General features: G+C 73.4%; 49 protein-coding genes and 1 tRNA gene (1 of these 50 only partly in view). 20 read left to right on the top strand and 30 right to left on the bottom strand.

What is annotated here, in order from left to right; all coding sequences use genetic code 11:
• From ACVV2G_RS20785 to rsmI, 8 genes are all read right to left on the bottom strand, one after another.
• Positions 1-571 carry the 5' end (the start) of an outer membrane protein assembly factor BamB family protein gene (locus tag ACVV2G_RS20785; protein WP_453844243.1) on the bottom strand. It extends 1,274 nt beyond the left edge of the window, so the window shows 571 of its 1,845 coding nt (coding positions 1-571); its start codon is at positions 569-571; its stop codon lies off the left edge, out of view.
• 249 nt (positions 572-820) lie between these two features.
• Positions 821-2,632, bottom strand: a complete 1,812-nt coding sequence (locus ACVV2G_RS20790; protein WP_453844244.1) for an ABC-F family ATP-binding cassette domain-containing protein — start codon at positions 2,630-2,632, stop codon at positions 821-823.
• A 56-nt stretch (positions 2,633-2,688) separates the two neighbouring features.
• Positions 2,689-3,585 (bottom strand): 4-(cytidine 5'-diphospho)-2-C-methyl-D-erythritol kinase, encoded by an 897-nt coding sequence (locus tag ACVV2G_RS20795; RefSeq protein WP_453844245.1) that lies wholly within the window; start codon positions 3,583-3,585, stop codon positions 2,689-2,691.
• 7 nt (positions 3,586-3,592) lie between these two features.
• Complete coding sequence (rsmA, locus tag ACVV2G_RS20800) at positions 3,593-4,453, bottom strand: 16S rRNA (adenine(1518)-N(6)/adenine(1519)-N(6))-dimethyltransferase RsmA (RefSeq protein ID WP_453844246.1); 861 nt, start codon at positions 4,451-4,453, stop codon at positions 3,593-3,595.
• 148 nt (positions 4,454-4,601) lie between these two features.
• Positions 4,602-5,903 carry a resuscitation-promoting factor gene (locus ACVV2G_RS20805; RefSeq protein ID WP_453844247.1) on the bottom strand — a complete coding sequence of 434 codons (1,302 nt, stop codon included), beginning with the start codon at positions 5,901-5,903 and terminating at the stop codon, positions 4,602-4,604.
• 109 nt (positions 5,904-6,012) lie between these two features.
• A complete protein-coding gene (locus tag ACVV2G_RS20810) occupies positions 6,013-6,900 on the bottom strand; it encodes a TatD family hydrolase (protein ID WP_453844248.1) in 888 nt (295 codons plus the stop codon).
• Between the two features lie 30 nt (positions 6,901-6,930).
• Positions 6,931-7,377 (bottom strand): hypothetical protein, encoded by a 447-nt coding sequence (locus ACVV2G_RS20815; protein WP_453844249.1) that lies wholly within the window; start codon positions 7,375-7,377, stop codon positions 6,931-6,933.
• A gap of 163 nt (positions 7,378-7,540) precedes the next feature.
• Positions 7,541-8,398 (bottom strand): 16S rRNA (cytidine(1402)-2'-O)-methyltransferase, encoded by an 858-nt coding sequence (gene rsmI, locus ACVV2G_RS20820; RefSeq protein ID WP_453844250.1) that lies wholly within the window; start codon positions 8,396-8,398, stop codon positions 7,541-7,543.
• Between the two features lie 114 nt (positions 8,399-8,512).
• On the opposite strand from rsmI, the gene ACVV2G_RS20825 reads away from it, so the two are divergent.
• From ACVV2G_RS20825 to ACVV2G_RS20835, 3 genes are all read left to right on the top strand, one after another.
• Positions 8,513-10,258: a dolichyl-phosphate-mannose--protein mannosyltransferase gene (locus ACVV2G_RS20825; protein ID WP_453844251.1), complete on the top strand. Its 1,746-nt coding sequence runs from the start codon at positions 8,513-8,515 to the stop codon at positions 10,256-10,258.
• A gap of 147 nt (positions 10,259-10,405) precedes the next feature.
• A complete protein-coding gene (locus ACVV2G_RS20830) occupies positions 10,406-12,040 on the top strand; it encodes a penicillin-binding transpeptidase domain-containing protein (protein WP_453844252.1) in 1,635 nt (544 codons plus the stop codon).
• 114 nt (positions 12,041-12,154) lie between these two features.
• Positions 12,155-13,825, top strand: a complete 1,671-nt coding sequence (locus ACVV2G_RS20835) for a penicillin-binding transpeptidase domain-containing protein (protein ID WP_453844253.1) — start codon at positions 12,155-12,157, stop codon at positions 13,823-13,825.
• Between the two features lie 223 nt (positions 13,826-14,048).
• Here the strand turns inward: ACVV2G_RS20835 and ACVV2G_RS20840 are convergent, their stop codons facing one another.
• Positions 14,049-14,426, bottom strand: a complete 378-nt coding sequence (locus ACVV2G_RS20840; RefSeq protein ID WP_453844254.1) for an SsgA family sporulation/cell division regulator — start codon at positions 14,424-14,426, stop codon at positions 14,049-14,051.
• A 183-nt stretch (positions 14,427-14,609) separates the two neighbouring features.
• On the opposite strand from ACVV2G_RS20840, the gene ACVV2G_RS20845 reads away from it, so the two are divergent.
• From ACVV2G_RS20845 to ACVV2G_RS20860, 4 genes are all read left to right on the top strand, one after another.
• The gene (locus ACVV2G_RS20845; RefSeq protein ID WP_453844255.1) at positions 14,610-15,740 is read left to right on the top strand and encodes an energy-coupling factor ABC transporter permease; all 1,131 of its coding nucleotides are present in this window, start codon (positions 14,610-14,612) and stop codon (positions 15,738-15,740) included.
• Position 15,741: 1 nt separating this feature from the next.
• Positions 15,742-16,533: a cobalt ECF transporter T component CbiQ gene (gene cbiQ, locus ACVV2G_RS20850; RefSeq protein WP_453844256.1), complete on the top strand. Its 792-nt coding sequence runs from the start codon at positions 15,742-15,744 to the stop codon at positions 16,531-16,533.
• Positions 16,521-17,303, top strand: coding sequence for an energy-coupling factor ABC transporter ATP-binding protein (locus tag ACVV2G_RS20855; protein WP_453844257.1), 783 nt, complete (start codon positions 16,521-16,523; stop codon positions 17,301-17,303). The genes cbiQ and ACVV2G_RS20855 overlap by 13 nt, the downstream gene beginning before the upstream one ends.
• Before the next feature lie 71 nt (positions 17,304-17,374).
• Complete coding sequence (locus ACVV2G_RS20860) at positions 17,375-18,652, top strand: serine hydrolase domain-containing protein (protein ID WP_453844291.1); 1,278 nt, start codon at positions 17,375-17,377, stop codon at positions 18,650-18,652.
• 85 nt (positions 18,653-18,737) lie between these two features.
• On the opposite strand, the gene ACVV2G_RS20865 is transcribed toward ACVV2G_RS20860, so the two are convergent.
• From ACVV2G_RS20865 to ACVV2G_RS20880, 4 genes are all read right to left on the bottom strand, one after another.
• Positions 18,738-19,013 (bottom strand): DUF1876 domain-containing protein, encoded by a 276-nt coding sequence (locus ACVV2G_RS20865; protein WP_453844258.1) that lies wholly within the window; start codon positions 19,011-19,013, stop codon positions 18,738-18,740.
• Between the two features lie 200 nt (positions 19,014-19,213).
• Entirely contained in the window at positions 19,214-19,726 is a 513-nt protein-coding gene (locus tag ACVV2G_RS20870) for a YbaK/EbsC family protein (protein ID WP_453844259.1), read from the bottom strand.
• A gap of 132 nt (positions 19,727-19,858) precedes the next feature.
• Complete coding sequence (locus ACVV2G_RS20875; protein WP_453844260.1) at positions 19,859-22,093, bottom strand: MMPL family transporter; 2,235 nt, start codon at positions 22,091-22,093, stop codon at positions 19,859-19,861.
• A gap of 143 nt (positions 22,094-22,236) precedes the next feature.
• Positions 22,237-22,839: a TetR/AcrR family transcriptional regulator gene (locus tag ACVV2G_RS20880; protein ID WP_453844261.1), complete on the bottom strand. Its 603-nt coding sequence runs from the start codon at positions 22,837-22,839 to the stop codon at positions 22,237-22,239.
• Between the two features lie 271 nt (positions 22,840-23,110).
• On the opposite strand from ACVV2G_RS20880, the gene ACVV2G_RS20885 reads away from it, so the two are divergent.
• Positions 23,111-26,722 (top strand): S41 family peptidase, encoded by a 3,612-nt coding sequence (locus ACVV2G_RS20885; protein ID WP_453844262.1) that lies wholly within the window; start codon positions 23,111-23,113, stop codon positions 26,720-26,722.
• A gap of 48 nt (positions 26,723-26,770) precedes the next feature.
• Here ACVV2G_RS20885 and ACVV2G_RS20890 read toward each other — a convergent pair whose 3' ends face one another.
• The 4 genes from ACVV2G_RS20890 to ACVV2G_RS20905 all read right to left on the bottom strand — a co-directional run bounded on the left by ACVV2G_RS20890 (position 26,771) and on the right by ACVV2G_RS20905 (position 30,637).
• Positions 26,771-26,956, bottom strand: a complete 186-nt coding sequence (locus ACVV2G_RS20890; protein WP_453844263.1) for a hypothetical protein — start codon at positions 26,954-26,956, stop codon at positions 26,771-26,773.
• An 86-nt stretch (positions 26,957-27,042) separates the two neighbouring features.
• Entirely contained in the window at positions 27,043-27,936 is an 894-nt protein-coding gene (locus ACVV2G_RS20895; protein WP_453844264.1) for an SDR family oxidoreductase, read from the bottom strand.
• A complete protein-coding gene (locus ACVV2G_RS20900) occupies positions 27,933-29,039 on the bottom strand; it encodes an alpha/beta fold hydrolase (RefSeq protein WP_453844265.1) in 1,107 nt (368 codons plus the stop codon). The genes ACVV2G_RS20895 and ACVV2G_RS20900 overlap by 4 nt, the downstream gene beginning before the upstream one ends.
• On the bottom strand, positions 29,036-30,637 hold the full coding sequence (locus ACVV2G_RS20905) for a flavin-containing monooxygenase (protein ID WP_453844266.1): 1,602 nt from the start codon (positions 30,635-30,637) through the stop codon (positions 29,036-29,038). Before ACVV2G_RS20905 ends, ACVV2G_RS20900 begins: the two co-directional genes overlap by 4 nt.
• A 133-nt stretch (positions 30,638-30,770) precedes the next feature.
• Between ACVV2G_RS20905 and ACVV2G_RS20910 the strand changes: the two genes are divergently transcribed.
• Positions 30,771-31,424 (top strand): MerR family transcriptional regulator, encoded by a 654-nt coding sequence (locus ACVV2G_RS20910; RefSeq protein WP_453844267.1) that lies wholly within the window; start codon positions 30,771-30,773, stop codon positions 31,422-31,424.
• Between the two features lie 164 nt (positions 31,425-31,588).
• Here the strand turns inward: ACVV2G_RS20910 and ACVV2G_RS20915 are convergent, their stop codons facing one another.
• Positions 31,589-32,392 carry an exodeoxyribonuclease III gene (locus ACVV2G_RS20915; RefSeq protein ID WP_453844268.1) on the bottom strand — a complete coding sequence of 268 codons (804 nt, stop codon included), beginning with the start codon at positions 32,390-32,392 and terminating at the stop codon, positions 31,589-31,591.
• Positions 32,393-32,459: 67 nt separating this feature from the next.
• Between ACVV2G_RS20915 and ACVV2G_RS20920 the strand changes: the two genes are divergently transcribed.
• A complete protein-coding gene (locus ACVV2G_RS20920; protein WP_453844269.1) occupies positions 32,460-32,945 on the top strand; it encodes a GNAT family N-acetyltransferase in 486 nt (161 codons plus the stop codon).
• A gap of 121 nt (positions 32,946-33,066) precedes the next feature.
• Here the strand turns inward: ACVV2G_RS20920 and ACVV2G_RS20925 are convergent.
• From ACVV2G_RS20925 to galU, 7 genes are all read right to left on the bottom strand, one after another.
• Positions 33,067-33,140: transfer RNA gene (locus ACVV2G_RS20925), tRNA-Ala, on the bottom strand.
• Between the two features lie 83 nt (positions 33,141-33,223).
• Complete coding sequence (gene sepX / locus ACVV2G_RS20930; protein WP_453844270.1) at positions 33,224-34,576, bottom strand: divisome protein SepX/GlpR; 1,353 nt, start codon at positions 34,574-34,576, stop codon at positions 33,224-33,226.
• A 173-nt stretch (positions 34,577-34,749) separates the two neighbouring features.
• Entirely contained in the window at positions 34,750-35,358 is a 609-nt protein-coding gene (locus ACVV2G_RS20935) for a GNAT family N-acetyltransferase (protein WP_453844292.1), read from the bottom strand.
• A 23-nt stretch (positions 35,359-35,381) separates the two neighbouring features.
• A complete protein-coding gene (locus tag ACVV2G_RS20940; RefSeq protein ID WP_453844271.1) occupies positions 35,382-35,921 on the bottom strand; it encodes a MogA/MoaB family molybdenum cofactor biosynthesis protein in 540 nt (179 codons plus the stop codon).
• Positions 35,918-36,439 carry a cyclic pyranopterin monophosphate synthase MoaC gene (gene moaC, locus ACVV2G_RS20945; protein ID WP_453844272.1) on the bottom strand — a complete coding sequence of 174 codons (522 nt, stop codon included), beginning with the start codon at positions 36,437-36,439 and terminating at the stop codon, positions 35,918-35,920. Before moaC ends, ACVV2G_RS20940 begins: the two co-directional genes overlap by 4 nt.
• Before the next feature lie 86 nt (positions 36,440-36,525).
• Positions 36,526-37,875 (bottom strand): molybdotransferase-like divisome protein Glp, encoded by a 1,350-nt coding sequence (gene glp / locus ACVV2G_RS20950; RefSeq protein WP_453844273.1) that lies wholly within the window; start codon positions 37,873-37,875, stop codon positions 36,526-36,528.
• Between the two features lie 5 nt (positions 37,876-37,880).
• Positions 37,881-38,783 (bottom strand): UTP--glucose-1-phosphate uridylyltransferase GalU, encoded by a 903-nt coding sequence (galU, locus tag ACVV2G_RS20955; RefSeq protein WP_453844274.1) that lies wholly within the window; start codon positions 38,781-38,783, stop codon positions 37,881-37,883.
• A 93-nt stretch (positions 38,784-38,876) separates the two neighbouring features.
• On the opposite strand from galU, the gene ACVV2G_RS20960 reads away from it, so the two are divergent.
• Positions 38,877-39,491, top strand: a complete 615-nt coding sequence (locus tag ACVV2G_RS20960; RefSeq protein WP_453844275.1) for a 5-formyltetrahydrofolate cyclo-ligase — start codon at positions 38,877-38,879, stop codon at positions 39,489-39,491.
• Between the two features lie 130 nt (positions 39,492-39,621).
• Here ACVV2G_RS20960 and ACVV2G_RS20965 read toward each other — a convergent pair whose 3' ends face one another.
• Positions 39,622-42,429, bottom strand: a complete 2,808-nt coding sequence (locus ACVV2G_RS20965) for a penicillin acylase family protein (RefSeq protein WP_453844276.1) — start codon at positions 42,427-42,429, stop codon at positions 39,622-39,624.
• Between the two features lie 218 nt (positions 42,430-42,647).
• Between ACVV2G_RS20965 and ACVV2G_RS20970 the strand changes: the two genes are divergently transcribed.
• The 6 genes from ACVV2G_RS20970 to mscL all read left to right on the top strand — a co-directional run bounded on the left by ACVV2G_RS20970 (position 42,648) and on the right by mscL (position 48,574).
• A complete protein-coding gene (locus tag ACVV2G_RS20970; RefSeq protein ID WP_453844277.1) occupies positions 42,648-44,246 on the top strand; it encodes a potassium/proton antiporter in 1,599 nt (532 codons plus the stop codon).
• A gap of 246 nt (positions 44,247-44,492) precedes the next feature.
• The gene (locus ACVV2G_RS20975; RefSeq protein ID WP_453844278.1) at positions 44,493-45,809 is read left to right on the top strand and encodes an MFS transporter; all 1,317 of its coding nucleotides are present in this window, start codon (positions 44,493-44,495) and stop codon (positions 45,807-45,809) included.
• Positions 45,810-45,877: 68 nt separating this feature from the next.
• On the top strand, positions 45,878-46,234 hold the full coding sequence (locus ACVV2G_RS20980; protein WP_453844279.1) for an FmdB family zinc ribbon protein: 357 nt from the start codon (positions 45,878-45,880) through the stop codon (positions 46,232-46,234).
• An 83-nt stretch (positions 46,235-46,317) separates the two neighbouring features.
• Positions 46,318-47,166 carry an S-methyl-5'-thioadenosine phosphorylase gene (locus ACVV2G_RS20985; RefSeq protein WP_453844280.1) on the top strand — a complete coding sequence of 283 codons (849 nt, stop codon included), beginning with the start codon at positions 46,318-46,320 and terminating at the stop codon, positions 47,164-47,166.
• Between the two features lie 199 nt (positions 47,167-47,365).
• Entirely contained in the window at positions 47,366-47,914 is a 549-nt protein-coding gene (locus ACVV2G_RS20990; RefSeq protein ID WP_453844281.1) for a hypothetical protein, read from the top strand.
• Positions 47,915-48,103: 189 nt separating this feature from the next.
• Positions 48,104-48,574 carry a large conductance mechanosensitive channel protein MscL gene (mscL, locus tag ACVV2G_RS20995; protein ID WP_453844282.1) on the top strand — a complete coding sequence of 157 codons (471 nt, stop codon included), beginning with the start codon at positions 48,104-48,106 and terminating at the stop codon, positions 48,572-48,574.
• A 46-nt stretch (positions 48,575-48,620) separates the two neighbouring features.
• On the opposite strand, the gene ACVV2G_RS21000 is transcribed toward mscL, so the two are convergent.
• Positions 48,621-48,803 (bottom strand): hypothetical protein, encoded by a 183-nt coding sequence (locus tag ACVV2G_RS21000; protein ID WP_453844283.1) that lies wholly within the window; start codon positions 48,801-48,803, stop codon positions 48,621-48,623.
• A 422-nt stretch (positions 48,804-49,225) separates the two neighbouring features.
• On the opposite strand from ACVV2G_RS21000, the gene ACVV2G_RS21005 reads away from it, so the two are divergent.
• The 3 genes from ACVV2G_RS21005 to ACVV2G_RS21015 all read left to right on the top strand — a co-directional run bounded on the left by ACVV2G_RS21005 (position 49,226) and on the right by ACVV2G_RS21015 (position 52,552).
• Entirely contained in the window at positions 49,226-50,287 is a 1,062-nt protein-coding gene (locus ACVV2G_RS21005; RefSeq protein ID WP_453844284.1) for a P1 family peptidase, read from the top strand.
• A gap of 117 nt (positions 50,288-50,404) precedes the next feature.
• Positions 50,405-51,628: a L,D-transpeptidase gene (locus ACVV2G_RS21010; protein WP_453844285.1), complete on the top strand. Its 1,224-nt coding sequence runs from the start codon at positions 50,405-50,407 to the stop codon at positions 51,626-51,628.
• A 177-nt stretch (positions 51,629-51,805) separates the two neighbouring features.
• On the top strand, positions 51,806-52,552 hold the full coding sequence (locus ACVV2G_RS21015; protein WP_453844286.1) for a DUF6227 family protein: 747 nt from the start codon (positions 51,806-51,808) through the stop codon (positions 52,550-52,552).
• A gap of 204 nt (positions 52,553-52,756) precedes the next feature.
• Here the strand turns inward: ACVV2G_RS21015 and ACVV2G_RS21020 are convergent, their stop codons facing one another.
• The 3 genes from ACVV2G_RS21020 to ACVV2G_RS21030 all read right to left on the bottom strand — a co-directional run bounded on the left by ACVV2G_RS21020 (position 52,757) and on the right by ACVV2G_RS21030 (position 56,839).
• Positions 52,757-54,883 carry a PTS fructose transporter subunit IIABC gene (locus ACVV2G_RS21020; protein ID WP_453844287.1) on the bottom strand — a complete coding sequence of 709 codons (2,127 nt, stop codon included), beginning with the start codon at positions 54,881-54,883 and terminating at the stop codon, positions 52,757-52,759.
• A gap of 250 nt (positions 54,884-55,133) precedes the next feature.
• Entirely contained in the window at positions 55,134-56,081 is a 948-nt protein-coding gene (gene pfkB, locus ACVV2G_RS21025) for a 1-phosphofructokinase (protein ID WP_453844288.1), read from the bottom strand.
• Positions 56,078-56,839, bottom strand: coding sequence for a DeoR/GlpR family DNA-binding transcription regulator (locus ACVV2G_RS21030; protein ID WP_453844289.1), 762 nt, complete (start codon positions 56,837-56,839; stop codon positions 56,078-56,080). The genes pfkB and ACVV2G_RS21030 overlap by 4 nt, the downstream gene beginning before the upstream one ends.
• Positions 56,840-57,087: the final 248 nt, after the last annotated feature.

Genomic DNA, 57,087 nt, shown 5'->3' on the forward strand with positions numbered 1-57,087 from the left:
CGCCGGTGGCGGAGGGCTTGGGGTCGTCGCTCCGGCCGGCGACGGGCTTCTCGTCCTTGTCGCCGTCACCGCTCGCGGTGACCGCCCACACGCTGCCGCCGATCACGAGCAGGGCCGCGACCGCGGCGCCGGCCACCAGGGCCGGCTTGCCCTTGAAGGGATTGCGGGACCCGGGGCCGCCGGGCGGCGGGGTGCCGGGCGCGCCCGGGAACTGCGGCTGCGGATAGCCGTAGCCGGGCTGCTGGCCGTAGGGGCCCGGCTGCTGGGGCTGGGCGTAGGAACCGGAGGTGTACGGTCCCGGCTGCGCGTAGGGGCCCGGTTGCGCGTAGGGACCGGGCTGCCCGGGCTGCTGCGGATAGCCGTACCCCGGCTGCTGCGGATAGCCGTACCCCGGCTGCGAGGGCGGGCCGAGCGGCGGACCCTGCGGCGGGCTGGACGGCGGGTCCTGCGGGGGACCGGACGGCGGGCCCTGCGGGGGCGGCGGTGTCTGCGGCGCCCCGAAGCCCGGCGGTGGATCCTGCGGTGCTCCGAAGCCACCCGGCTGCGGCGGCTGGTTGGGCGGCTGGCTCATCAGCGCGTTCCCCCTTATTGCACTCACTGATTTCAGGCCACGTCCCGAGGTACGCGCTGGCCTCGGAGTCGCCTGACGGCAGTCCCTCGGACAGTACTCGGACGGCATTTCTATCACCCGGGCCGCAGGACACACCGGGCCGCGTCCTCCCCTGTTCCCAAGGGAGGACCGGCCCGTGATGCCCCTGTTACGCGCCTTCACGCCCCCTTCACGCCACGCGCGCCCCCTGCGCGCAGGACCGTGCCGGGCTCAGGCGTCCTCGGCCAGTTCCAGCCAGCGCGTCTCCAGCTCCTCGCGCTGACCCGCCAGCGCGCGCAGCTCGGCGTCCAGCTCGGCCACCTTCGCGAAGTCCGTGGCGCTCTCGGCGATCCGCCCGTGCAACGTGGCCTCCTTCTCGGAGACCTTGTCCAACTGCCGCTCGATCTTCTGGAGTTCCTTCTTGGCGGCCCGCGCGTCGGCGGCGCTCCTCTCCGGCACCGCCGCGGCCGGCTTCGCCGCCGCCGGGGCGGACGCCGCTGCCGCCTCCTCCATGCGCCGGCGCCGCTCCAGGTACTCGTCGATGCCGCGCGGCAGCATCCGGAGCGCGCCGTCGCCGAGCAGGGCGAAGACCCGGTCGGTGGTGCGCTCGACGAAGAACCGGTCGTGCGAGATGACGATCATCGAGCCGGGCCAGCCGTCGAGCACGTCCTCCAGCTGGGTCAGGGTCTCGATGTCGAGGTCGTTGGTGGGCTCGTCGAGGAAGAGGACGTTGGGCTCGTCCATGAGGAGCCGCAGCAGCTGGAGCCGCCGCCGCTCACCGCCGGACAGGTCGCCGACCGGCGTCCACTGCTTCTCCTTGCCGAAGCCGAAGGTCTCGCACAGCTGCCCGGCGGTCATCTCCCGGCCCTTGCCGAGGTCGACGCGCTCACGGACGCGCTGCACGGCCTCCAGCACCCGCCAGGCGGGGTCGAGTTCGGCGACCTCCTGGGAGAGGTAGGCGAGCTTGACGGTCCTGCCGACCTTGACGCTCCCGCCCGCGGGCTGCTGCTCCCCGTCGCTGTACGCGGCGTTCGCGAGGTCCCGCAGCAGGGAGGTCTTGCCGGCGCCGTTGACGCCGACCAGGCCGACGCGGTCGCCGGGGCCGAGCTGCCAGGTGATGTGCTTGAGCAGCACCTTGGGGCCGGCCTGGACGGTGACGTCCTCCAGGTCGAACACGGTCCTGCCGAGCCGGGAGGAGGCGAACTTCATCAGCTCGCTGCTGTCCCGGGGCGGCGGTACGTCCGCGATCAGCTCGTTGGCGGCCTCGACGCGGAAGCGGGGCTTGGAGGTGCGGGCGGGGGCGCCGCGCCGGAGCCAGGCCAGCTCCTTGCGGACCAGGTTCTGCCGCTTGGTCTCCTCGGTGGCGGCGATGCGCTCGCGCTCGGCGCGGGCGAAGACGTAGTCGGAGTAACCGCCCTCGTACTCGTACACGTCGCCGCGCTGCACGTCCCACATGCGGGTGCAGACCTGGTCGAGGAACCAGCGGTCGTGGGTGACGCAGACGAGGGCCGAGCGGCGCTCGCGCAGGTGCTGGGCGAGCCAGGCGATGCCCTCGACGTCGAGGTGGTTGGTCGGCTCGTCGAGGACGACCAGGTCCTGTTCGTCGATGAGCAGCTTGGCGAGCGCGATCCGGCGCCGCTCGCCGCCGGAGAGCGGCCCGATGACGGTGTCCAGCCCCTGCGGGAAGCCCGGCATGTCCAGGCCGCCGAACAGCCCCGTCAGCACGTCGCGGATCTTGGCGTTGCCCGCCCACTCGTGGTCGGCGAGGTCGCCGATGACCTCGTGGCGGACGGTCGCCGCGGGGTCGAGGGAGTCGTGCTGGGTGAGGACGCCGAGCCGCAGCCCGCCGGAGTGGGTGACGCGGCCGGTGTCCGGCTCCTCCAGCTTGGCGAGCAGCCGGATCATGGTGGTCTTGCCGTCGCCGTTGCGGCCCACGACGCCGATGCGGTCCCCTTCGGAGACGCCGAGGGAGACCCCGTCGAGCAGGGCACGGGTGCCGTACACCTTGCTGACGTTCTCGACATTGACCAGGTTGACGGCCATTTCTCTCCTGCCTGGGGGACGATCGACCCTCCAGGGTAGTCCGGCCGGCCGCGGGCTCAGTCCTGGACCGTCGCCCCGGGCGCCGGGCCGCACGCGGTGCGCACGTCCCGGCAGGTCCCCGACGCCCGCAGCACCCCGGCGATGCCGGACGCCGACACGGCGTCGGTGGCGAGGAAGGCCGTGGTCGGTCCCGAGCCCGAGACCAGCGCCGCCAGCGCCCCCGCCGCCCGTCCCGCCGCGAGGGTGTCGGACAGCTGCGGGAAGAGGGAGAGGGCGGCGGGCTGCAGGTCGTTGGAGAGGGCGACGGCGAGCGCGGCGGGGTCCCCCTTGGCGAGGGCGTCCAGCACGGCCTGGTCGGCGACCGGCTCGGGGATCTTCCGTCCCTCGCCCAGCCGGTCGAACTCGCGGAAGACGGCCGGGGTGGACAGCCCCTTCGCGGCCATCGCGAACACCCAGTGGAAGTCGCCGCCGACCTCCAGCGCGGTCAGCTTCTCGCCCCGCCCGGTGCCGAGCGCGGCCCCGCCGACCAGGCTGAACGGCACGTCGCTGCCCAGCTCGGCGCAGATCGCCAGCAGTTCGTCGCGCGAGGCGCCGGTGCCCCACAGGGCGTCGCAGGCCACCAGTGCGCCGGCGCCGTCCGCGCTGCCGCCCGCCATGCCGCCGGCGACGGGGATGTCCTTGGCGATGTGCAGGTGCACGTCGGGGCTGCGCCCGTACCGCTCGGCGAGCGCCTCGGCGGCCCGGGCGGCCAGGTTGGTCCGGTCGAGGGGCACCTGGCCGGCGTCCGGCCCCTCGCAGGTGACGCGGAGCCCGTCGGCCGGGGTCGCGGTGACCTCGTCGTGGAGGGAGACGGCGAGGAAGACGTTGGCCAGGTCGTGGAAGCCGTCGGGGCGGGCGGCGCCGACCGCGAGCTGGACGTTGACCTTGGCGGGGACGCGGACCGTCACGCTCACTTGCTCGTCACTCCTTGTGTTCGGCGATACGCGCGAACTCTTCCACGGTCAGCGCCTCTCCGCGCGCCTGCGGCGACACGCCCGCGGCGACGAGGGCGGCCTCGGCGGCGGCCGCCGACCCGGCCCACCCGGCGAGGGCGGCCCGCAGGGTCTTGCGGCGCTGGGCGAACGCGGCGTCGACGACGGCGAAGACCTCGCGCCGGGACGCGGTGGTCTTCAGCGGCTCGCTGCGCCGGACGAGGGACACGAGCCCGCTGTCGACGTTGGGCGCGGGCCAGAAGACGTTGCGGCCGATGGAGCCGGCCCGCTTGACCTCGGCGTACCAGGTGGCCTTGACGGACGGCACGCCGTACACCTTGGAGCCCGGTCCGGCGGCGAGCCGGTCGGCGACCTCGGCCTGCACCATGACGAGGGTGCGCTCGATGCTCGGGAAGGTCTCCAGCATGTGGAGGAGGACGGGCACGGCCACGTTGTACGGCAGGTTGGCGACCAGCGCGGTGGGTGCGGGGCCCGGCAGCCCGGTCACGTGCATCGCGTCGGAGTGGACCAGCGCGAACCGGTCGGCGCGCTCCGGCACGCGGGCGGCGACGGTGGCGGGCAGGGCGCCGGCGAGGACGTCGTCGATCTCGACGGCGGTGACCCGGTCGGCGGCCTCCAGCAGGGCCAGGGTGAGCGAGCCGAGACCCGGTCCCACCTCGACCACCACGTCGTCGGGGCGTACCTCGGCGGTGCGGACGATACGGCGGACCGTGTTCGCGTCGATCACGAAGTTCTGGCCGCGCTGCTTGGTGGGGCGCACGCCGAGCGCTGCCGCGAGTTCACGGACGTCGGCGGGCCCGAGAAGGGCGTCGGGGGTGGGGCTGCTCACCCCGCAAGGGTAGCCGGGGGCGGTCACGGCCCGTCCCGACGGCCGGGGACGGTCACGGCCGGCCCCCGACGCCCGGGGACCGCCACGGCCGACCCCGACGGCCAGGGACGGTCACGGCCACCGACCCCGGCCGCCGGGGCGCCCGCGGTCACCCCTGCAGGCGTGCCCCGCAGTGCGGCCAGGGGTTCGGGCCGCTGCGCACGTACAGCTTCTTCGCCCGGTACGTCTGCTCCGCGGGCGCCGCGTCCTGGGGGCGGCCCTCGCCGCCGAGGCTGTGCCAGGTGAGGGTGTCGAGCTGGTAGAGGCCCCCGTACGTCCCCGAGGGGTCGACGGCGTCCGGGCGGCCGCCCGACTCGCACGCGGCCAGTGCCTGCCAGTGCAGGTGGTCGGCGCCCCGTACGGACGCGGGCCGGGGGCGGGTGCCGACCCGCACGAGCTGCGGGCGGGGTTCGCGCACCACCTCGGTGCGCAGCCGGCGCGGTTTCTGCCGGACGCCGTTGACGGTGCGCAGGGCGTAGGTGGTCCGCCGCAGTCCGGGCGCCCCCGCCTGCTGGACGACCTCCGTGCCCCGGTGCAGGGTGGGGTCCTCGGTCCGTCGCACGGCGAAGGGGACCGGGTCCTCGCGGACCTCCTGGGAAGCGGTGATGCGCAGCACCGTGACGGTCTGTCCGTCGCGGGGAAACCCGGCCGCCGGGACGGACGTCGTGTCCTGGCCGCGCAGGGTGACCCCGGCCTCCTCGACGGCCTCGCGCACGGTCGCGGCGTTGGTGCGGACGGTGCGGGCCCGGCCGTCCGCCATGACCGTCACCACCCGCTCGGTCCGGACGTCCAGGGCGAGGCCCTCGCGTCCGATGCGCCGGGAGGCGGGGGCGGACAGGTACGCGCCCTCGGTGCGGACGCCGAGCCGCCGCAGCGCCCCCTCCACCGTCTCCGCGGTCGTCCACACCTGGCGCCGGTGGCCGTCGAGGGTCAGCAGGACGGGGCGGCCGTAGCGGACGGTGACCTCCTCGCCGCTGGTCAGCAGGGTGCCGGGCGCGGGCACGATCACGTCGTGGGCGCCGACCTCGACGCCCTCCTCCGCGAGCAGCGCGGTCACGTCGCCGGCGAAGGTGTGCAGGGTGCGCGGGGTGCCGTCGACGGTCAGCTCGACCGCCTTGTCCTTGGCGACGAAGGCGGTGGTGCCGCCCGCGAGGAAGGCCACGACCAGCGCCCGGGGCACCAGCCGGCGCAGGGCGCCGTCCCCGCGTCCGGCGTCCCGGGCCCGGTGACGGCGCGCGGCCCTGCCGCCGGCCCGGACGGGGGCCGGCGCCCGGGCGGCGCCCTGCCGGGGCAGCGCCGCCCCGGCCGCCGGGCGGGCGGGGCGGTGGATCTCGCCGTACGCCGGGGTCGGCGCGCTGTGCACGTCGTACGGCGCCGGCGACTCGTGGGTCTCGGACGGGGTTCTGCTCACGCCGACACGCTCCAGGGGTCCGGATCGGGCCCCCAGAACCTAGCGGAGCGGCCGTCACTCTCCAAAGCGGCGCCGTCACCCAGCGTGGCGTACGTCCGGGCGGGTTCCGTCAGTAGCCGAAGGCGCGGGCCGTGTTCGCCGCGAGGGCCTTCGCCAGCGTGTCCTCGGCGACGCCCCGCACCTCGGCCATGGCGCGCACGGTGACCGGCACCAGGTAGGGGGCGTTCGGCCGGCCCCGGTAGGGCGCCGGGGTCAGGAACGGCGCGTCGGTCTCCACCAGGACCAGCTCCTGCGGGGCGGCGGCCAGGGCGTCGCGCAGGCGCTGGGCGTTCTTGAAGGTGACGTTGCCGGCGAAGGACATGTAGTACCCGGCGCGGGCGCAGATCCCGGCCATCTCGGCGTCGCCGGAGTAGCAGTGGAAGACGGTGCGCTCGGGGGCGCCCTCCTCCTCCAGGACGCGCAGGACGTCGGTGTGGGCGTCGCGGTCGTGGATGACCAGGGCCTTGCCGTGCCGCTTGGCGATCTCGATGTGGGCGCGGAAGGACCGCTCCTGGGCCTCCTTGCCCTCGGGACCGGTGCGGAAGTGGTCCAGTCCCGTCTCGCCGACGCCCTTGACCTGCGGCAGCGCGGCCAGCCGGTCGATCTCGGCGAGGGCGTCGTCGAGCGCCGCGTCCCCGCCGGGCGCGCGGGCCTCCTGCCCGGGCCGGCCTCCCCCGGGGTCGCCGTTGACGATGCGCGGCGCCTCGTTGGGGTGCAGGGCGACGGTGGCGTGCACGGCGTCGTACGCCGCCGCCGTCTCGGCCGCCCAGCGGGAGCCGGCGAGGTCGCAGCCGACCTGGACGACGGTCGTCACGCCGACCGACGCGGCCTTGGCGAGGCCCTCGGCCACCGTGCCCGACTGCATGTCGAGGTGGGTGTGCGAGTCGGCGACCGGGACGCGGAGGGGCTCGGGCAGCGGCGGGGCCGCGTTCTTGTCGGCCGGGGTGTTCGAAGGCATGCCCCGATCCTACGGAAGCTCCGGCGGGGGTCAGCCCGCCCGGCGGTGGAGGTGGAGGGCGCACAGGAGGCCGGTCACGCGCCCCTGCCGGTGCCGGCGCCCGGAGACGGGCCCCGGCGCCCCCGACGCCCCCGCCCCCGGCGTCCCGGGAACCCGCGGCACCTCCAGGGGGCCGGCCGGCGGCACCCGGTGGACCCCGGGCGCGGTGCCGCGCACCGCGGCGACCCGCCCCGGCCGCATGATCCGCACGAGGTGGCCGTCGCAGTCGGCGCAGGTGGGCCGGGTCAGCGGGGAGGGCACGACACGGCCGTCCGCGACGTAGAGCACGAACGCGTGGCCGTCGGCGTCCATGTGGTGCCCGATCTCGAACGACTGCTCCCAGCCGTGCCCGCAGCGCATGCAGGCGAAGGAGTACGACTCGTGGACGACGGCGCTGGCTCCGGCGTGCACGGCGTTCCGTGCCGCACTCTCACTCATGCTCATCCCGGCTCCTTCGGCTCACCGGCCGCTTCTTCGGCCCTTCCTCCAGTGGACTCCTCCACCGGCGGGAAGGCACCGGTTCTGCCGAGTGTTTGAGCTGTCTTGGGCCGTCCTTGGCGCAAGGGGGCGAAAGGTCAGGGACGAGTCAAACGCGGCCGGATCAGCTCCCCTGCCTCTCGGCGTTCTTCGCCGCCACCACCGCGTCGAACACCTCCCGCTTGGGCACGCCGGCCTGTGCGGCCACCGCGGCGATGGCCTCCTTGCGCCGCTCGCCCGCCTCCTCGCGCACCCGCACCCTGCGCACCAGCTCCTGGGCTCCGATCTCCCCGGGGCCCTGCTCCGGCGCGCCCTCGACGACGAGGGTGATCTCGCCGCGCACCCCCTCGGCGGCCCACGCGGCCAGCTCGCCCAGGCCGCCGCGCCTGACCTCCTCGTAGGTCTTGGTCAGCTCCCGGCAGACGGCGGCCCGCCGGTCGGCGCCGAAGACCTCGGCCATGGCGGTGAGGGTGTCGTCGACGCGGTGCGGGGACTCGAAGCAGACGAGGGTCCGGCGCTCCCCGGCCATCTCGCGCAGCCGGGTCAGCCGCTCGCCGGCCTTGCGCGGCAGGAAGCCCTCGAAGCAGAACCGGTCGACCGGCAGTCCGGACAGCGCGAGCGCGGTGAGCACGGCGGACGGGCCGGGCACGGCGGTGACCCTGACGTCCCGCTCGACGGCGGCGGCGACCAGCCGGTAGCCGGGGTCGGAGACGGACGGCATCCCGGCGTCGGTCACGAGCAGCACCCGCGCGCCGCCCACCAGTTCCTCGACCAGCTCGGGCGTCCGGGCCGACTCGTTGCCCTCGAAGTACGACACGACCCGTCCGCCGGGCGTGACGCCGAGCGCCTGGGTGAGCCGGCGCAGCCGCCGGGTGTCCTCGGCCGCGACGACGTCCGCGCCGGCCAGTTCCTCGGCGAGCCGGGGCGGTGCGTCCCGGACGTCGCCGATGGGGGTGCCCGCCAGTACAAGGGTTCCAGTCACGCCTCCATCCTCCCAGGAGCGGACGGACCTCTTCGCGGGGGCGGACGGGGACGCGTGCCGACCGGTCCGGGGCATGCGCGGGACGTGCACAGAACGGTTCCCTACGATGGCGCGGTGACCAGTACCGCGTCCTCCACGGACACCCGGCAGGACCAGGCCCCGCACGACGAGCGGCCCGCCTGGCAGCAGCGGCTGCGCCGCTTCGGCTACACGGGCGGGCCCGCGGCCGACGACGTCCGCGACCGGCTGGTGCCCCCGTACACGCGCCCCGGTGAGCGCCTGTGGGTCTTCCTCGGCCTGTCGAAGCCGTTCGCCGACCGGATCGTGCGCTGGTCGGCGTGGGGCGGGCCGCTGCTGGTGGCACTGCTGGCGGGCGTGCTGCGGTTCTGGAACCTGGGCAGCCCGAAGGCGGTGATATTCGACGAGACGTACTACGCCAAGGACGCCTGGTCGCTGATCCACCGCGGTTTCGAGGTCAACTGGGACAAGAACGCCAACGACCTGATCCTGAACTCGGGCGGTGACGTCCCGGTCCCGGCGGACGCGGCGTACGTCGTGCATCCGCCGGTCGGCAAGTACGTCATCGGCCTGGGTGAGCTGCTGTTCGGCTTCGACCCGTTCGGCTGGCGGTTCATGACGGCGCTGCTCGGCACGCTGTCGGTGCTGCTGCTGTGCCGGATCGGGCGCCGGCTGTTCCGCTCCACGTTCCTCGGGTGCCTGGCGGGCGCGCTGATGGCGGTGGACGGGCTGCACTTCGTGATGAGCCGCACCGCGCTGCTGGACAGCGTGCTGATGTTCTTCGTGCTGGCCGCCTTCGGCTGCCTGGTCGCCGACCGCGACCGGGCCCGCGGGAAGCTCGCCGCCGCGCTGCCGGTGGACGACGACGGCCGGGTCCGGCCGGACCCGCACCTCGCCGCAACGTTCCGCTTCGGCCTGCGTCCGTGGCGGCTGGCGGCCGGGCTGATGCTGGGCCTGGCGGCGGCCACCAAGTGGAACGGCCTGTACATCATGGCGGCCTTCTGCGTGATGGCCGTCCTGTGGGACGTCGGCACCCGCCGGGTCGCGGGCGCGCGCCGGCCGCGCCTGGCGGTGCTGAGGTACGACCTGGGCTGGGCGTTCCTGTCGACGGTGCCGGTCACGCTCGCCACGTACGTCCTGTCCTGGCTGGGCTGGATCCTCTCCCCCGCCGACGGCACCGGCGGCTACTACCGCGACTGGGCGGCGAACGACGGCGGGAACAGCGCCTGGTCCTGGCTCTTCCCGGACTGGTGGCGCAGCCTGTGGCACTACGAGACGCAGGTGCTGACATTCCACACCCACCTCACCTCGCCGCACACCTACGAGTCCAACCCGTGGAGCTGGATCGTCCTCGGCCGCCCGGTCTCCTACTTCTACGAGTCGCCGGCGCCCGGCTCGGACGGCTGCCCGGCGGACGCGGGCGAGAAGTGCGCCCGCGAGGTCCTGGCGCTCGGCACCCCGCTGCTGTGGTGGGTGGGCTGCTTCGCGCTGCTGTACGTCCTGTGGCGCTGGGCCTTTCGCCGCGACTGGCGCGCGGGCGCCGTCGCCTGCGGCCTCGCGGCCGGGTACCTGCCCTGGTTCCTGTTCCAGGAGCGCACGATCTTCCTCTTCTACGCGGTCGTCTTCCTGCCCTTCCTCTGCCTCGCGGTGGCGATGCTGCTGGGGGCGATCGTGGGCCGGCCGGGCAGCGGCGACGCCCGGCGGGTCGCGGGGGCGACGGGCGCGGGCGTACTGGTGCTGCTCATCGCCTGGAACTTCATCTACTTCTGGCCCCTCTACACCGGCACGGCGATCCCGATGGAGGACTGGCGGGCGCGGATGTGGCTGGACACCTGGGTCTAGGGGTGCCGGATCTCCATTCGGCCACCATCCGGAAACATCCATACCACCGGTCACCCTCTGCACCTAGAGTGCAACCACACGCGCTTCTGAACGTGTTCAAGAGCGGGTGGATGTTCTCAACGGGGATCGGACGGGGAGGGACTGCCGATGGGCAGGGGGGTCAAGGTCGCGGTCGTGGGCGGCGTGTTCGCCGTGATGGTGGGCGGGGCCGGGTACGGCACCTACAACGTCGTGTCGGCGCTGGACGGCGGCGGGGGCACGGGGCCCGTCGGGGCGTCGGCCAGGGAGAGCGGGCCGCCGAGCGGTGACGAGGTCGGGGAGACGGCGGAGAAGTTCCTCACGGCCTGGGAGAAGGGGGACGCGACGACCGCGGCGTCGTACACGAACAACGCGGCGGTCGCCGGGACGCTGCTGACGGCCTACGGCGCGCAGGCGCACATCACCGACGTCGAGATCACGCCCGGCGCGGCGGCCGGCACCGCCGTGCCGTTCACGGTGCGGGCGAAGGTGTCGTACGAGGGCGCGTCCAAGCCGCTGTCGTACGAGAGCCGGCTGACGGTGGTGCGCGGTGAGACCACCGGGCGGGCGCTGGTCGACTGGCAGCCGTCCCTCGTCCACCCGGACCTGAAGGACGGCGACGCCCTGGTGACGGAGGAGTCGGCGACCCCGCAGATCGAGGCGGTCGGCCGCGACGGTGCCGTCCTCACCCGGGAGAAGTACCCCTCGCTCGGCCCGGTGCTCGCCACGCTCCGGGAGAAGTACGGCGACGAGGCGGGCGGCACCCCCGGCGTCGAACTGGTGATCCGGCACGGGAACGACGGCAGGCCGGACACCCCGCTGCTGACCCTGACGGAGGGCGAGCCGGGCAGGCTGGAGACCACCCTCAGCGCGAGCGTGCAGGCGGCTGCCGAGAAGGCGGTGAAACGGTACGGCGAGTCCTCCGTGGTGGCCGTCCAGCCGAGCACCGGTGAGGTGCTGGCCGTGGCGAACAACCGCGCGGACGGCTTCAACGCGGCCTTCGAGGGAGCGGTCGCCCCCGGCTCCACCATGAAGATCATCACCGCGGCGATGCTGATCGACAACGGTGTGGCCTCGATGAACGACCCGGCGCCCTGCCCGGACACGGCGACCTGGCGGAGCCAGACCTTCAAGAACCTCACCGGCATGCCGGCCGACGAGGGCGCCACCCTGGCCACCACCTTCATGCGGTCCTGCAACACCGGTTTCATCAAGCTCATCGACGAGGAGCCGCTCACGGACGCCTCGCTGACGGCGGAGGCCGAGGAGCGCTTCGGGCTCGGGCGGAACGACTGGCAGACCGGCATCACCTCCTTCGACGGCAAGGTCCCCGCGGTGAGCGGCCCCGACCGCGCGGCGAACGCCATCGGTCAGGGCCAGGTCCAGATGAACCCGCTGAACATGGCGTCGGTGACGGCGACCGCCATCACCGGCGCGTTCCGCCAGCCCCACCTGGTCCCGCCCGGCCTGGACGGCCGGCGGCCGGCCACCGCCAAGGGCCTGCCGCAGAGCACCGCCGCCCAGCTCAAACAGATGATGCGGCTCACCGCCACCCAGGGCACCGGCCGGACGGCCATGTCCGGGCTCGACGGTGACATCGGTGCCAAGACCGGGTCGGCCGAGGTGGACGGGCAGACCACGTCCAACAGCTGGTTCACCGGCTTCCGGAACGACGTCGCCGCGGCGGCCATGACCGAGGAGGGCGGCCACGGCGGCGACGCGGCCGGTCCGATCGTGGCGGACGTGCTGCGGGCGGGGGGCTGAGGCGCACCGGACGTGACGGGTGCCCATACTGTGGTCGCCGTCGTAGGAAACGTGAGGCACACAGGGCGCCGCGGCGTCCCCGGGATTCCGGGTGCCGTGGAGGAACGGGACGCAGTGGGCAGCAGAAGGGCCGCCGGTGAACGGCGCAAGACGAGACCCGCCGTGATCGGCGGCGTGGCCGCCGTGGTCGTGGCCGGCGCCGGATTCGGTGCCTACGCGACGTACGGCGGCGGGACCGCGGGGGACACCGCCAGGGCGGCGTCCGCCGCGGCCGAGGAGAAGGGCAGGTCGGGTCCGCTGACGGCGGCCGAGGTCACCACGACGGCCCAGCGGTTCCTCAGCGCCTGGCAGAAGGGCGACGTCGCCGGGGCCGCCGCCCTCACCGACGACGCCGAGGGGGCGAAGGCCCTGCTCACCGGGTACGCCGAGGACGCCCGCGTCAAGGACGTCACGCTCACCGCGGGCACCCCGGCCGACGGCCGGGTCCCCTTCTCCGTGAAGGCCACCGTCGCCCACGGGAAGACCGCCGAGCCCCTGGCGTACGACAGCGCGCTGACCGTCGTGCGCCGGACCGGCGACGGCGAACCGCGGGTCGCCTGGCACGCCGCCGTCGTCCACCCGGAGCTGAAGGACGGCGACAAGCTGGTCACCGGGGAGGCCGGGACCCCGCCGGTCGAGGCGCTGGACCGGAACGGGGAGCGGATCACGGCCGCGCGGTACCCCTCCCTCGGCACCGTCCTGGACGGCCTGCGCGAGAAGTACGGCAAGACGGCCGGCGGCACCCCCGGCGTCGAGCTGCGCGTGGTCCGCGGCAAGGAGTCGAAGGCGGCGAAGGTCTCCGACAAGACCCTGCTGGAGCTGAGCGAGGGCACGCCGGGCACGGTGAGGACGACCCTGGACCCGGCCCTCCAGGAGGCCGCCGAGAAGCAGGTGGCCGGCAAGGCGCGGGCTTCGGTGGTCCTGCTGCGCGCGTCCACGGGCGAGATCCTCGCGGTCGCCAACGGCGGCCACGGCTTCAACACCGCCTTCCAGGGCTCGCTGGCCCCCGGCTCCACGATGAAGGTCGTCACCGCCTCGATGCTGATCGAGAAGAACCTGGCGTCGATGGACGAGAAGCACCCGTGCCCGAAGTACTTCAGCTACGGCGGCTGGAAGTTCCAGAACGACGACGAGTTCGAGATCAAGGACGGCACCTTCAAGGCGAGCTTCGCCCGCTCCTGCAACACCGCGTTCATCAGCCAGGCCCCCGAGCTGTCGAACGACGACCTGACCAGGCAGGCGAAGGAGGTCTTCGGCCTCTCGATGGACAACTGGTCGGTGGGCGTACCCACCTTCGACGGCGCGGTGCCGGTGCAGAAGGCGGCCCCGATGGCCGCCTCCCTCATCGGCCAGGGCGGGGTGCGGATGAACCCGCTGAACATGGCGTCCGTCGCGGCGACCGTGAAGTCGGGAAGCTTCCACCAGCCCTACCTGGTCGCCCCGTCGGTCGACGGCCGCAAGCTGGCGACGGCGTCCCGCACGATGTCGGCGTCCACGCTGGGGCAGCTGCGCGAGCTGATGTCCTACACGGCGGCGTACGGCACCGCGGCCGAGGCGATGGCCGGGGTCGGCGGTGACGCCGGCGCGAAGACCGGCTCGGCGGAGGTCGACGGCCAGGAGAAGCCCAACGGCTGGTTCACGGCGTACAAGGGCGACCTGGCCGCGGCGGGCGTGGTCCAGCAGGGTGGCCACGGCGGCGACACGGCGGGCCCGATCGTCGCGGCGCTGCTGAAGAGCGCCGGCTGACCGGCGCGGTCGTACGGCGGGGGGCGCTGTGGGCCACCGGCGGCTCCGTGGGCCACCGGCCCGGTCGTACGGCAGAGACTCGGCGGGCCATCAGCCCGGCCGCACGGCAGAGGCTCAGTGGGCCACCGACCCGGTCGTACGGCGGGAGGGGGCTCAGTGGGCCACCGACCCGGTCGTGCGGCAGGGACTCAGCGGGTCACCGGCCCGGTCGTGCAGCAGGGGCTCAGTGGGCCACCGGCTGGGCCGCCGCGGTGCGGGTGCGGCGCAGGAACCTCGTGAGCGTCCTGGTCTCGAACTGGACCACCGAGCAGCCCTGCGAGGAGTGCAACTCGACGACGGCCTGCACCCGCCCGCACGGCCAGACCCGCACCTCACCGGTCCCGGCGGGCGCGCGCAGGCCCTGTTCCAGCAGCGCCCGGGAGAAGGTCCACTCGCGGGGTCCCGGGCCGCGGCCCCGCGCCGGCAGCGCGACGCACACCGACCGGGGGTCGTGGTCGGGGTCGTAGCGGAGCACCACGGGTGTCGCTCCGCCGTCGTCCTCGTCCGGGAGATCCGCGTCCGTCAGGATGTGGGCTCGTGCGTACTCTTCGACTACGGACATCGGATCGCCCCTTGCGCTGCGTCACCTTGGCGAAAGCTGTGCGTCCACCCCCTTGACCAATGTCCCATATTTCCCGCGTCACGCCTTTCGGCTCGCATCTCACCTGTGAGATGAGCCGCCTCCGCGGGTCAGCCTTTATCTCGCTCTTGCAAAGCGGTTGCAACTGGTCCCTATCATCGAACGGTGCACGTACCTGACGGATTCATCGACGCCCCGACCTCCGCCGTCACCGGAGTCGTCGCCGCCGGCGCCATCGCGGTCGGCCTGCGCGGCGCGCGCCGCGAGCTGGACGAGCGGACGGCGCCCCTGGCGGGGCTGGTCGCGGCGTTCGTCTTCGCGGTGCAGATGCTGAACTTCCCCGTCGCCGCGGGCACCAGCGGGCATCTGCTCGGCGGAGCCCTCGCCGCGATCCTGGTGGGCCCGTACACAGGGGTGCTGTGCGTCTCCGTGGTCCTGCTCATGCAGGGCATCCTCTTCGCCGACGGCGGCCTGACCGCGCTCGGCGTCAACATCACCGACATGGCGGTCGTCACCACCGTCGTCGCCTACGCCCTCTTCCGGGGCCTGGTGAAGGTCCTGCCCCGCACCCGCCGCTCGGTGACCGCCGCCTCCTTCGTCGCCGCCCTCGTCTCCGTCCCGGCCGCCGCCCTCGCCTTCACGTTCCTGTACTGGATCGGCGGCACCACCGACGTCGCCATCGGCCGGGTCGCGACGGCGATGATCGGCGTGCACGTGCTGATCGGCATCGGTGAGGCCGCGATCACCGCGCTGACCGTCGGCGCGGTCATCGCCGTACGCCCGGACCTCGTGTACGGGGCGCGCGGCCTGACACGGAGGCTCAGGCTGCGCGTGAACGGCGAACTCGTCGACGCCCCGGCCGCCGAGCCGGCCCCCGCCCCCGCCGCCCGTTCGCACCGCGGGCTGTGGATCGCCGGCCTGGTCACCTCGGTGGTCCTGGCCGGCTTCGTCAGCTTCTACGCCTCCGCCGACCCGGACGGCCTGGAGAAGGTCGCCGCCGACGAGGGCTTCGACGAGCAGGCCGAGGAGCACGCCGGCTCCGGCTCCCCGCTGGCCGACTACGGCGTCGAGGACGTCACGGACGCCCGCCTGTCCGGCGGCCTCGCGGGCGTGATCGGGGTCGGTGTCACGGTCGTCGCGGGCAGTGCGGTGTTCTGGTCGGTGCGCAGGCGGCGCGGCGACGACGCGTCGCCGGCGAACACGTCGACGGACACGACGGCGGGCACGAGGACGGACACGACGACGGGCACGACGACGGGTAGGTCGACGGGCACGACGACGGACACGAACGCCTGACATGGGGGCTCATGAGGGCGCCTCCCCCGCCTTCGGCAGTGGGGGAGTACACCGGCTGCACCGGCCCGGGCACTCCCCCGTGCACGGTCTGCCGCCGCACACCAAGCTCGCCGCGGCCTTCGCCTTCGTGATCGTCGTGGTGTCGACGCCGCGCGAGGCGATGTGGGCCTTCGGCCTCTACACGCTGCTGCTCGCCACGGTGGCGTACGCGGCCCGCGTCCCGGCCGGTTTCCTCCTCAAACGGCTGCTGATCGAGGTGCCGTTCGTCGCGTTCGCGGTGCTGATGCCGTTCGTGGCGGAGGGTGAACGAGTCGAGGCGCTCGGCATGTCGCTGAGCGTGAACGGCCTGTGGGGCGCCTGGAACGTGCTGGCCAAGGGCACCCTGGGCGTCGCCGCCTCCGTGCTCCTCGCCGCCACCACCGAGCTGCGCGCACTCCTGCTCGGCCTCCAGCGGCTGAAGCTGCCGCCGCTGCTGGTGCAGATCGCGTCCTTCATGATCCGCTACGGGGACGTCATCGCGGACGAGATGCGTCGGATGCGCATCGCGCGGGAGTCGCGCGGCTTCGAGGCGCGCGGGGTCCGGCACTGGGGTGTCCTCGCCAAGTCCGCCGGGGCGCTGTTCATCCGCTCCTACGAGCGCGGCGAGCGCGTGCACCTGGCCATGATCAGCCGCGGATACGCCGGTTCGATGCCGGTGATCGACGAGGTGACCGCCTCCCGGGCACAGTGGTCGTACGCGCTGGCCCTCCCCGTCGCCGCCCTCGTGGTCTGTCTGCTGGGATGGACGCTGTGACCGACGACCCGGCCGGCTCCGTGCCCGCCTCCCTCGAAGTCTCCGGCCTCGCCTTCGCCTACCCCGACGGGCACCAGGCCCTCTTCGGCGTGGACTTCTCCGTCGCCCGCGGCGAGCGGGTCGCGCTGCTCGGCCCGAACGGCGCGGGCAAGACGACCCTGGTCCTCCACCTCAACGGCATCCTGAGCGGCGGCACCGGCACGGTCAGGGTCGCCGGGCTGCCCGTGGACCGGCGGAACATGGCGGAGGTCCGGCGCCGGGTCGGCATCGTCTTCCAGGACCCCGACGACCAGCTCTTCATGCCGACCGTGCGCGAGGACGTGGCGTTCGGGCCGGCGGCGGCCGGGCTGAAGGGGGCGGATCTGGAGGCCTGCGTGGACCGGGCGCTCGGCCTGGTCGGCATGGCGGAGTTCAGGGACCGGCCCCCGCACCACCTCTCCTTCGGCCAGCGGCGCCGGGTGGCGGTGGCGACGGTGCTCGCGATGGAGCCGGAGATCCTGGTCCTGGACGAGCCCTCCTCCAACCTCGACCCCGCCTCCCGCCGCGAACTCGCCGACATCCTGCGCTCCCTGGACGTGACGGTCCTGATGGTCACCCACGACCTGCCCTACGCCCTGGAGTTGTGCCCCCGGGCCCTGATCCTCAGCGACGGCGTGATCGCGGCGGACGGCCCGACCGCCGGCCTGTTCTCCGACGACGAGCTGATGCGCGCCCACCGCCTGGAGCTGCCGTTCGGCTTCGACCCGCGGTCGGTGCCGGCGCGCGGGTGAGGAATCGCAGGCGGGCGGTGGTGGTTGCACCCATGGCCGCAGGCGACCGGGAGGGACGTGGGACAGTGGACGTGGACGTGCAGGGCACAGTGGCCGAGGGCTTCGAGCCCGTCAGGGACGCGTTCGCACGGAACTTCGCGGCGCTCGGGGAGCGGGGCGCGGCGGTCGCCGTCTACCGGGACGGGCGCAAGGTCGTCGACCTGTGGGGCGGCACGAAGCACGTGGACGGCGCGGGCGGCGCGGACGCCACGGGCGGCACGACGGGCGCGGGCGGCTCGGACGCCACGAGGGGCACGGGCGGCACCAGGGGCACGGGCGGCAGTGAGCCGTGGCGCCGGGGCACCGCCCAGATCGTGCGCTCGGCCACGAAGGGGGTCGCCGCCGCCGTACCGCTGCTGCTGCACCAGCGCGGGGAGCTGGACCTGGACGCGCCGGTGGGCGAGTACTGGCCCGAGTTCAAGGCGCACGGCAAGGAACGGGTACTGGTCCGGCACGTGCTGAACCACCGGGCCGGGCTGCCGGTCCTCGACCGTCCGCTCAGTCCCGAGGAGGCCCTCGACCCGCTGCGGGGCCCGCGGGCCGTCGCCGCCCAGGCACCCGTCTGGGAGCCGGGCACCGACCACGGCTACCACGCGCTGACGTACGGCTGGCTGCTCGACGAACTGGTGCGCAGGGTGACGGGCGGGCGGGGCGCCGGTGAGTGGATCGCGGACGAGATCGCCCGGCCGCTGGGACTCGACCTGTGGGTGGGGCTGCCGACGGCGGAGGAGGCGGCGGGCCGGGCCGGCCGGGTCGGACGCGTCGAGGAGCCCGAGCCGTCGGGGAGCGGGCCGCGGCTGCGCCCCAGGCGTTCCGTCACCGAGGCCTACGAGGACCCCGGCTCCCTCACCCGCCGCGCCTTCGCCGCGATCACGCCGTTCCCCGACCAGAACGACCCGGCGTACCGGGCCTCGGCCCTCCCGGCGTCCAACGGCATCGCGACGGCGGACGGGCTGGCCCGCTTCTACGCGGCCCTGATCGGCGGGGTCGACGCGGTGACGCGGCACGTGCGGCTGTTCGACGCGGCCACGATGGAGGCCGCCCGCGCGCAGGAGTCGGCCGGGCCGGACCGGGTCCTCGTCGTCACCACCCGGTTCGGCCTCGGGTACATGCTGCACGGCAGCGCGTCGCCGTTCCTGTCCCCCGGCTCCTTCGGCCACCCGGGCCGCGGGGGCGCCCTCGGCTTCGCCGACCCGGAGTCGGGCATCGCCTTCGGCTACGTCACCAACGGTCTCCGCCGGAGCGTGACGGCGGACCCGCGGGCACAGGCGCTGGTGCGGGCGGTACGGGCCTGCCTCGGCCCGAGCTGACCGGGCACCGCCGCCGGGGCCCGCGCGGACCGCGCGGCGGTGGAGCGAGGTGGCACCGGCGCCCGGCCTTCGGCGGGCGGGGCGCTCACACGTGGATCGGGTGGGACGTCCTCCCCGACGCCGCGTCGATCTCCTCGTGCGCCTTGGTGAGCAGTCGCATCGCCAGTTCGTTCAGCGCGCGTGCCCCCGCCACCTCCTCACCGACTCTCGGCTGGCGGGCGTCGACGCGGTGCCGGCTGGCACGGCCGTGCGCACGGACCTCGCTGCCGTCGGGGAGCCGCACCATCGCGACCGCCCGCGTGTGCTGGTCGTCCTCCATGAACTCCATCTCGACATGCCATCCCACTGCGGTGTGCATCATGACGATCACCTCCGGAACACCTGCTTCCAGGGTGCTCCTCACAGCCGCCGTACGCACCACACCTCCCGGCCCGTCCCATGCGCTCCGCCCCGGGCGCGACATCGGCCCGACCAAGTGGGCACGCCCGGACTCGCCGGGACGGGCGGGACCGCGTCAGCAGGGCGCGGCCGGCGCCGCGGACGGCTCCGGCGGTCAGGGGGTCACTCGGTGCGTTCGCGCACGTCCACGAGGGTGGCACCGGCGGTGGCGACGAGTTGCTCGGGCTCCATCGGGAAGACGGCGTACGGCGTGCCGGCGGCCGCCCAGACGACCTCGTGCGCGAGGAGGGACCGGTCGGCGAGCACCCGGGTCCGTTCACGGTGGCCGAAGGGCGGCACGCCCCCGATCGCGTAACCGGTCGTCTCCCGTACGACGTCGGCCTTGGCCCGCGTCACCTTCCCGGCGCCGAGTTCCTCGCGGACGCGCTCCAGGTCGACGCGGGAGGCGCCGTCCATGAGGACCAGCACGGGGACCCCGTCCGCCGCGAAGATCAGCGACTTGCAGATCTGGCTCAGCTCGCACCCGAGGGCGGCGGCGGCCTCGGCGGCGGTCCGGGTGGCGTCCGGGAAGCGCCGGGCCCGTGCCGCCAGTTCACCGAGGCCGAGCCGGTCCAGGGCCTCGGCGAAACGGGGGTGGGCGGCGCGGGCTCCGGAGGAGTCGTCGGTCGTCGTCATGGTCGGCACGGTAGCGGTACGTGCGACCTGCGTGCGACCGGATCGCGGCGCGCACACGGGAGGCCGGCGAGGGCTGCCCCGTCCCCACGGAGCCCTCACCGGCCGGCCGGTGACACGGTCGGGCGCAGCGCGTCAGGTGCGCGCCGGCTCCCGGTCCTCGTCGGGGCCGGGACGCCGCCCGTCGGCCGCGCGCAGGCCCTCGCCCTCGACGTCCACGTTGGGCAGGGCGCGGTCCAGCCACTTCGGCAGCCACCACGCCCTCTTGCCGAGGAGGGCGAGGACGGCCGGGACGATGGCCATGCGGACGACGAACGCGTCGAAGAAGACGGCGATCGCCAGACCGAAGCCGATCATCTTGACCATGGACTCGCTGGAGCCGATGAAGCCCGCGAAGACCGCCATCATGATGACCGCGGCGGCCGTGACGACCCTCGCGCCGTGCCGGAATCCGGTGACGACCGCCTGGTTCGGGTTCTCGCCGTGGACGTACGCCTCCCGCATGCGGGTGACCAGGAAGACCTCGTAGTCCATCGCCAGGCCGAAGACGACACCCACCATGAAGATCGGCATCATCGACATGACCGGGCCGGTCTCCTCGACGTTCATCAGGCCGGCCAGCCAGCCCCACTGGAAGACCGCGACGACCGCGCCGAGCGCCGCCATGACGGAGAGCAGGAAGCCGAGGGCCGCCTTCAGCGGGACCAGGATCGAGCGGAAGACCACGATCAGGAGGAGGAAGGCCAGGCCGACGACCAGGACCAGGTAGGGCAGCAGCGCGTCGTTGAGCTTCTGGCTGACGTCGATGTTCATCGCCGTCGAGCCGGTGACCAGGGTCTGCGCACCGGTGTCCGCCTTGATGCCGGCGCCCGCGTCACGGATGGCGTGGACCAGGTCCTCGGTCTGCACGGAGGACGGCTTGGAGTCCGGGATCACGGTGATCGTCGCGGTGTCGCCGGCCTTGTTGGGCGCGGGCGGGGTCACCGCCACGACGTCGTCGAGTCCCTTGATCTCGTTCGAGACGTCGGTGAACACCTGCTTCGGGGCGTCGCTGCCCTTCGCGTCCACGACGACCAGCAGGGGCCCGTTGAAGCCGGCGCCGAAGCCTTCCGACAGCAGGTCGTACGCCCGGCGCTGGGTCGTGGACGTCGGCTGGGAGCCGTCGTCGGGCAGGCCCAGTTCCAGGGAGGCGGCCGGGACCGCCGCCGCGCCGAGGCCGACGACGCCCAGGAGGAGGACGGCGACCGGGCGGCGGACGACGAAGCTCGCCCAGCGGGTGCCGAGGTTGGCCTTGGCGGGTCCGCCCTCGGCCTGCGCGTCGTTCTTCTTCCTGCCGCCGCCCAGCAGCCCGCTCTTCGCACCGGCCGGCTTGACCCGGCGGCCGGCGTAACCGAGCAGCGCGGGGACCATCGTCAGGGCGATCAGGACCGCGATGGCGACGGTGGCGGCCGCCGCGACGCCCATCTTGGTCAGCATCGGGATGTTGACGACCGCGAGGCCCACCAGGGCGATGACGACCGTGAGGCCGGCGAAGACGACGGCCGAGCCCGCGGTGCCCACCGCCCGGCCCGCGGCCTCCTCGCGCTCACGTCCCTCGGCGAGTTCCGCGCGGTAGCGGGAGACGATGAACAGGGCGTAGTCGATGCCGACCGCGAGGCCGATCATCATCGCCAGGATGGAAGTGGTGGAGCCCAGTTCGAGGACGCCCGCGAGGGCCGTGATCGAGGAGACGCCGATGCCGACGCCGATCAGGGCCGTGAGCAGGGGCAGTCCGGCCGCAACCAGCGAACCGAAGGTGATGACGAGGACGACCGCGGCCACCGCGATGCCGATGATCTCCGTCGCGCCGGTGTGCGGGACGGCCTGCAGCGCGTCACCGCCGACCTCGACGGTCAGCCCGGCGTCGCGCGCCTGCTCGGCGGCGTCCTCCAGCGCGTCCTTGGTGGACTCCTCCAGCTCCATGCCGGAGACCTCGTACTTCACCGAGGCGTAGGCGATCGCGCCGTCCTCGCTGACGGCGTTGCCCTGGTAGGGGTCGGCGACCGAGGCGACCTCGGAGCCGTCGGCCAGCTCGGAGACGGTCTTCTCGACGGTCGCCTTGTTGCCGGCGTCCGTCATCTTCTCGCCGGGCGGCGCCTTGAAGACCACGCGTGCGGTGGCCCCGTCGGCACTCTGGCCCGGGAAACGTTCCTCCAGCAGGTCGAAGGCCTTCTGGGCTTCGGTGCCGGGGATGGAGAAGGAGGTGGTGCCGGCGGGCGGGGCGCCGGCCGCGCCGACGCCGGCGAGTGTCAGCAGGGCCACCCATATCAGGGCGACGAAGTGCCGCCGGCGGAAGGCGAGCCGGCCGAGTTTGCAGAGGAACGTGGCCACGGGGGCTTACTCCCGGTCAGGTCGTGGGTCTTCAGGGCAGGGGTGATCAGCCCGACGACGTGAGCGGTGACGTCAGGTGGGGCTTGGTGGGGCTCCGCCGGGACCGAGGTGGGGACTCGGCCGGCGTTCACCTGGGGGGCGGGTCAGGAAGGGGTGGAGACGCCGAGGGCGGGGAGGATCACGGCGTCGATGTAGGAGGTGAGGAAGGCCCGGGTGGGCGGCTGGTCGTCGAGCAGCGTGCGGGTGGCGAACCCGCCGACCAGCATGTGCACGAGAAAGTCCAGCGCCGGGCAGTCCGCCGTGATCTCGCCCCGGTCGACGGCGCGTTGCAGCAGACGCCGGAACTCCGCCATCTCCGGTTCGATGAGCTGCTCCCGGAAGGCCTGGCGCAGGTCCGGGTTCTGGTGGAGCGCCATGGCCACGCCCCGCATCAGTGCGGAGTTCTGCTCCATGGTGCAGTCGTCCTCGCGGGCCATCAGGGCGTGCAGGTCGCCCCGGACCGAGCCGGTGTCGATCTCGCCGATCTCGCCGGGTTTGTTGTGCCGGATGGCCTTGACGACCAGCTCGGGCTTGCCGCCCCACTGGCGGTAGAGCGTCGCCTTGCTGGACCGGGTGCGGGCGGCCACGGCGTCCATGGTGAGGGCGTCGTAGCCGACCTCGCGGAGCAGGTCGAGCACGGCCTCGTACAGCTCGGCCTCGCGCTCGGGGGTGATCCGACTGCGGCGCGCGGTGGCGACCTCGGTCATCTGGTCCACTCCTCCCCTTTCTCCGTCTTCTCCGTCCGGAACGGCTCCGGAACCTCCGGGACAACGTCAGGACGCCGTCAGACGCCGTCAGGACGACTCGATTCGATTCGATTCGGCTCGGAACGATTTCCCGGAGCGGTGCTCAATACGACACCGTTTCGTACACCTCGAAGGTACCCCACCCCCTATCGAAACGAAACGGTTTCGTTCGTGTTCTGGGTCACGGTTGTCAGCTCCCCATAAGTTGCCGGTACCCCGAGCCCGGAAAAGCATGGGGTGGGTGAGTTATCTGCGCCTTCCCCACCTCAGTGGCGACCAGCTGTGCTTCGTGGCCGAGGACGACCTCTGGCTCGCGGACCTCGACGGTCCGGGCCGCGCCTGGCGGCTCACCGTCGACCGCGCCAAGGTCGGCCACCCGCGCTTCTCCCCGGACGGCCGCCACATCGCGTACACCAGCTGGCGCACGCTGGTGCCCGAGGTCCACCTCGTGGCGGTGGACGGCGGCCCCGGACGGCGGCTCACCCACTGGGGCGGCCTCGACACGCGGGTCTGCGGCTGGTCGCCCCCCGACCCCGACGGCAGCGCCGCCATCCTCGCCGTCGCCTCGCACGGCGAGCCCTTCTCGCACCTCACCTGGGCCTACAAGGTCGGCACCGAGGGCGACCCCGGCCGCAAACTGCCCTGGGGCCCGGTCACCGACATCCAGGCCGCCGACCTCGACGGGGAGCGCCGGACCCTCCTGCTCACCGGCACTCCCCCGCACGAACCCGCCGCCTGGAAGCGCTACCGGGGCGGTGCCACGGGCCGGCTCTGGCTGCACGGCCGACGGCTCCTGCCCGCCCTGGGCGGCCATCTGCACTCCCCTCTGTTCGTCGGCGGCCGGATCGCCTTCCTCTCCGACCACGAGGGCGTCGGCAACCTCTACTCGTGCGCCCACGACGGCTCCGACCTGCGCCGTCACACCGACCACGACGCCTTCTACGCCCGGCACGCCGCGAGTGACGGCAGCCGCGTGGTGTACCAGTGCGCCGGCGACCTGTGGATCGTCGACGATCTGTCGCCCGGCTCGGTGCCGCGCCGGCTCGACGTCCGGCTGAGCGGGCCGCGCGCCGGACGGCGTACGTACCAGGTGCCCGCCGCCCAGTACGTGGGCGGCTTCTCCGTGGACGAGACGGGCCGGGCCAGCGCCGTGGTCGTCAGGGGCAGCCTGTACTGGCTCACCCACCGCGACGGCCCGGCCCGCACCCTCGCCGACACCCCCGGAGTGCGGGTGCGGCTGCCGGAGATGCTCGGCGCGAGCGGGCGGATCGCGTACGTGACGGACGCGGCGGGCGAGGACGCCGTCGAGATCGCCCACCTGCCACGGGTGACCGGGGGCCGCGCGCCCCGGCGGCTGGCCTCCGGGGCACTGGGCCGGGTCCTGGAGCTGGTCTCGGACCCGGCGGGCGAGCGACTCGCCCTCGCCTCGCACGACGGCCGGCTGCTGCTGCTCGACGTCTCGGAGGGGGACGCGGAGGTCTCCCGGACGCTGGACGCGGGAGACACGGAGGTCCCGGAGGACGCGGAGGACACAGGAAGCCCGACGGAGGGGGCCCCGGAGGACGCGGAGGACACAGGGAGCCCGACGGAGGCAAGGGGCACGGTGGGCACCGCCACGGGACCCGGACCCGGACCCGTACCCGACGGCGACGATGCCGCGGACGGCGACGCGCTCGCGCCCGGCCCGGCAGAGGGCGCCGAGGACAGCGGCACGCCGGGCGACACCGACTCCACCCGTGCCGCCGCAACCACCGCCGCCGACTCCACCACTGCCGCCCCAGCCACCACCCCCGATACCGCCGGCACCGCCGATACCGCCGGCGGCCACCTCACCGAGCTGGTCCGGTCCGACAACGGCCCCGTGCGCGACCTCGCCTTCTCCCCGGACGGGGCCTGGCTCACCTGGTCGCACCCCGGCATCGGCCGCTCGCTGCGGCAGATCAGGATGGCCCGGATCGACGGGCCCGAGGGCCCGCTCGTCGTCGACGTCACCAACGGCCGCTTCGAGGACGAGAATCCGGTGTTCACCCGGGACGGCCGCTACCTCGCCTTCCTGTCCTGGCGCGGCTTCGACCCGGTGTACGACGTGCACACCGGCGACCTGTCCTTCCCGCTGGGCTGCCGCCCCTACCTGGTGCCGCTGTCCTCCGCGACCCCCTCCCCCTTCGCGCTGAACCCCGAGGGCCGCCCCGCCGCCGGCGGCCTGGACCCGCTGGACGACGAACCCGGCGAGGGCGGCACGGTGACCGTCGAGGTGGAGGGAGTGGAGAGCCGCGTGACGCCCTTCCCGGTCACCGCCTCCAAGTACTCGGCGCTGCACCCGGTCGCGGGCGGCGGCCTGGTCTGGCTGCGCTGGCCGATCTCGGGCGCGCTCGGCGAGACCTTCGCCAACCCCGCCGACCCGAGCGAGCGCCCCACCCTGGAGCACTTCAGCCTCGCCAGGGCCGGGAAGTCCGAACTGGTCGACCACCTCGACTGGTTCGGGGTCAGCGGCGACGGCACCCGCCTGGTCGTGCTCGACGAGGGCGACCTGCGCGCCGTACCGGCGACCGAGGCGGGCGACGGCGACTCGACCACCTGGATCGACCTGCGCCGCGTCCTGCACGAGGTCGACCCGGCCGCCGAGTGGCGCCAGGCGTACGACGAGGCCGGCCGCCTGATCCGCGCCTTCTTCTGGGACCCCGGCCTGTGCGGCGTCGACTGGGACGCGGTACTGGACCAGTACCGCCCGCTGGTCGAACGGGTCGCCTCCCCCGACGAGTTCGCCGACCTGCTGCGCGAGGTCCTCGGCGAGCTGGGCACCTCGCACGCCTACGTCGCCGCCGCCCGGCGCAACGAGGGCCCGGCGCACTACCAGCGCCGGCAGGGCCTGCTCGGCGCCAACCTCGTGTGCCGGGACGGGCGGTGGCTGGTCAAGCGCATCCTGCCCGGTGACTCCTCCGACTCCAAGGCCCGCTCCCCGCTGGCCGGTACGGGCATCCGCGAGGGGGCGGCGCTGACCCACGTGGACGGCCGCCCGGTGGACCCGGTGGCGGGGCCCTACCCGCTGCTGGCGGGTGCGGGCGGGACGACGGTGGAGCTGACCTTCGCGCCGGCCCGGGGCGGCACCGGCCCGGCCCGGCGGGTCGCCGTCGTCCCGCTCGTCGACGAACGACCGCTGCGCTACCAGGACTGGGTGGCCAAACGCCGGCAGGTGGTACGGGAGTTGAGCGGTGGGCGCTGCGGCTACCTGCACATCCCCGACATGGGCGGCTCCGGCTGGGCGCAGTTCAACCGCGATCTGCGCATGGAGGTGTCCCGGCCCGCGCTGATCGTGGACGTGCGCGGCAACGCGGGCGGGCACATCAGCGAACTCGTCATCGAGAAGCTGACCCGCACCATCCTCGGCTGGGACCTGACCCGTGACGCGCAGCCGGTGTCGTACACCTCCAACGCGCCGCGCGGGCCGGTGGTGGCGGTCGCGGACGAGGCGACCTCCTCCGACGGCGACATGATCACGGCCGCGTTCAAGCTGCTGCGGCTCGGCCCGGTGGTCGGCCAGCGCACCTGGGGCGGCGTGGTCGGCATGACCGGCCGGCACGTCCTCGGCGACGACACGGTGATCACGGTCCCGATGAACGCGGCCTGGTTCGACGCCTACGGCTGGTCCGTGGAGAACCACGGCGTCGCCCCCGACGTCGAGGCCCTGCGCACCCCGCTGGACTGGGCCGAGGGCCGCTACCCGGTGCTGGACGAGGCGGTCCGGCTGGCGCTGGAGCTGCTGGAGACCGAGCCGCCCGCCACGCCGCCCGGTGACGACGACGTACCCGACCGCTCCCGCCCGCCGCTGCCCCCGCGGGCATGAAGAAGGGGCGCCCCGTGGGGGGCACCCCTTCAGGCCGGCGTCGGCGCGTCAGGCGTCGTAGCTCTCCTCGAAGCGCTCGTCCGCGTCGCGGCGGCGCGAGACCGACGGGTCCGTCTCGTCCTCGTCGCGCCGGCGGTCGCGGTTCTGGAACTGCTCCTTGGCCTGCTCGGCACGCTGCTTGCCCTGCTGCTGCATGCGCTCGGCCTTGTCCTGGAACTGGTCCTTCATACCCATGTGGGTTCACTCCTGTGAGGTCCGGGCCCGGCCGGATCGGCCGGGTCCGATCAGATTCACACGAGCGGTGACCGTGCGCATGTCGATCACTTACGGTCCGTAGCCGCGCTGGATCGATGCTGTTCGTCGGCGCTTCCGCCCGCGCCGACCAGCCCCACGCGCACGCGGTCCAGCCGGTCTCCGAAGCGCCGCATCTCGCGCTGCCCGACGGTGCCGACGACCACCGGCAGGTGCCCGCGCACACCCTGCATGCCGCGCAGCCACCACTGCCCGTAGACGTGGGCGGAGCGGCGCTCGATGCCCTCCACGAGCCGGTCGACCGCCGGGCCCAGCGGGTAGGTCTTGTTCGACGGCCAGGGCAGCCGCTGCCGCAGTTCGCGCATCACGTCGTCCTGGTCGGCGCCCCGCACCATGTCGGTGTCGGTCCAGGACAGATAGCCGACGCCGACCTTCACGCCCCGGTGGCCGACCTCGCCGCGCAGGCAGTGCGCGAACGCCTCGACGCCGGACTTGGAGGCGCAGTAGGCACTCATCATCGGCGCGGGCGTGATGGCGGCGAGGGATGCGACCTGGAGCAGGTAGCCGCGGCTCTCCAGCAGTGCCGGCAGGAAGGCGCGGGCCGTCACCGCCGAGCCGATCAGGTTGACCTCGACCACCCGCCGCCAGGACTCCGGGTCGGAGTCGACGAAGGGCCCGCCGGTGGCGACGCCCGCGTTGGCGACGACGATGTCGATCCTGCCGAAGCGCTCCTTGACCTCCCGGGCGACCCGGGCCATCGCCTCGTGGTCGGTCACGTCGGCGTGCCAGTGGTCGCTCTCGCTGTGCAGCCTGGCCGAGACCTGCTTGAGCGCGTCCGGCTCCAGGCCGACCAGGGCGACCTTCACCCCGCGTGCGGACAACTTGCGGGCCAGCAGCTCCCCGACGCCCCGCGCCGCTCCGGTGACGACGGCGACCCGCCCTTCCAGGCTCACCCTGCTCATGCGCTCTCCTCGGCGTGTACGGCGCTCTCTGCGTGTATGGCGTGTACGGCGTTCTCGGCGGGTACGGCGGGTACGGCAGGCTCGGCGGGAACGGCGTGTACGGCGTTCCCGGCGTGCTCGGCACGTCCGGCGCGATTGATACGTCCGGCGCGCTCGGTGCGTCCGGCGTGCTCGGTGCGTCCGGCGTGCTCGGTGCGTCCGGCGGTGACGTAGGTGGCGGCGAGGGCGCGGATCTTCCCGGTGACCAGCTCCGGCGCCTCCAGCGGCGTCATGTGGCCGACGCCCGGAAGTTCCGTCAGGCCCACGCAGTTCGGCAGGGTGGCGGCCAGCGAGCGGCCGTGCACGGGCGGGGTCAGCCGGTCGGCGGTGCCGACCACGATCTCGACCGGCATCCGCAACTCCCGTACGCCGTGGTCGAGGTCGAGCAGGTCCAGCACCTGCGACCAGGCGTGCCGCACCGTGCGCGGGCAGGCGTGCACGATGCGGGCGCAGGCCTCCACCACGTCGGGTGCCGAACCGGGGCCCAGCGTGCCGTACTTGAGGATGCGCCGCGCGAGTGGCGTGACCGGCCCGAGCGGCGCCCGGGAGCCGAGGATCCGCCGGGTCAGCCAGGTCCGCACCCGGCCCTCCCCCAGCGGCACCACGGTCGAGGACGCCACCAGCCGCGAACTGCCCGTGCTGCACAGCAGGACGGCCGCCGCGTGCGCCCGCACCCTGGGCCGGGTCGCGGCGGCCATCACCGTCATGCCGCCCATGGAGTGCCCGGCGATCACCGCCTGCTCGTCCGGCGCGAGCGTGGCCTCCAGTACGGCTTCGAGGTCGTCGGCGAGGGCCTCGGTGCCGCACGCCGGGTTCGCCGGGCTGCGGCCGTGGCCGCGCTGGTCGTAGGCGACGACCCGGTGGTCGGCGGCGAGTTCGCGGATCTGCGCCGCCCAGAACGCGGTCGAGCAGGTCCAGCCGTGCACCAGGACGACCGCGGGCGCGTCCTCGGGTCCGTGCACCTCGACGTGCACGCGGGCGCCGTCGGCCGCGACGACGGTCGTCTCGCGGACGGGGACGGGCGGGGCGTAGGGCCCGGCGGTGACGTGCAGGAGGCGGCTCACGCGCTCACCTCGGCACTCTTCCCAGTGCCGTCCCCGGTGCCACCTCCGGCGCTCTTCCCTGCACCGGCCCCCGCGCTCGTCCCGGCGCCCGGTCCCACGGCAGCCCCGCCGGAGGCCGGGGCCCGCAGCACCTCGTACTCCGCGAGGTCCACGCGCCGCGTCATCCGCCGGAACTCGGCGGTCGTGCCGGGCCAGACGGTGGTGTTGCGGCCGCCGGCGTCCAGGTACCAGCTGGTGCAGCCGCCGGTGTTCCACACCGTGCGCTTCATGCGCTCCTGCACCCGGTGGTTCCAGTTCCGCACGGCGGCGGGCCGGGCGTCGAGGGCGGCCTTCCCGCCGAGGACGTTCAACTGGCGCAGGTAGTCGGCCATGTAGTTCAGCTGGGACTCGATCATGAGGATCATCGAGGAGTTCCCGAGGCCGGTGTTGGGCCCGATGATCGTCATCCAGTTCGGGAAGCCGGCCGCCGAGGCGCCGCGCAGGGCCTCCATGCTGCCCTTCCAGGTCTCGGCGAGGGTCCGCCCGTCCGCGCCCACGACGCGCTCGGCGATGGGCATGTCGGTGACGTGGAAGCCCGTGCCGAAGATGATCGCGTCGACCTCGGTCTCGGTGCCGTCGGCGGCGACGAGGGTCGACCCGCGCACCTCGCCGAGCCCGCTGGCGACGACGTCCACGTTGGGCTCGGCGAGCGCCGGATAGTACGTGCTCGACAGCAGGATCCGCTTGCAGCCGATGCGGTAGTCGGGGGTGAGCTTGGCGCGCAGGGCCGGGTCCTTGATCGCGGCGCCCATGTTGCGCTTGGCGATCCGCTCGACGAAGCCCAGCTCGTCGGGGTGCTTGGTGAAGGCCTGCACCTGCAGTTCGCGGATGCCCCACAGCAGCCCGCGGCGCAGCTTGGTGGTGACGGGCAGCGCCCGGTGCAGGGCCCGCTCGGCGCCGCTGATCGCCCGGTCCATGCGGGGCATCACCCAGGCCGGGGTGCGCTGGAAGAGCGTGAGGCGGCCGACCTGCGGCTGGATGGACGGCACGATCTGGATGGCGGAGGCGCCCGTGCCGATCATGGCGACCCGCTTGCCGGTGAGGTCGTAGTCGTGGTCCCAGCGGGCCGAGTGGAAGACCTTGCCGGGGAAGGAGTCCAGCCCCGGGATGTCCGGGATCTTCGGGTCGGACAGCGGCCCGGTCGCGGACACGACGACGTCGGCGCTCAGCCGGCCGCGCGCGGTCTCGATCTCCCACCGCAGCCGCTCCCCGTCCCACTCCATCCGCTTGACCTCCGAGTCGAAGCGGAGGTGGGGACGGAGCCCGAAGGTGTCGGTCACGTGCTCCAGGTAGGCGCGGATGTGCTGCTGCCCCGAGAAGGTGCGGGGCCACTCGGGGTTGGGTGCGAAGGAGAACGAGTACAGGTGGGACGGCACGTCACAGGCGCACCCGGGGTAGCTGTTGTCCCGCCAGGTGCCCCCGACGCTGTCCGACCGTTCGAGGACGACGAAGTCGGTGATCCCCTCACGCCGCAGCCGCACGGCGGCCCCTAGCCCGCCGAAGCCGGACCCGATCACCGCCACCCGCACGTGTTCGTGAACCTGCTCGTGCTCGGCCATCCCGAAGCCTCCACGCATCGCCTAGAACTCTGCCAGTGAACACTGGCGCAATGGGAGAGTAGAACAGCTCCGTACTCATGGGTAGGGGGCGGGCCGAGGAAAGTTACCGCCGGTACGACTTAAGGTCGGGGGCGTGACCGAGAAGCGTGAATACCGCATGGAGGAACTGGCCCGGCTGGCCGGCATCACGGTGCGCACCCTGCGCTTCTACCGCGAACGCAAACTGCTCCCGCCGCCCCGCCGCCAGGGCCGCATCGCCTGGTACGACGACCACCACCTGGCCCGCCTGCGCACCGTCGCCGCCCTCCTGGACCGCGGCCACACCCTCAACGGCATCGCGGAACTCGCCGACGCCTTCGACCACGGCCGCGACGTCGGCGACCTGCTCGGCCTCGGCGAGCCCACCGAGGAGACCCCGGTCCGCCTCACCCCCGAGGAACTCGCCGCCCGCTTCGAGGGCGAGGTCACCCCGGAGAACCTGGCCGCCGCGATGGACCTCGGCTACCTCGGCACCGACGGCGACGAACTCGTCCACATCAGCCACCGCCTGCTCGAGGTCTCCTCCGCCCTGGTCCGCGAGGGCATCCCGCTCGGCGAGGTCCTCCGGGCCGGCGCCCGCGTCCGCGAACACGCCGACGCCCTCGCGGACCTCTTCGCCGGCCTGATCCTGCGCCACGCCCCCGAGGAGGAGTTCGACCGCCTGCGCCCGCTCGCCCGCAGCGTGGTGGAGGCCGAACTGTCCCTCGCACTGGACCGGCGGACACGGAAGCGGACCGGAGAGAAGTGAGCGCCCCGCCCCGACGCTCACGACCGGCCGTCGCCTCCAGCGGTCACGCCCGGCCTTCGTCTCCGGCGGTCACCTCCGGCCGTCATCTTCAGCGGTCACGACCGGTCTTCGTCTCCGGCGGTCGCGCGGCGGCTCTGCCCCGCGGCCGCACCCACCGGCTGCGCCTAGCGGTCGTAGACGACTGTCACGGGCGCGTGGTCGGACCAGCGCTCGGCGTGCGTGGCGGCCCGCTCGACGTACCCCTTGACCGCCCGGGCGGCGAGTCCGGGCGTGGCCAGGTGGTAGTCGATCCTCCACCCCGAGTCGTTGTCGAAGGCCCGCCCCCGGTACGACCACCACGAGTACGGCCCCTCGGCGTCCGGGTGCAGGGCGCGCACCACGTCGACGTAACCGCCCTCGGCCGGGGCGAGGACGCGGCCGAGCCATTCCCGCTCCTCCGGGAGGAAGCCGGAGTTCTTCCTGTTGGCGCGCCAGTTCTTGAGGTCGGCCTCGCGGTGGGCGATGTTCCAGTCGCCGCAGACCACGACCTCGCGGCCGTCGGCGGCGGCGCGCTCGCGCAGTTCCTTGAGGTAGGCGAGGAACTCGCCCATGAAGCGGACCTTCTCGTCCTGGCGTTCGGTGCCGACCTCGCCGGAGGGGAGGTAGAGGGAGGCGACCGTCACACCGGGCAGGTCGGCCTCGACGTAGCGGCCGCTGGTGTCGAACTCCGTCGAACCGAAGCCGACCTGGACGCGGTCGGGCTCGCGGCGGGTGTAGAGGGAGACGCCGGCCCGGCCCTTGGCGGCGGCGGGGGCGTGCGTGACGTGCCAGCCGTCGGGCGTACGGACGTGCTCGGGGAGCTGCTGGGGCTCGGCCCGCACCTCCTGGAGGCACAGCACGTCGGCGGAGGTGTCGGCGAGCCACTCCACGAAGCCCTTCTTCGCGGCGGCGCGCAGACCGTTCACATTCACGGAGGTCACGGTGAGCACCAGGGCACGATACCGGCACACTGGACGACGAACCGCTCCGGATACGCATTCATATACGGTAGGCAGCATGAACATACGCCGGGTCCCCTTCGACCACCCCGACGCCGTGAAGCTGAACGACGAGGTCCAGGCCGAGTACGACGTCCGCTACGGCGACGGCGGCGACGCCACACACCTGGACCCGTCCGACTTCGCGCCGCCGAACGGCCTGTACCTGATCGCGTACGACGAGGACGACGTCCCGGTCGCCTCCGGCGGCTGGCGCAGCCAGGACGCCAACGACGAGGGCAATCTCGACGGGGACGCGGAGCTCAAGCGGATGTTCGTGATCGAGCAGGTGCGCGGCCGCGGGCTGGCCCGCCGCATCCTGGCGGTCCTGGAGGAGGACGCCCGCGCGGCCGGGCGGACCCGCATGGTGCTGGAGACCGGCACCAAGCAGCCGGAGGCCGTGGCCCTGTACACCTCCAGCGGCTACGAGCCGTGCGCGCGGTTCGGCTACTACCGCTTCCACGAGGAGAGCCTCTGCTACGCGAAGGCGCTGCGGGTCCCGTAGGACGCGGACGCTCAGGGCGCCGTGGACGCGACGAGGCGTCCACGGCGCCCTGCGGATGATCCGGAAACGACGAAGATCCCGTTCGATCGTGATGATCGAACGGGATCTCCGCCCATGTGCGTGGACCTGAGGGGATTTGAACCCCTGGCCCCCTCGATGCGAACGAGGTGCGCTACCGGACTGCGCCACAGGCCCTTGCAACGAGTGAAACTTTAGCACCCCGACCGGCCTGCTCAAAAATCGCTTCCGGAGCCGCGAGGGACGGCCCCCGGCGAGGCCTACTCGTTGGCCGCGCGGGGGCGGTCGCCGTCGTCGTACTGGTCGAAGAGGGGCGTCCGGCCCCGCTCCCGGGCCCGGCGGGCGGACGCGGCGCGCCGGTCGCTGCGCCCGGGGGTCTCCGCCCGCTCCCCGCCCTGGGCGGCCGGGCGGCCCGGGTCGGGGTCGGCCTCCGCGTCCCGCTCTTCGGGGGCGACGGTGCTGGAGCGTGCCGAGCTCCACGCGTCCGGCGCCGCGAGGTCCACGTCCGGTGTGGCGCGGGGGGCGACCGGCGCGGTCACGTAGGTGGGCAGGGGGACCGGCACCGGGTCCCAGCTGTCGCCCTGCGGCCGGCGCTGCCGTTCGCGCTGCTGGTCGACCCACTCGGCGTGGTCGGTCTGCTCGACCAGCGCACGCCGGTCCGCGGCGAGGGCCGACAGGCCGGGGTCGGGCTCCGCCTCGGGCCCCTCGTCCGGTTCCTCGGCGTCCGGGTCGTCGACGGGGCCGGCGGCGTCGGCGGGCGTGCGCCGCCGCGGCCGGCGGTCGCGCAGGCGCTGAGCGGCCACCTCGGCCTGGCGGCGGTCCATCTGGAAGGCGAACCGGCGGCGTTCCTGCGCACGCAGGTAGGCGATGTAGGCGCTGAGCAGGACCGCGGGCACCCCGGGGGCCCACAGGAACGCGAGCCCGCCGACCGCCGCGACGACCGAGCCGAGTGTGAAGGCGAGGAACAGCATCACGGTCGTACGCCGTCGGCGCGCGAGCACCTTGGTGCGCCGGGCGCGGGCTGCGGCCGCCGCCGATTCGGGGGCCCGCCGGGCCTGCGGAACGCGCTTGCGCGCCGCTGCCGCACCGGCCCGTGGCGTCTGCCCGGGTTCCGGAGAGCGCCCGGTGTCCCGGGACGGCTGCGAGTCCAGGAGCCGCCCGGAGTCCTGCGACCGCTCGGGAGCCCGGGACCGCTCGGGTTCCGGGGACCGTGCAGGTTGCGGGGACCGTGTGGATTCGGTGGACCGTGCCGGTTCGGTGGACCGTGCGGATTCGGTGGACGGCCCGGGTCTGCGGCCGTGCGCGTGTCCGCCCGTCTCCGGCCTGGCGTACCGGCGGGTTCTGGACACGGCGAAGGCCCGGACGTCCACCGAGTCGGTGACGGCGTCCGGGGCGTCCGCGCCGGGCTCCGCCTCGTCGGCGGGACGGGACTGCAGGTCCTTGGCGTACCGGCGCTCCATGCCCGCCCGTCCGGACAGCAGCCGGATGGCGGTACTGAAGCGTTCCGTCGGACGGGCCTCGTTCAGCTCGTCCTGCCTACGGAGCCACATCGGCACCAAGTAGGCGGCCCAGGCCCCGACGATGACTGCGTAGATGAGGCCACTGCTGCTCACGCCTCACACGGTAGAGGGGTTTGCGCGGGGCCATCCGCCAATTGAGCCGGTGTGTCGCACGATCTGGCTGATATTTCGAACTTTTTTTGTGATCGATGTGATCAGCACACGGTCGGAGCTACTGAATTATCCGTTTCGATGCGGTCGCAGCCCCGCCAATTTCGAACATGTATTCAATTACCGGTGTTTCGTGCGCTCCGGCCCCGCGACCGGTGCCAGCGTCGCAGCAGCCCCTCGGGGGCTTCCTCCGCGGTGAGCGCGAAGACCAGGTGGTCGCGCCAGGCTCCGTCGATGTGGAGATAACGGGGCCGGAGGCCCTCCTCGCGGAATCCGAGTTTCTCCACGACCCGGCGACTGGGCGCGTTCTCGGGGCGAATGCAGACCTCGACCCGGTGCAGTCCGACCGTGCGGAAACAGTGGTCCACCACCATCGCGACGGCCGTCGGCATCACCCCGCGGCCCGCCACCGCCTGGTCCACCCAGTAGCCGACGTGCCCGGAGCACATCGAGCCCCAGGTGATGCCCGCCACCGTCAACTGCCCGACCAGGCGCCCCTGGTACTCGATGACGAAGGGCAGCATCCGGCCGGCGTGCGCCTCCGACCTGAGGTGCCGCACCATCTGGCGATAGGTCGGCCGGTGCGTCGGCGAACCCCCGGGCGTGGGCGGCGGGATGGTCGCCTCCCACGGTCGCAGCCAGTCCCGGTTGCGCCGGTTGACCTCGCGCCAGGCCCGCTGGTCGCGCAGCTTTATCGGCCTGAGGACGATGTCGCCGTCCACCAGCTCCGCGGGCCACGATGGGCTGTTCAGCTCGCACCCCCACCACTGGCGGACCCGGGGTGGTCACCGCCGCGGAGCTGGTCCACGGCGTGCTTCAGCAGCGGCTCCAGCACGGCGAGGCCGTCCTTCACCCCGCCGGAGGAGCCGGGGAGGTTCACGATCAGCGTGCCGCCCGCCACCCCGGCCAGGCCCCTGGAGAGCACCGCGGTCGGCACCTTCTCCCGTCCGTACGCCCGGACGGCCTCCGCGATGCCCGGTACCTCGTAGTCGATCACCGCCCGCGTCGCCTCGGGGGTGCGGTCGGTGGGCGAGATGCCGGTGCCGCCGGTGGTGACGATCACGTCGTAGCCCGCTTCGGCGCCGGCCCGCAGGGCGGCCTCGACCGGGTCGCCGTCGGGGACGACCCGGGGGCCGTCGACGGCGAACCCGAAGCGGCGCAGGCCCTCGGCGATCAGCGGGCCGCCCCGGTCCTCGTAGACCCCGGCGGCGGCCCGGTTGGAGGCGGTGACCACCAGCGCGCTGCGGGGCGCGAGCAGGGCGCCCCCGTCCGACGCGTCCCCTGTCATGCCCGGCTCCAGTCGCCCGACTTGCCGCCCGTCTTCTCCTCCACGCGCACGTCCGTGATGACCGCTCCCTTGTCGACCGCCTTGACCATGTCGATCACGGTGAGCGCGGCGACGGTGACCGCGGTGAGCGCCTCCATCTCCACGCCCGTGCGGTCCGTCGTCCTCACCGTGGCGGTGATCTCCACGGCGTCGTCCGCGACCGACAGGTCCAGTTTCACACCGGAGACCGCCAAGGGGTGGCACAGCGGGATCAGGTCGGGGGTGCGCTTGGCGCCCATGATGCCCGCGATGCGCGCGGTGGCCAGGGCGTCGCCCTTGGGGACGCCCTCACCGCGCAGCAGCTCCACCACGCGGGCGGAGACCAGGACGCGCCCGCTCGCGCGCGCCGTGCGGGCCGTCACGTCCTTGGCGGACACGTCGACCATGCGGGCGGCGCCCGCCGCGTCGATGTGCGTCAGCCGGTCCTGTGGTGCGTGTGCGTCCTGGCCGTGGTGCGGGGGTCGGTCCTGCGTACTCATGCTCGTGTGGCGCTCCCGGTCCGGGCCCGGCGCGGTGCGGCGCGTGGGCCTGCTGTGCGCGACACGGTACCGCCCGGCGGGCCGGGTCAGCCGAGCAGGACCACCTCGACCTCGGCGCCGGGCTCGACGGACTCGGTGTCCTCGGGCACGACGATCAGCGCGTCGGCGTGCGCGAGGGCGGCCACGAGATGGGACCCGGCGCCGCCGACCGGGGTGACCGCACCGTCGGCCCAGGTGCCGCGCAGGAACTGCCGGCGCCCCTTCGGCGAGGTCAGCGCCTCGTCCGCGGCCAGCGTCGCGGTGGTCGTCGGACGGTGGACGTCGGGCAGCCCCATGAGGGTGCGGATCGCCGGGCGGACGAAGAGTTCGAAGGAGACGTACGACGACACCGGGTTGCCGGGCAGGGCGAGGAGCGGGGTGTGGTCGGGGCCGACGGAGCCGAAGCCCTGGGGCTTGCCGGGCTGCATGGCGAGCTTGCGGAAGTCCACGCCGCTGCCCGGCTCGTCCTCGTCGGCGACGTGCGCCAGCGCCTCCTTGACCACGTCGTACGCCCCGACGCTCACCCCGCCGGTGGTGACCATCAGGTCGGCGCGGACCAGCTGGTCCTCGATGGTGGACCGCAGGGTCTCGGCGTCGTCGGCGACGGCGCCCACCCGGTAGGCGATGGCGCCGGCGTCCCGGGCGGCCGCGGTGAGGGCGAAGCTGTTGGAGTCGTAGATCTGGCCGGGGGCCAGTTCCTCGTCGGGCTGGACGAGTTCGCTGCCGGTGGAGAGCACCACCACGCGCGGACGCGGGCGGACGCGGACCCTGCCGCGGCCGATCGCGGCGAGCAGGGCGATCTGCGGCGGGCCGAGGATCGTGCCGGCCTCCAGGGCGCGGGCGCCGGACCTGACGTCGCTGCCCTTCGCGCGCACGTGCGCGCGTGCCGCGGCCGGGCGGTGGACGTGCACCTGCCCCTCGGCGCCCTCCGGGGCGAGGCTGCGGGCCCGCATGCCGGCCACCGGGCCCTCGCCTAGTCCGCCGTCGGTCCACTCCACGGGGACGACGGTCTCGGCGCCGGGCGGGAGCGGGGCGCCCGTCATGATGCGGGCGGCCTGGCCGGGCCCCACGGGCAGCGGGTCGGCCTGGCCCGCTGCGACGTCCCCGACGACCTCCAGGACGGCGGGGAACTCCTCGCTCGCGCCCGCGACGTCCGCGACCCGCACCGCGTACCCGTCCATGGAGCTGTTGTCGAAGGGCGGCAGGGAGAGCGGCACCGTGATGTCGTCGACCAGGACGCAGCCCTGGGCGTCGAGCAGGTTCAACTCGATCGGTTCCAGGGGTCGGACGGTGGCGAGGATGTCGTCCAGGTGGTCCTGCACCGACCACAGCCGGTCCGGACCGAAGTCCTCGGTGGCGTGGCCGTGGCCGGTGGCACGGTGCGCGGTGCTGCTCAACGTCGTTACATCTCCTCGGCTACGTAACTGCGGAGCCAGGTCCGGAAGTCCGGCCCCAGATCCTCACGTTCGCATGCGAGTCTGACAATGGCACGCAGGTAGTCGCCGCGGTCGCCGGTGTCATAGCGGCGGCCCTTGAAGACGACGCCGTGCACCGGGCCGCCCACCTTCTCGTCCTCCGCGAGCTGCTGGAGGGCGTCGGTCAGCTGGATCTCGCCGCCCCGGCCGGGCTCGGTCCTGCGGAGTATGCCGAAGATGTGCGGGTCGAGGACGTAGCGGCCGATGATGGCGTAGTTGGACGGGGCGTCGGCCGGGTCGGGCTTCTCGATCAGCCCGGCGACCTTGACGACGTCGCCGTCCTCGGTGGCCTCGACGGCCGCGCAGCCGTAGAGGTGGATCTGCTCCGGCGCGACCTCCATGAGGGCGACGACGCTGCCGCCGTACTGCTCCTGGACGTCGATCATGCGCTGCAGCAGCGGGTCGCGGGGGTCGATCAGGTCGTCGCCGAGCAGGACCGCGAAGGGCTCGTTGCCGACGTGCGGGGCGGCGCACAGCACGGCGTGGCCGAGGCCCTTGGGGTCGCCCTGGCGGACGTAGTGGATCATCGCGAGGTCGCTGGACTCCTGGACCTTGGCCAGCCGGCCCGCGTCGCCCTTCTTCTGGAGGGCGGACTCCAGTTCGTAGTTGCGGTCGAAGTGGTCCTCCAGGGGGCGCTTGTTGCGGCCCGTGACCATGAGGACGTCTCCGAGGCCGGCGGACACGGCCTCTTCGACCACGTACTGGATCGCCGGCTTGTCGACGACCGGCAGCATCTCCTTGGGAGTGGCTTTGGTTGCCGGCAGGAACCGGGTACCGAGCCCGGCCGCGGGGATGACAGCCTTGCTGATCCTGGGGTGGGACTGAGTCATGCGCGACACCCTATCCGGTGCCTATAGGGAGAATCTGTGACGCGAGATCAGTGGTGCTCATATGAGCACATGAGAGTGGCTGGGGAGTGAGTGGTGAGTGACATCGGCCCCGAAAGCGCAGCCGGCAAGCGGACGTTGCGGCGGGCCCTGCTCGCGACGAGGAACGGCTTGACCGCGGACGACGTGCGGGAATCGGCGGTCGCGCTGGCCGCCCGGACCCTCGCGCTGCCGGAGGTCGCGGGGGCGCGCACCGTGGCGGCGTACGTCTCGGTGGGCGCCGAGCCGGGCACCCTCGCGCTGCTCGACGCGCTGCGCGCGCGGGGCGTGCGCGTGCTGCTGCCCGCCCTGCTGCCGGACAACGACCTGGACTGGGGCGAGTACGCCGGGGAGGGCTCCCTCGCGCGCGTGCGGCACGGGGGGCGGACGGCCCTGTCCGAGCCCGCCGGCGAGCGGCTGGGGCCGGACGCGGTGACGGGGGCCGACGTGGTGCTGCTGCCGGGCCTGGCGGTCGACGGGCGCGGCCTGCGGCTGGGGCGCGGCGGCGGATCGTACGACCGGGTCCTCGCGCGTCTGGAACGGGCGGGCACGCGTCCCGCGCTGCTGGTGCTGCTCTACGACGGGGAGGTCGTCGCGCACGTCCCCGGCGAGCCGCACGACCGGCCGGTGGACGCGGTGGTGACGCCGTCGGGGACGCGGCGGTTCCGCTGACGCGGACGACGGACGGCACGGGCCGCACGGGCCGCACCGACGCGCCGACGCGCCGACGCGCCGACGCAGAAACGGCCTCCACGCGCGTGTGGAGGCCGTTTCCCGTCGGTCCCGGGTCAGGGGCGCCTGCTCAGGGCTTGAGCACCAGTGTGTCGCTCGTGCTCTCGTCGACCGCCTTCTTCGAGAAGGCCCACGTCAGCAGCTCCCCTTCGGCCCACTTGTCCGTCTGGTCGGTGTAGTGGGCGCTGTAGGCGTGGCCGGAGGCGCCGGTGAGGTTGATCCAGCGGGACTTGTCGAGGTCGTCCAGGTTGACCACCATCCGCATGGACGGCACCCAGATCACCCCGTAGCCGCCGGCCGCGTTCCAGCCGGAGGCGTTGACCGCCGCCTCGCCGCCGCTGAGCTTCCACGGCCCGCGGTTGAGGGCGTACTTCAGGAAACCGGGGCCCTCGGTGCCCAGGGTCTGGTTCTCCAGGAACAGGCGGTGCAGCCGGCCCCAGTTCCAGGTGTCGATGTCCTTGCCGAGCTTGGCGGTCAGCTCCCAGCGGGCGTCGACCATGGCGCGCTTGAACAAATCGTCCCGGTTGTGGTCGGCGCCCTTGCGGGTGCCGGAGGCGGGCGTCGTCCACCAGTCGCTCTTCGGCTCGTCCATCAGGCTGCGCACGACCTCGAACCAGCGGTCCCCCCCGTCCGGCTGCGCCTGGCCGGCGTCGCGCTGGCCGCACTCGCGGACCTTGTTGGTCTCGTCCACGGGCCCGGTGGTGTTGACCGGGTCGACCCACAGGCACTGGCCCTCGACCCGCAGTTCCTTGGGCAGCTTGTTGCCGAAGGCGAGCTTGAGCAGGTTGCGCCAGACCGCGTTGAAGTAGGCGGCGGCCGCCGAGTCGGCGTCCTGGGTGTAGTCCCAGCCCTCCAGCAGCTTCTGCGCCTCGCGGACGTCCTTGTCGCCGACGTCGATCTTCAGCAGCTGGGGCACGATCAGCTTGGCCATCTCGCTGCTGTTGTCCAGCTGCATCTGGCGCATGTCGTCGGTGGAGATCTTGCCGCCGTCCTTGATCTTCTGCTCGATCAGGGAGGTGATCCGCTGGCTGCGGGTGCCGTAGCCCCAGTCCGTGGTCAGCGTGTACGGGTACGCGTCCTCGTCGACGACGGCCTGGTTGGCGGTCACGATGTAGCCGCGGTCCGGGTCGTACTCGTACGGCAGCTCGTCCTGGTCGATGTACTCGCCGGTCCAGCGGTACCCGGCGTCCCAGCCCGGTGCCGGGACCGAGCCGTCGTGGCCCTCGGCGCGCACCGGGATCCTGCCGGGCAGCGTGTAGCCGATGTGCTCGCTGTCGGCGTAGACCAGGTTCTGCGAGGGGACCTCGAACAGTTCGGCGGCCTCGCGGAAGTCGTCCCAGTCCTTCGCCCGGTCCATCGCGAAGACGGCGTCCATGGTGGTGCCCGGGTCCAGCGCGGTCCAGCGCAGCGCGACGCCGTAGCCGTCGCCGCGGTCGGGGGCGGCGGTGTCGACGGTGGCCTTCTTGCCGGCCTTCACCAGCTCGTCGTCGCGGTCGGAGAGCAGGGGGCCGTTGTTGGTCTCCCGGACGACGATCTTCTTGGACTCGCCGCCGGCGACCTCGATGGTCTCCTCGCGCGTCTCGAAGGGGACCACCTTGCCGTCGTACTGGTAGCCGGCGCCGGTGATCTTCTCCAGGTAGAGGTCGGTGACGTCGACACCGGAGTTGGTCAGGCCCCAGGCGACGTCCTGGTTGTGGCCGATGACCACGCCGGGCATGCCCGCGAAGGTGTAGCCGGCGACGTCGTACTGGCACTTCGCCGAGACGCTGCGGCAGTGCAGGCCCATCTGGTACCAGACGGACGGCAGCGACGGCGACAGGTGCGGGTCGTTGGCCAGCAGCGGCTTGCCGGTGATGGTGTGCTCGCCGGAGACGACCCAGGAGTTGGAGCCGATGCCGTCGCCGTTCACGCCGACGGCGGTGGGGACGTCGTCCAGGACGGTCTGGAGGGCGGACAGCTGGCTCTCCAGGGCACTGCCGAAACCGGTGCCGGTGCCGGTCCCAGTGCCCGTGCCAGTCCCGGTCCCGGTGCCCGTGCCGGTCCCGGTGCCCGTACCGGAGCCGTCGGTGGAGTCGTCACCGTCGGACGCGCCGCCGTCGAAGGTCTGGGTCAGCTCGTCGTACTGGCCCTCCTGGACGATCGCCTTGTTCCGGTCGTACGGGTACGCCGGGTACAGGTCGGCGATCTGCTCGGGGCCCAGGCGGCTGGTCATCAGGGCGCGGTCGACCTCGTCCTGCATGTTGCCGCGCAGGTCCCAGGCCATCGCCTTCAGCCACGCCACCGAGTCGACCGGGGTCCACTCCTGGGGCTTGTAGTCGTTGGTGAACCCGAGGGCGGCGTACTCCAGGGAGATGTCCGCGCCGTCCTTGCCCTTCAGGTAGGCGTTGACCCCCTTGGCGTAGGCCTGGAGGTACTTCTTCGTGGAGTCCGACAGCTTCTCGTCGTACTCCTTCTTCGCCACCCGGTGCCAGCCCAGGGTGCGCAGGAACTCGTCGTTGTCGACCTGGCTCTTGCCGAACATCTCCGACAGGCGCCCGGCGGTCATGTGGCGGCGCACGTCCATCTCGTAGAACCGGTCCTGGGCCTGGACGTAGCCCTGCGCCATGAACAGGTCCTCGTCGGAGGAGGCGTAGACCTGCGGGATGCCGTAGCCGTCGCGCTTGACGTCGACCGGCCCCGACAGGCCCTCGAGCGTGATCGACCCCTTGGTCTGCGGGAAGGACGCGCGGACGGTGCTGACGGACCAGTACGCCCCGTAGACGAGGCCGCCGATGACGGCCAGGACCAGCACGAGGACGAACAGGCGCGCTTTGCGCCCCTTCTTCCTGCCGGACTTGCCGGGCTGCTGACCCGTGGAGGCGGTGTTGGTGGGGGGCATCGCTGTCCTTGCTGTCCTAACACGAGCGGCAGGGGCGGGCTGTGCTTTGTACTGAGCGCTGGAGCAACTGTAGGCGCAGGCCCCGCTCCCCCTTGACGCGGAGTCGGGTAGCGGCACGCACGGGCGTTCGATCTTGCCAAGCCGAGCGTCAAGAAATCGTCAAGAGTTAGGTAAGGTAACGAAGTAGTTACCCGCAGAGCACCGCGGTTTCGTGTGCCATGGGAGTGCGCGTCCGCTCACCGCGCGGGCACTCGTCCGCCGTGGGCCGCGCCGTGCTCCGTGCTGTGCGCCAGGGAAGGGAACGGCCGCTGACTGTCCACCACCTCAACCAGCTCCTGCTCGTCTGCTCGCTCGTCCTGCTCATCGCCGTGGCGGCGGTCCGGATCTCCTCGCGCAGCGGGCTCCCCAGCCTGCTCGTCTACCTGGCCATCGGCATCGCCATGGGCCAGGACGGCATCGGCGACATCCAGTTCGACAACGCCGAGCTGGTCCAGGTCATCGGATACGCGGCCCTGGTCGTGATCCTGGCCGAAGGCGGTCTCGGCACGAAGTGGAAGGAGGCGAAACCGGCCCTGCCGGCCGCCTCCGCGCTGGCCCTGGCCGGCGTCGCGGTCAGTGTCGGCGTCACGGCGGCGGGCGCGCACTACCTGACCGGGCTGGAATGGCGGCAGGCACTGATCGTCGGGGCGGTGGTGTCCTCCACGGACGCGGCGGCCGTCTTCTCGGTCCTGCGCAGGATCCCGCTCCCGCCGCGCATCACGGGCACGCTCGAGGCGGAGTCGGGTTTCAACGACGCCCCGGTGGTCATCCTCGTCGTCGCCTTCTCCACGGCCGGCCCGATCGAGCACTGGTACGTGCTGCTGGGCGAGATCGCCCTGGAGCTGGCCATCGGCGCGGCCATCGGACTCGCGGTCGGCTGGCTGGGGTCGTGGGGGCTGAGGCACGTCGCGCTGCCCGCCTCCGGCCTCTACCCCATCGCCGTCATGTCGATCGCCGTCGCCGCCTACGCGGCCGGTGCCATGACCCACGGCAGCGGCTTCCTGGCCGTCTACCTCGCCGCGATGGTCATGGGCAACGCCCGGCTGCCGCACTGGCCCGCCACCCGCGGCTTCGCCGACGGGCTCGGCTGGCTCGCCCAGATCGGCATGTTCGTGCTGCTCGGCCTGCTGGTCACCCCGCACGAACTGGGCGACGACATCCTGCCCGCCCTGGTCATCGGGCTGGTGCTGACCATGGTGGCGCGTCCGCTGAGCGTGGTGCTGTGCCTGCTGCCGTTCCGGGTGCCGTGGCAGGAGAAGGCCCTGATGTCCTGGGCGGGGCTGCGCGGCGCCGTGCCCATCGTCCTGGCCACCATCCCCATGGTGGAGGGCGTCGACGGCAGCCGCCGGATCTTCAACCTCGTCTTCGTCCTGGTCTGCGTCTACACCCTGGTCCAGGGACCGACCCTGCCCTGGCTGGCCCGCAAGCTGCGGCTGGGCCAGGGCGACGAGGCCGCCGACCTCGGCATCGAGTCGGCGCCCCTGGAGCGGCTGCGCGGGCACCTGCTGTCCGTCACGATCCCCGAGGGTTCCAGGATGCACGGCGTCGAGGTCAGCGAACTGCGGCTGCCCGCCGGGGCGGCCGTCACCCTCGTCGTCCGCGACGGCAGGTCGTTCGTTCCGCTGCCGACGACGGGGCTGCGGCGCGGGGACGAACTCCTCGTGGTCGCCACGGACCCGGTCCGGGACGCGGCCGAGACACGGCTGCGCGCGGTCGGCCACGGCGGCAAGCTGGCCGGCTGGCTGGGCACCGGGGAGACGAGCGGCAATCACCGGTGACGTCACCCGGGGTGCTCGCTTTCACAGGGTGTGCCCCTCTTGATCCCTGTACGATGAAGGCGGCACCTGATCGAACCAACTCTGCCTGACGCAGAGCTGGCGCGACCGTATGGCGGCCGGCACGCCCCCTCCCCCTCGGGCTCCGGCATCTACCGCAGTCCGCGCAAGAGGACAGCTCTCGGCGCTCCCGCACGGTCACGCACCATGGACGGGACGGCGCTACCAGGCGGCAGAAAGGCACGGGCCGTGGCATCCACGGTCACCCCGTCGGAGAAGTCGCAGGAGAGGGACCCGCACACCCCTCCCGCCTCCGCCCGCCCCGGATACGGGCAGCTGCTGCGCACCCGCGGCGCCTGGACGTTCCTGCTCCCGGGCTTCGCGGCACGCCAGCCGTTCGCCATGCTGACGCTCTCCATCGTGCTGCTCGTGCAGCACACCACCGGCTCCTACGGCGTCGCCGGCGCCGTCGCGGCCGCCACCGGCGTCTCCATGGCCCTGTTCGCCCCCTACAGCGGCCGGCTCGCCGACCGCCACGGACAGCGTGCCGTCCTGCTCCCCGGCGTGCTCGTGCACACCGCGTCCGGCCTGACCCTGACCGTTCTCGCGCTCGCGGACGCACCCCTGTGGGCGCTGTTCGCGGCGGCCGTACCCACCGGCGCCTCGGTGCCGCAGGTCGGGCCCATGGTGCGGGCCCGCTGGGGGGTGAAGCTCAAGGGCTCCCCCCTGATGAGCACGGCGGCCGCCTTCGAGTCCGTCACCGACGAGCTGACCTTCGTCCTCGGCCCGCTGCTGGCGACCGCCCTGTGCACGGCCGTGAACCCGGCCGCGGGGCTGGTCACGGAGGCCGCGCTCACCCTGGTGGGCGGTCTGCTGTTCGCGGCGCAGAGGAGCACCCAGCCGGCGGCCGGCCGCTCCGACGGCGACCACGCGCGCGGGGAGCACGTTCCGGCGCTGCGCGTCCCCGGGGTGCGCGTCCTGATCGTGGTCTTCCTGGGCATCGGTTCCGTCTTCGGCGGCATGCAGGTCTCGCTGGCCGCGTTCACCGAGTCCATCGGCGAGCCCGGACTGAACGGCGTCCTGTACGGCGTCTTCGCCGCGGGCAACATGGTCTCCGGCCTGGCCTGCGGCGCCATCGCCTGGAAGGCCGCCCCGCAGCGGCGCCTCCTGGTCGGCTACACCGCCCTCGCGCTGACCGCGTCCGGTCTGTGGGCCGCGCACTCGGTGCTCGTCCTGGCCGGCCTCGGCCTGCTCGTCGGCGTCTGCATCGCGCCCGCCCTCATCACCGGTTACACCCTGGTCGACGGCCTGGTCCCGGCCGGCGCCCGCACCGAGGCCTTCACCTGGCTGACCGGCGCCGTGGCACTCGGCCAGGCGGCGGCCGTGACCGTCTCCGGCCAGCTGGAGGACCGGCTCTGGGACGGCGCCGGGTTCCTGGTGCCGATGGGCGGCACGCTGCTCGCGCTGGCGACGCTGCTGGCGCTGCGCTCCCGGCTGGCGACCCGGCCGCGCGAGCGTACGGTCACACGTGGCGTCGGTCACCGCGAGCCTGCCGCAGTGGACTGATCCCGGGGAATGCGTCACTATGGACCGTCGTTAGCACTCATCGAGTGAGAGTGCCAGGAGGAAGACAAGTGCCGACGTACCAGTACCAGTGCACCGAGTGCGGCGAGGGCCTCGAGGCGGTGCAGAAGTTCACCGACGACGCCCTGACCGAGTGCCCGAACTGCCAGGGCCGCCTGAAGAAGGTCTTCTCCGCGGTCGGCATCGTCTTCAAGGGCTCCGGCTTCTACCGCAACGACAGCCGCGGCAGCTCGTCGAGCAGCTCGCCGTCGTCCTCGAAGCCGGCCTCCTCCTCGACGTCCTCGTCGGACTCGGGTTCGTCGTCGGGCTCGGGTTCATCGTCGGGCTCCGGCTCGTCCTCGGGCTCGTCCTCGGGCTCGGGCTCGTCGTCGAGCTCCGGCAGCTCCGCCGGCACCACCGCCGCCTAGGACTTCCCACGGCTTCTTACGGGACCCTGTCGTCGCCCGACGACGGGGTCCTCGGCGTTGCGCGGTACGGCTAGGGTCGGGGCATGGCGAACAAGGTGAATGCCGAGATCGGCGTGATCGGCGGCTCCGGTCTCTACTCGTTCCTCGACGACGTGAGCGAGGTCGAGGTGGACACCCCGTACGGGCCGCCCAGCGACTCCCTCTTCCTCGGCGAGGTTGCCGGCCGGCGGGTCGCCTTCCTCCCCCGGCACGGGCGCGGCCACCATCTGCCGCCGCACCGGATCAACTACCGCGCCAACCTGTGGGCCCTGCGCTCGGCCGGCGTGCGCCAGGTCCTCGGGCCGTGCGCCGTCGGCGGTCTGCGCCCCGAGTACGGGCCGGGGACCCTGCTGGTGCCGGACCAGTTCGTCGACCGTACGAGGACCCGGCCGTCGACCTACTTCGACGGGCTGCCGATGCCCGACGGCACGGTGCCCAAGGTCGTGCACGTCTCGCTGGCCGACCCGTACTGCCCCGCCGGACGGGCCGCCGCGCTGAAGGCGGCCCGGGGACGCGACTGGGAGCCGGTGGACGGCGGCACCCTGGTCGTGGTCGAGGGGCCGCGCTTCGGAACCCGCGCGGAATCACTGTGGCACCGGGCGCAGGGCTGGTCGGTGGTGGGCATGACCGGCCACCCGGAGGCGGCGCTCGCCCGCGAACTGGAGCTCTGCTACACCTCGCTGACCCTCGTCACCGATCTCGACGCCGGCGCGGAGAGCGGCGAGGGCGTCTCCCACGAGGAGGTCCTGCGGGTGTTCGCGGCGAACGTGGACCGGCTGCGGGGCGTCCTGTTCGACACGGTGGCCGCGCTGCCGGCGGCCGCGGAGCGGGACCGGGACTGCCGGTGCGGGGCGGCGCTCGGTGGGATGGATCCGGGGATCGCGCTGCCGTAGCGGGTGCGGTGACGGGGGTGGGGGGCGGTGCGCTGCCGGGCGGGGCGGTGCGGTGCGCTGCCGGGCGGGGGCCGGAGCGTGCTGTTCGGGTGAGGGAGTTGTCCACAACCGGTCGGTGGTCCACGGGCTCCGGCGGGCGGCGGCGAAAAGCCTCATCGTGGGTGCGCAAGCCGTTCCCTCGTCACAGGTGGTGGTCACCATGTCCCTGTCCCGTTCCGCCCATTCCGCTCCGCTGCCGCTCGGCACCGACGCACCCCCCACCTGCGAGGTTCCGCAGTTCGCCCCCGTGCGGGTGCGCGGCGGACGGCGGCAGTTGCACCGGCTCCTGCGCCACCGGCGGCGGGCCGTGGCCGCCGGGCTCGCCGTCACCGCCGCGGCGCTGGTGGCGGCCGGCCCGCGTTCCGGTGCCGGCGCGCAGGACGCCCAGCGGGCACGCGGGCATCCGGTGACCGAGCCCGTGCGCAAGCGGCACGGCACCGAGCTGGTGGCGGCTCCGCTGCGAATCGCCGACGCGGCCACCGTGCGGCTGCTCAGGCCGGGCGACCGGGTCGATGTCGTCGCGGCCGGAGACGGCGGCGCGGGCGACGCCTCCGTGATCGCGCGCGGGGCGCGCGTGACGAAGGTGCCGGAGCCCCTGGAGGGGACGGCGGCCGGCGGGGCGCTGGTCGTGGTCTCCGTGCCGCGCGCCACCGCTCACCGGCTGGTCGGCGCGGGAGCCACGACGCGGCTGGCGGTGACGCTGTGCTGAGCACCTCCACCCCCGGCACTCCGTCGGGTCGCTCGATCGAGGGGGCTGATTGGACAGGACGGCCCAACGCTGACGTAGGTTGCGGAGCGTTTTGCTCCGCACGCGGTTCGCGCGAGACCCGTTCGCGCGGAGTCCGTTCGTGCGGGGCTCGTTCATGCGAGACCTGTTTATGCGAGGAGAGCCCCCGAGGTGAGCGAGAAGAACGACCCGAGCGTCTGGCAGGGCTTCAAGGCCTTCCTGATGCGCGGAAACGTCATCGACCTGGCGGTGGCGGTGGTCATCGGTGCCGCCTTCACCAACATCGTCAACTCGGTGGTGAAGGGGGTCATCAATCCCCTGGTCGGAGCGTTCGGCACCCAGAGCCTGGACAGCTACAGCTCCTGTCTCAAAGGCCCCTGCACCGGCACCGGCGACAGCGCGACGGGCGTGCGGATCCTCTGGGGCTCGGTGCTCGGCGCCACCCTCACCTTCCTGATCACCGCGGCCGTCGTCTACTTCCTGATGGTGCTGCCCATGTCGAAGTACCTGGCCCGGCAGGAGGCCCGCCGCAGGGCGAAGGAGAGCACACGGGAGATCGTCGAGGTCTCCGAGCTGGAGGTGCTCAAGGAGATCCGCGACGCGCTGATCGCGCAGCGCGGCCCGGGGCACGACCGCCCGTAGCGCCGCGCGCCGGAGCGGCCCTGCCGCGGGGGGGTGCCCGCGCGGATCACAGGTGGTGGGGCGGCTTCTCGTCGAGGAAGCGCTTCAGGTCGGCCGCGCCGCCGCCCTCGGGCCGCTCGCCCCATCCGCGGTCGGTGTCGTCCGAGGTCTGCTGGTCCAACGGGTCGTCGAAGACCAGCGCGGGCCGGGGCGCGCGGGGCTCGGGGTCGGGGGCGGGGGCGGTGCTCATGGCTCCAGGGTACGGCCCGCCCCGCGGGAGGTGTTCCGCCTTCCCTCCTCGTCCCGGCGGCCTTCCCCGCTCGTCTCGTCCCGGCGGCCTCCCCCGTTCATTCCGGCGGCCGGGACCATCGCCGTGGCCACGGCCACGGCCACGGTCCCGCTACCGGCCTCGGCCCCCGCCACGGTGAAGTCGGGCCACGCCGAGCGGCCGGTGTCGCCGGTGTTCTCCGTCCCTTCCCCGGGTTCTCCGTCCCTCCCCCGGCGGCACGGCGGTGCTCGTGGCGGGCCGTCCCGGCGCCGTCCGTGGCGGTGGGGGTCGTGCCGCCCGCGCGGCGGGGCGCGCCGAAGCGGGGGCCGGCCGCGCCCGCCGCCGGACACCGCCGCAGACGCCGGTTCCCGTGACGGTGTCCGTGCCTGGTCGAGACTGGCGGCATGACAGTTGACGCATTGACGGACGTCGCCGGGCTGTTGGTGGGGCACGCGACGCGCACCGGCGACGGGTGGCTCACGGGCACGACGGTGGTGCTCGCGCCGGAGGGCGGGGCGGTCGCCGGGGTGGACGTACGCGGAGGCGGCCCCGGCACCAAGGAGACCGACGCGCTCGATCCGCGCAACCTGGTGCAGAAGGTCCACGCGGTGGTGCTCACCGGCGGCAGCGCCTACGGGCTCGACGCGGCGTCGGGAGTGATGGCCTGGCTGGAGGAGCGACGGCGCGGGGTGCGCGTCGGCCCGGACCCCGCGCACGTGGTGCCGGTGGTGCCCGCGGCCTGCGTCTTCGACCTGGCACGCGGGGGCGACTTCCGGGCCAGGCCGGATGCGGCCACCGGACGGGCGGCGGCCGGGGCGGCCCACGCGAGCGCACCGGGCGCGAGGGTGGCCGAAGGGTGTGTGGGGGCGGGCACCGGCGCCGTGGTCGGCACGCTGAAGGGCGGGGTCGGCACCGCGAGCACCGTGCTGGACTCGGGGATCACGGTGGCGGCGCTGGTGGTGGCCAACGCGGCGGGGTCGGTGACGGACCCGGAGACGGGGGTGCTGTACGGGGAGTTGTTCGGGGGCGGACGGGTTCGGTATCCGGCACCCGACGTCCACGCGGTCGCTGAGCGGCGTCTCGCCGAGGTCGCGGCGAGGAACGCGCCGCCGCCGCTGAACACCACGCTCGCCGTGGTCGCCACCGACGCGGACCTGTCCAAGGCGCAGGCGCAGAAGCTGGCCGGCACCTCGCACGACGGCATCGCGCGTGCCGTGCGGCCGGTGCACCTGCTCAGCGACGGGGACACGGTGTTCGCCCTGGCGACCGGGGAGCGCCCGCTCGACGCGCGGCAGCCGCTCGCGTTGAACGAGGTGCTGGCGGCGGGCGCGGACGTGGTGACGCGCGCGATCGTGCGTGCCGTACGCGCCGCCGGTCCGGTGGACGGGCCGGGCGGTGCCTGGCCTTCGTACGAGGAGCTGTACGGGCGTCCCGCCGGGGCAGGCCGACCGGAACGGGCAGGGTGATTGTCCCGGTTCTGTCACGTGTCGCCGTTCCGGGCGGCCGGCGGGAACCCCGTCGGCCGCCGCCCGCCTCTACGGGGCTGAAGCGGACACCGCACACCACCGAACCTGGAGCAGCCCGTGACAACGCCGGACATAGCATCGCGGCGCGCACTGGGGGCCGTTGCCGCCCTGATGGCCGGCGCCCTCACCCTCACCGCCTGCGGCGGGAGCGCCAGCGCCGACGACGAGAAGGACGGCGGGGGCGGCACGGACGCGGCGAGGACCTCGGTCGCGAACCTCGTGATCTCGGCGAAGGACGGGTCGAGCGGCGCCTCGATCAACGCGACGGGCGTGACGGTCGGCGACGGCCGGCTGACCGACGTGAGGATGACGGTGGCGGAGACGGGCGCGGCCGTGCCGGGTGCGGTCTCGGCCGACGGCGGCAGCTGGAAACCGAAGGAGCAGCTGGAGCGGGGCACCAAGTACCGGATCACGGCGAAGGCGAAGGACGCGAACGGCCGCACGGCAGCCGCCGACTCGGTCTTCACCACCGTCTCCCCCGCCGACAGTTTCATCGGCACGTACACGCCGGACGGCGGCACCACGGTGGGCGTGGGGATGCCGGTGTCCTTCACCTTCGACAAGGCCATCAGCGACCGGAAGAGCGTGCAGTCGCGCATCAGTGTCACCTCGAGCAGCGGCCAGGAAGTGGTCGGGCACTGGTTCGACGCCCGGCGGCTCGACTTCCGGCCCCAGGAGTACTGGAAGGCCGGCTCGAAGGTCACCCTGAAGATCGACCTGGACGGCGTGGAGGGAGCGAACGGCGTCTACGGCGTGCAGAAGAAGACCGTCTCCTTCACGGTGGGCCGCTCGCAGGTCTCCACGGTGGACGCGGGCACCCAGACCATGACGGTCGTGCGCGACGGCAAGACCCTCAAGTCGCTCCCCGTCTCGGCGGGCAGCGCCGAGAACCCGACGTACAACGGGCAGATGGTGATCTCGGAGAAGTCCGAGGAGACGCACATGGACGGGTCGACGGTCGGGTTCGGCGGCGAGTACGACATCCCGGACGTGCCGCACGCGATGCGGCTGAGCCGGTCCGGCACCTTCATCCACGGCAACTACTGGTACGACCAGGGCAATCCGCCCTTCGGCGTCCAGGGCACCAGCCACGGCTGCGTCGGCCTGCGGGACGTCCAGGGAGCGCAGGGCGCCACCGACGGCAAGTGGTTCTTCGACAACTCGCTCATCGGGGACGTGGTGACCGTCGAGAACTCCCCGGACGGCACGATCGCGCCGGACAACGGACTCAACGGCTGGAACATGGCGTGGAGCGAGTGGGTCGCCGCGAGCGCGGTCTGATCCGTCGTCCGGCCGTCCGAGCAGCGGATTTCGGGCAGGAGCCGGGTCGCGCGGGAACATCTCGCGCGACCCGCGCGTTTTTCGTGCGTACGTTTTCCCGGTTCCCGGGCATGATGTCCGACCGAGAGGCTACGGTATGCACCCACCAGGTGACATGCAGCAACGCCGGGAGAAACCTTGAGCGTTCCGTACGAGACGGCAGCGTACGAACCACCCGAGTCGCCCGAGTCTCCGGAGGAGCACCTCATGCGACTGCTGGGGCGCACCCTGAACTCGTTCGAGCTGCCCGACGAGACGATACGTCAGCTCGACTGCGCGCTGGCGCACGACGGTTCACTGCACTCCGCGCACCACAGCGCGGGCCTGCACCGCGAGACGTACCGCCACACCTGGCTGCTCGCCGACGGCTCGGCGCTCACCCTGTGGGAACTCGTCCACAACACCGCCCCGGGCAGCGATCCGCAGCACGAGGTGTACGTCGACGAGGAGGAGCTGCGCGCCGCCACCGCCCGGCTGGCCCTGCCGCCGGACGCGCCCGACTTCGAGCTGCCCGTCCAGGTGCAGTCGCCCCCGGTCCCCGCCCCACGGCACGCGTACGTCTCCGAGGCCTCGGCGGACCACGCCCGCCGGCTGCTGCGGCGTGCGGAGAACCCGGACCGGCCCGGCGCCGGCCTCGCCGCCCGGCTGGCGACGGCGTCCGGGCACCGGATCAGCCAGGCCTTCGGCGGCCCCGGCCGCGCGGGCCGTGCCCGGATCGGCTTCTCGCTCTACGAGCACGCCTTCCTGCTGCGGGACGGCGCCGAGGTCTCCCTCTGGGAGGTCGAGCACACGGCCACGCCCGACGGGCGGCACATGTGCGAGGTGTACGACAGCGAGGACGCCGCCCGCCGGGCGATGGAGCGACGCGCCGCACAGGTTCCCTAGAGGCGGACGCGTCGACAGGTCTCCCGGGAGTGCGGCCCGCGGGTGCCCCGGGAGTGCGGCCGGCAGGGGACGCGGAGCGACGCGACCGGGCCGGTCCCGTGGGGGTCCGGCCCGGAGGGCGTCGGGGTCATGGTCGGGTCGTCGGGGGGTGCCGGATGGTCGGGGGGTGCCGGGGCGTCGGGGGTGTTGCCGGCCGGCCGGCCCCTACGCGGCCACCGGCTGCCTCGTCCCCGGCGTCGCGGCCGACGGGTCCGCGCCGCCGGGTCCCTGAGCCGCCGCTCCCGGCGCCTGCTTGCGCAGGCCCTTGAGGATGATCACCAGGGCCGTGGTGACGCAGACGCCCGCCGCGATCGCGACCAGGTAGAGCAGCGGGTTCCCGATCAGCGGGACCACGAAGATGCCGCCGTGCGGAGCGCGCAGTGTGGCGCCGAAGGCCATCGACAGGGCGCCGGTGACCGCGCCGCCCGCCATGGACGCCGGGATGACCCGCAGCGGGTCGGCCGCCGCGAACGGGATCGCGCCCTCGGAGATGAAGGAGGCGCCCAGCACCCAGGCGGCCTTGCCGTTCTCGCGCTCGGCGGCGTTGAAGAGGCGGGAGCGGACGGTCGTGGCCAGGGCCATCGCCAGCGGCGGGACCATGCCCGCCGCCATGACGGCCGCCATGATCTTCATCGCGGAGTCGCTCGGGTCCGACACGGCGATGCCGGCGGTGGCGAAGGCGTAGGCGACCTTGTTGACCGGGCCGCCGAGGTCGAAGCACATCATCAGGCCGAGCAGGGCGCCGAGCAGCACGGCGTTGGCGCCGGACAGGTCGCCCAGCCAGTCGGTCATCGCCTTCTGCGCGGACGCGATGGGCTTGCCGATCACCACGAACATCAGGAACCCGACGATCGTCGCGGAGACCAACGGGATCACCACCACCGGCATGATGCCGCGCAGGGCCGCGGGGACGCGGATCCGCTGGATCGCCATCACCACCGCACCGGAGATCAGACCGGCCGCCAGACCGCCGAGGAAGCCGGCGTTGATGGTCAGCGCGATCGAGCCGCCGACGAAGCCGGGCACCAGACCGGGGCGGTCGGCCATGCCGTAGGCGATGTAGCCGGCCAGCACCGGGACGAGGAAGGCGAAGGCCACGCCGCCGATCTGGAAGAGCAGCGCCGCCCAGCTGTCGGCCTGGGACCAGACGAAGTGGTCCATCACCGACGGCGCCTCGTTGATCTCGTAGCCGCCGATCGCGAAGCCGAGGGCGATGAGCAGGCCTCCGGCGGCGACGAACGGCACCATGTAACTGACGCCGCTCATGAGCCACTTGCGCAGCTTGGTGCCGTACCCCTCGCCGGACTCGCCGCCACGTTCGACGGGCGTCGCACCGGCGGGCCCGGTGGCCGTGACCTCGCCGCGGGCCGCCTTCGCGCGGACCTCGCCGATCAGCTCGCCGGGCCGGTTGACGGCCGCCTTGACACCGGTGTCGACGGTGGGCTTCCCGGCGAAGCGGTCCTTGTCGCGTACGGGCACGTCGTGCGCGAAGATCACGCCGTCCGCCGCCGCGATCACCGCCGGGTCGAGCCGGCTGAACCCGGCCGAGCCCTGCGTCTCGACGACGATCTCGACGCCCGCCTCGCGGCCCGCGTTCTCCAGCGACTCGGCGGCCATGTAGGTGTGCGCGATGCCGGTGGGGCAGGAGGTGACGGCGACGATCCGGAAGGGGCGCCCGGACCCGCCGGGCCCCTCGTCGGTGCTGCCCGGGGCGGCTTCGGCGGAGGCCGCCGCCGAGACCGCCCCGGAGTCGTCGGCACTCGCCGTGTCCGCGGTACCTGCGGTGCTTGCGGTGCCTGCGGTGCCTGCGGTGTCCCCGGCGCTTTCTGTGTCCGCCTCCGCCGGAGCCGGCTCCTCGCCGCGGATCAGCGCGACGGCGGCCGTCGCGTCGCCCGCCGACCGCAGCGCGGTGGTGAACTCGGCGTTCATGAGCTGCCGGGCGAGGGAGGAGAGGATCGTCAGGTGGGCGTCGTCGGCGCCCGCCGGTGCGGCGATCAGGAAGATCAGGTCGGCCGGGCCGTCCGCCGCCCCGAAGTCGATGCCGTCCGCGCTGCGCCCGAAGGCGAGCGTCGGCTCGGTGACGTGTTCGCTGCGGCAGTGGGGGATGCCGATGCCGCCGTCGAGACCGGTCGGCATCTGCGCCTCGCGGGCGGCCACGTCGGCGAGGAAGCCCTCCAGGTCGGTCACCCGGCCGAGGGCCGCCATCCGCCCGGCGAGGGCGCGTGCCGCCGCTTCCTTGGTGTCGGCGGACAGGTCGAGATCGACCAGGTCCGCGGTGATCATGTCGCTCATCGCGGGCTCCTTAGCTCGCGTATCGCCCGGGACGTGAGGTGGTGGGCGAGGACGGGGAGGGGGACGGGGGTACTGCGGTGGGGAAACGGGCCCGGTGCACGGTGACCGGGGGCCGGGCGGGCGGTCATGGCGCCGGCCGCGGGAGGACGGGCACCCGGCCCACGACGACCAGGAACCCGACGGGCGGCCACGACACCGGCCCCCTGAGGACGGGCACCCGGCCCACGGCGTCCGGGGACGCGGCGGGTGGTCATGACACCGGCTCCCTCAGGGCGCGGTCCGCCGGCACCTCGGCCGTGACCGTCACCGCGGCCGGCTCCAGGTCGGCCGGCGTCGGCATCACACTGCCGGGAAGCCGTACGGCGGCGGCGCCGTGCGCGACGGCGGAGGCGAGGGCACTCGGCCCCGCGCCCCCGGCGACGAGGAACCCCGCGAGGGAGGAGTCACCGGCACCGACGTTGCTGCGCACGGCGGCCACGCGGGCGCTGCCGAACCAGGTGCCCGCGTCGTCCACGAGCAGCTGGCCGTCGGCGCCCAGGCTGGCGAGCACGGACCGGGCGCCCAGCTCCCGCAGCTCCTCGGCGGCCTTCAGGGCGTCGCCAACGGTGGCCAGGGGCCGCCCGACGGCCTCCGCGAGCTCCTCGGCGTTCGGTTTGACGACGTCGGGCCGCTCGCGCAGCGCGTGGAGCAGGGCGGGGCCGGAGGTGTCCAGGGCGATGCGGACCCCGGCGGCGTGCGCCCGGGCGACCAGGTCCGCGTACCAGGAGGGGGCCAGTCCGCGGGGGAGGCTGCCGCAGCAGGCGATCCAGTCGGCGCCGCGGGACTGCCGCCGTACGGTCTCCAGCAGCAGTTCCCGTTCGGCCGACGACAGTTCGGGGCCGGGTGCGTTGATCTTCGTCAGGACACCGTCGGCCTCGGCGAGCGCGATGTTGGAGCGGGTGGCCCCGGCGACCGGCACCGGCGCGACCTCGATGCCCTGGGCGTCGAGCAGGTCGGCGACGAGGGACCCCGGAGCGCCGCCGAGCGGCAGTACCGCGACGGTGCGCCGGCCGGCCGCGGTCACCGCGCGCGAGACGTTGACGCCCTTGCCGCCCGGGTCCACGCGCTCGCCCGTGGCGCGGACGACCTCGCCGCGGTCGAGGGAGGGCACCTCGTAGGTGCGGTCCAGGGAGGGGTTGGGGGTGACGGTGAGGATCATGCGCGTACCACTTCCGTGCCGGCGCGCTCGATGGCGGTGGCGTCGTCGGGGCTCAGCCCGCTGTCGGTGATCAGCAGGTCCACGTCGCCGAGGGAGCCGAAGCGGGCGAAGTGCTCCTGGCCGTGCTTGGAGGAGTCGGCGAGCAACACCACGCGCCGGGCGGCGGCGACGGCGGCCCGCTTGACCGCGGCCTCGGCGAGGTCGGGGGTGGTCAGCCCGTGCACGGCGGAGAAGCCGTTGGCGGCCACCAGGACCACGTCGGCGCGGATCTCGCCGTAGGCGCGCAGCGCCCAGGCGTCCACGGCGGCGCGCGTACGGTGCCGCACGCGTCCTCCGACCAGGTGGAGCTGGATGCCGGGGTGGTCGGCGAGACGGGCGGCGATGGGCAGGCTGTGGGTGACGACGGTCAGCGAGGACTCCGGCGGGATCGCCGCGGCCAGCAGGGCCACCGTCGAACCGGCGTCGAGGATCATCGTGCCGTCGTACGGCAGTTCCGCCAGGGCCGCCCTGGCGATGCGGTCCTTCTCGTCGGCGGCCGTGGACTCGCGCTCGGCGAGGTCGGGCTCGAAGTCGAGCCGGCCGGCCGGGATCGCGCCGCCGTGCACCCGGCGGAGCAGACCGGCGCGGTCGAGGGCCTTGAGGTCGCGGCGGATGGTCTCCGCCGTCACCTGGAACCCCTCGGCCAACGACACCACGTCCACCCGGCCGCCGTCCCGGGCGAGCCGGAGGATCTCCTGCTGCCGCTCCGGTGCGTACATGACCGTCCACCTCCGAACCGTGCCCGAACCTGTGGTTTCACACGGAGGCTACGCCCGGTTTTCCGGATTGTAAACAGGGAACGGAAGCAAGCAGACTTGATCGGGCATGAACGGACATGTGGAGTGGGGAGCGGGACACGCGGAACGTGTGAGGGGTGCTGCGCGCGGGAGGTGGGGGGGGGGGGGGGGAGGGGGGGGGGGGGAGGACAAAACCACCCACCTCCTCCTATCCCACTCCATTCTCTTCC

The sequence above is a fragment of the Streptomyces sp. JK94 genome (assembly GCF_053613315.1).

Coding starts and splice junctions, on each gene's coding strand:
- ACVV2G_RS20990 (WP_453844281.1), top strand. CDS start 47,366: ATGTCCCTGTCCCGTTCCGCCCATTCCGCTCCGCTGCCGCTCGGCACC.
- cbiQ (WP_453844256.1), top strand. CDS start 15,742: ATGGGGGCTCATGAGGGCGCCTCCCCCGCCTTCGGCAGTGGGGGAGTA.
- ACVV2G_RS20815 (WP_453844249.1), bottom strand. CDS start 7,377: ATGAGTGAGAGTGCGGCACGGAACGCCGTGCACGCCGGAGCCAGCGCC.
- ACVV2G_RS20790 (WP_453844244.1), bottom strand. CDS start 2,632: ATGGCCGTCAACCTGGTCAATGTCGAGAACGTCAGCAAGGTGTACGGC.
- ACVV2G_RS21005 (WP_453844284.1), top strand. CDS start 49,226: ATGACAGTTGACGCATTGACGGACGTCGCCGGGCTGTTGGTGGGGCAC.
- ACVV2G_RS20985 (WP_453844280.1), top strand. CDS start 46,318: ATGGCGAACAAGGTGAATGCCGAGATCGGCGTGATCGGCGGCTCCGGT.
- ACVV2G_RS20895 (WP_453844264.1), bottom strand. CDS start 27,936: ATGAGCAGGGTGAGCCTGGAAGGGCGGGTCGCCGTCGTCACCGGAGCG.
- moaC (WP_453844272.1), bottom strand. CDS start 36,439: ATGAGTACGCAGGACCGACCCCCGCACCACGGCCAGGACGCACACGCA.
- ACVV2G_RS21000 (WP_453844283.1), bottom strand. CDS start 48,803: ATGAGCACCGCCCCCGCCCCCGACCCCGAGCCCCGCGCGCCCCGGCCC.
- ACVV2G_RS20905 (WP_453844266.1), bottom strand. CDS start 30,637: ATGGCCGAGCACGAGCAGGTTCACGAACACGTGCGGGTGGCGGTGATC.
- galU (WP_453844274.1), bottom strand. CDS start 38,783: ATGACTCAGTCCCACCCCAGGATCAGCAAGGCTGTCATCCCCGCGGCC.
- ACVV2G_RS20885 (WP_453844262.1), top strand. CDS start 23,111: ATGGGGTGGGTGAGTTATCTGCGCCTTCCCCACCTCAGTGGCGACCAG.
- ACVV2G_RS20920 (WP_453844269.1), top strand. CDS start 32,460: ATGAACATACGCCGGGTCCCCTTCGACCACCCCGACGCCGTGAAGCTG.
- ACVV2G_RS20890 (WP_453844263.1), bottom strand. CDS start 26,956: ATGGGTATGAAGGACCAGTTCCAGGACAAGGCCGAGCGCATGCAGCAG.
- ACVV2G_RS20965 (WP_453844276.1), bottom strand. CDS start 42,429: ATGCCCCCCACCAACACCGCCTCCACGGGTCAGCAGCCCGGCAAGTCC.
- ACVV2G_RS20865 (WP_453844258.1), bottom strand. CDS start 19,013: ATGATGCACACCGCAGTGGGATGGCATGTCGAGATGGAGTTCATGGAG.
- ACVV2G_RS21030 (WP_453844289.1), bottom strand. CDS start 56,839: ATGTACGCACCGGAGCGGCAGCAGGAGATCCTCCGGCTCGCCCGGGAC.
- ACVV2G_RS20940 (WP_453844271.1), bottom strand. CDS start 35,921: ATGACAGGGGACGCGTCGGACGGGGGCGCCCTGCTCGCGCCCCGCAGC.
- ACVV2G_RS20855 (WP_453844257.1), top strand. CDS start 16,521: ATGGACGCTGTGACCGACGACCCGGCCGGCTCCGTGCCCGCCTCCCTC.
- ACVV2G_RS21020 (WP_453844287.1), bottom strand. CDS start 54,883: ATGAGCGACATGATCACCGCGGACCTGGTCGATCTCGACCTGTCCGCC.
- ACVV2G_RS20970 (WP_453844277.1), top strand. CDS start 42,648: ATGGGAGTGCGCGTCCGCTCACCGCGCGGGCACTCGTCCGCCGTGGGC.
- pfkB (WP_453844288.1), bottom strand. CDS start 56,081: ATGATCCTCACCGTCACCCCCAACCCCTCCCTGGACCGCACCTACGAG.
- ACVV2G_RS20830 (WP_453844252.1), top strand. CDS start 10,406: ATGGGCAGGGGGGTCAAGGTCGCGGTCGTGGGCGGCGTGTTCGCCGTG.
- ACVV2G_RS20810 (WP_453844248.1), bottom strand. CDS start 6,900: ATGCCTTCGAACACCCCGGCCGACAAGAACGCGGCCCCGCCGCTGCCC.
- ACVV2G_RS20840 (WP_453844254.1), bottom strand. CDS start 14,426: ATGTCCGTAGTCGAAGAGTACGCACGAGCCCACATCCTGACGGACGCG.
- ACVV2G_RS20880 (WP_453844261.1), bottom strand. CDS start 22,839: ATGACCGAGGTCGCCACCGCGCGCCGCAGTCGGATCACCCCCGAGCGC.
- ACVV2G_RS20870 (WP_453844259.1), bottom strand. CDS start 19,726: ATGACGACGACCGACGACTCCTCCGGAGCCCGCGCCGCCCACCCCCGT.